Source organism: Halobacillus alkaliphilus (assembly GCF_900113125.1).
Taxonomy (GTDB): Bacteria; Bacillota; Bacilli; order Bacillales; family Halobacillaceae; genus Halobacillus; species Halobacillus alkaliphilus.
In genome coordinates this window covers 22,300-64,082 of the sequence record NZ_FOOG01000018.1, presented here as the reverse complement: position 1 = coordinate 64,082, position 41,783 = coordinate 22,300, and the positions used below count along the sequence as shown (strand labels likewise).

General features: G+C 43.7%; 43 protein-coding genes. 25 read left to right on the top strand and 18 right to left on the bottom strand.

Annotation, left to right across the window (positions count from 1 at the left end):
* The first annotated feature begins 562 nt into the window (after window positions 1–562).
* On the top strand, window positions 563–1,270 hold the full coding sequence (locus tag BMZ06_RS11270; RefSeq protein WP_089752142.1) for an EcsC family protein: 708 nt from the start codon (window positions 563–565) through the stop codon (window positions 1,268–1,270).
* On the opposite strand, the gene BMZ06_RS11265 is transcribed toward BMZ06_RS11270, so the two are convergent.
* Both BMZ06_RS11265 and BMZ06_RS11260 read right to left on the bottom strand, forming a co-directional pair.
* Window positions 1,267–2,451: a M20 metallopeptidase family protein gene (locus BMZ06_RS11265; RefSeq protein WP_089752141.1), complete on the bottom strand. Its 1,185-nt coding sequence runs from the start codon at window positions 2,449–2,451 to the stop codon at window positions 1,267–1,269. The two genes, BMZ06_RS11270 and BMZ06_RS11265, sit on opposite strands and share 4 nt — an antisense overlap.
* Window positions 2,452–2,859: 408 nt before the next feature.
* Window positions 2,860–3,297 carry a ferritin-like domain-containing protein gene (locus BMZ06_RS11260; RefSeq protein ID WP_089752140.1) on the bottom strand — a complete coding sequence of 146 codons (438 nt, stop codon included), beginning with the start codon at window positions 3,295–3,297 and terminating at the stop codon, window positions 2,860–2,862.
* Window positions 3,298–3,535: 238 nt separating this feature from the next.
* Here BMZ06_RS11260 and liaF point away from each other — a divergent pair, with 238 nt between their 5' ends.
* The 5 genes from liaF to BMZ06_RS11230 all read left to right on the top strand — a co-directional run bounded on the left by liaF (window position 3,536) and on the right by BMZ06_RS11230 (window position 7,802).
* Complete coding sequence (gene liaF / locus BMZ06_RS11255; RefSeq protein ID WP_089752139.1) at window positions 3,536–4,318, top strand: cell wall-active antibiotics response protein LiaF; 783 nt, start codon at window positions 3,536–3,538, stop codon at window positions 4,316–4,318.
* Between the two features lie 12 nt (window positions 4,319–4,330).
* The gene (locus BMZ06_RS11250) at window positions 4,331–5,416 is read left to right on the top strand and encodes a sensor histidine kinase (protein WP_089752138.1); all 1,086 of its coding nucleotides are present in this window, start codon (window positions 4,331–4,333) and stop codon (window positions 5,414–5,416) included.
* The gene (locus BMZ06_RS11245; RefSeq protein WP_089752137.1) at window positions 5,394–6,026 is read left to right on the top strand and encodes a response regulator; all 633 of its coding nucleotides are present in this window, start codon (window positions 5,394–5,396) and stop codon (window positions 6,024–6,026) included. Before BMZ06_RS11250 ends, BMZ06_RS11245 begins: the two co-directional genes overlap by 23 nt.
* An 857-nt stretch (window positions 6,027–6,883) precedes the next feature.
* Window positions 6,884–7,291 (top strand): disulfide oxidoreductase, encoded by a 408-nt coding sequence (locus BMZ06_RS11235; RefSeq protein ID WP_089752135.1) that lies wholly within the window; start codon window positions 6,884–6,886, stop codon window positions 7,289–7,291.
* A gap of 13 nt (window positions 7,292–7,304) precedes the next feature.
* The gene (locus BMZ06_RS11230; protein WP_089752134.1) at window positions 7,305–7,802 is read left to right on the top strand and encodes a thioredoxin family protein; all 498 of its coding nucleotides are present in this window, start codon (window positions 7,305–7,307) and stop codon (window positions 7,800–7,802) included.
* A gap of 34 nt (window positions 7,803–7,836) precedes the next feature.
* Here the strand turns inward: BMZ06_RS11230 and BMZ06_RS11225 are convergent, their stop codons facing one another.
* Window positions 7,837–8,340 carry an antibiotic biosynthesis monooxygenase family protein gene (locus BMZ06_RS11225; RefSeq protein ID WP_089752133.1) on the bottom strand — a complete coding sequence of 168 codons (504 nt, stop codon included), beginning with the start codon at window positions 8,338–8,340 and terminating at the stop codon, window positions 7,837–7,839.
* Window positions 8,341–8,437: 97 nt separating this feature from the next.
* Here BMZ06_RS11225 and BMZ06_RS11220 point away from each other — a divergent pair, with 97 nt between their 5' ends.
* The 5 genes from BMZ06_RS11220 to BMZ06_RS11200 all read left to right on the top strand — a co-directional run bounded on the left by BMZ06_RS11220 (window position 8,438) and on the right by BMZ06_RS11200 (window position 15,271).
* The gene (locus BMZ06_RS11220; protein ID WP_089752132.1) at window positions 8,438–10,612 is read left to right on the top strand and encodes a transglycosylase domain-containing protein; all 2,175 of its coding nucleotides are present in this window, start codon (window positions 8,438–8,440) and stop codon (window positions 10,610–10,612) included.
* A gap of 111 nt (window positions 10,613–10,723) precedes the next feature.
* Window positions 10,724–11,761: a uroporphyrinogen decarboxylase gene (gene hemE / locus BMZ06_RS11215; RefSeq protein WP_089752131.1), complete on the top strand. Its 1,038-nt coding sequence runs from the start codon at window positions 10,724–10,726 to the stop codon at window positions 11,759–11,761.
* A 12-nt stretch (window positions 11,762–11,773) separates the two neighbouring features.
* The gene (gene hemH, locus BMZ06_RS11210) at window positions 11,774–12,709 is read left to right on the top strand and encodes a ferrochelatase (protein WP_089752130.1); all 936 of its coding nucleotides are present in this window, start codon (window positions 11,774–11,776) and stop codon (window positions 12,707–12,709) included.
* 2 nt (window positions 12,710–12,711) lie between these two features.
* Window positions 12,712–14,127, top strand: coding sequence for a protoporphyrinogen oxidase (hemY, locus tag BMZ06_RS11205; protein ID WP_089752129.1), 1,416 nt, complete (start codon window positions 12,712–12,714; stop codon window positions 14,125–14,127).
* Window positions 14,128–14,257: 130 nt separating this feature from the next.
* Window positions 14,258–15,271, top strand: a complete 1,014-nt coding sequence (locus BMZ06_RS11200; RefSeq protein ID WP_089752128.1) for a LacI family DNA-binding transcriptional regulator — start codon at window positions 14,258–14,260, stop codon at window positions 15,269–15,271.
* 150 nt (window positions 15,272–15,421) lie between these two features.
* Here BMZ06_RS11200 and BMZ06_RS11195 read toward each other — a convergent pair whose 3' ends face one another.
* Window positions 15,422–15,886 carry a hypothetical protein gene (locus BMZ06_RS11195; protein WP_089752127.1) on the bottom strand — a complete coding sequence of 155 codons (465 nt, stop codon included), beginning with the start codon at window positions 15,884–15,886 and terminating at the stop codon, window positions 15,422–15,424.
* Between the two features lie 316 nt (window positions 15,887–16,202).
* On the bottom strand, window positions 16,203–16,331 hold the full coding sequence (yhfH, locus tag BMZ06_RS11190) for a protein YhfH (protein ID WP_087946050.1): 129 nt from the start codon (window positions 16,329–16,331) through the stop codon (window positions 16,203–16,205).
* A 118-nt stretch (window positions 16,332–16,449) separates the two neighbouring features.
* Here yhfH and BMZ06_RS11185 point away from each other — a divergent pair, with 118 nt between their 5' ends.
* The 3 genes from BMZ06_RS11185 to BMZ06_RS11175 all read left to right on the top strand — a co-directional run bounded on the left by BMZ06_RS11185 (window position 16,450) and on the right by BMZ06_RS11175 (window position 19,993).
* Window positions 16,450–17,181, top strand: coding sequence for an MBL fold metallo-hydrolase (locus tag BMZ06_RS11185; RefSeq protein WP_089752126.1), 732 nt, complete (start codon window positions 16,450–16,452; stop codon window positions 17,179–17,181).
* Between the two features lie 68 nt (window positions 17,182–17,249).
* Window positions 17,250–18,251 carry a lipoate--protein ligase gene (gene lplA / locus BMZ06_RS11180; protein WP_089752125.1) on the top strand — a complete coding sequence of 334 codons (1,002 nt, stop codon included), beginning with the start codon at window positions 17,250–17,252 and terminating at the stop codon, window positions 18,249–18,251.
* 203 nt (window positions 18,252–18,454) lie between these two features.
* On the top strand, window positions 18,455–19,993 hold the full coding sequence (locus tag BMZ06_RS11175; protein WP_089752124.1) for a fatty acid--CoA ligase family protein: 1,539 nt from the start codon (window positions 18,455–18,457) through the stop codon (window positions 19,991–19,993).
* 155 nt (window positions 19,994–20,148) lie between these two features.
* On the opposite strand, the gene BMZ06_RS11170 is transcribed toward BMZ06_RS11175, so the two are convergent.
* Window positions 20,149–20,679, bottom strand: coding sequence for a GNAT family N-acetyltransferase (locus BMZ06_RS11170; protein ID WP_089752123.1), 531 nt, complete (start codon window positions 20,677–20,679; stop codon window positions 20,149–20,151).
* A 95-nt stretch (window positions 20,680–20,774) separates the two neighbouring features.
* Between BMZ06_RS11170 and BMZ06_RS21135 the strand changes: the two genes are divergently transcribed.
* Window positions 20,775–20,900 carry a hypothetical protein gene (locus BMZ06_RS21135; protein WP_281244463.1) on the top strand — a complete coding sequence of 42 codons (126 nt, stop codon included), beginning with the start codon at window positions 20,775–20,777 and terminating at the stop codon, window positions 20,898–20,900.
* A 370-nt stretch (window positions 20,901–21,270) separates the two neighbouring features.
* On the opposite strand, the gene BMZ06_RS11165 is transcribed toward BMZ06_RS21135, so the two are convergent.
* On the bottom strand, window positions 21,271–21,735 hold the full coding sequence (locus tag BMZ06_RS11165) for a DUF3939 domain-containing protein (protein WP_089752122.1): 465 nt from the start codon (window positions 21,733–21,735) through the stop codon (window positions 21,271–21,273).
* A gap of 49 nt (window positions 21,736–21,784) precedes the next feature.
* Between BMZ06_RS11165 and BMZ06_RS21130 the strand changes: the two genes are divergently transcribed.
* Both BMZ06_RS21130 and BMZ06_RS11160 read left to right on the top strand, forming a co-directional pair.
* Window positions 21,785–21,907 carry a hypothetical protein gene (locus BMZ06_RS21130; protein WP_281244462.1) on the top strand — a complete coding sequence of 41 codons (123 nt, stop codon included), beginning with the start codon at window positions 21,785–21,787 and terminating at the stop codon, window positions 21,905–21,907.
* A 143-nt stretch (window positions 21,908–22,050) separates the two neighbouring features.
* The gene (locus tag BMZ06_RS11160; protein WP_089752121.1) at window positions 22,051–22,578 is read left to right on the top strand and encodes a competence protein ComK; all 528 of its coding nucleotides are present in this window, start codon (window positions 22,051–22,053) and stop codon (window positions 22,576–22,578) included.
* Here the strand turns inward: BMZ06_RS11160 and BMZ06_RS11155 are convergent.
* The gene (locus BMZ06_RS11155) at window positions 22,499–22,915 is read right to left on the bottom strand and encodes a YhjD family protein (RefSeq protein WP_089752120.1); all 417 of its coding nucleotides are present in this window, start codon (window positions 22,913–22,915) and stop codon (window positions 22,499–22,501) included. The genes BMZ06_RS11160 and BMZ06_RS11155 overlap by 80 nt on opposite strands.
* A gap of 215 nt (window positions 22,916–23,130) precedes the next feature.
* On the opposite strand from BMZ06_RS11155, the gene BMZ06_RS11150 reads away from it, so the two are divergent.
* The 5 genes from BMZ06_RS11150 to BMZ06_RS11130 all read left to right on the top strand — a co-directional run bounded on the left by BMZ06_RS11150 (window position 23,131) and on the right by BMZ06_RS11130 (window position 32,013).
* Complete coding sequence (locus BMZ06_RS11150; RefSeq protein WP_175477873.1) at window positions 23,131–23,778, top strand: TVP38/TMEM64 family protein; 648 nt, start codon at window positions 23,131–23,133, stop codon at window positions 23,776–23,778.
* A gap of 55 nt (window positions 23,779–23,833) precedes the next feature.
* Complete coding sequence (gene lepB / locus BMZ06_RS11145) at window positions 23,834–24,370, top strand: signal peptidase I (protein ID WP_089752119.1); 537 nt, start codon at window positions 23,834–23,836, stop codon at window positions 24,368–24,370.
* A 153-nt stretch (window positions 24,371–24,523) separates the two neighbouring features.
* Entirely contained in the window at window positions 24,524–28,030 is a 3,507-nt protein-coding gene (addB, locus tag BMZ06_RS11140) for a helicase-exonuclease AddAB subunit AddB (protein ID WP_089752118.1), read from the top strand.
* Entirely contained in the window at window positions 28,024–31,725 is a 3,702-nt protein-coding gene (gene addA, locus BMZ06_RS11135; protein ID WP_089752117.1) for a helicase-exonuclease AddAB subunit AddA, read from the top strand. The genes addB and addA overlap by 7 nt, the downstream gene beginning before the upstream one ends.
* Window positions 31,726–32,013, top strand: coding sequence for an HNH endonuclease (locus tag BMZ06_RS11130; RefSeq protein ID WP_089752116.1), 288 nt, complete (start codon window positions 31,726–31,728; stop codon window positions 32,011–32,013).
* A gap of 226 nt (window positions 32,014–32,239) precedes the next feature.
* Here the strand turns inward: BMZ06_RS11130 and BMZ06_RS11125 are convergent, their stop codons facing one another.
* From BMZ06_RS11125 to BMZ06_RS11070, 10 genes are all read right to left on the bottom strand, one after another.
* Window positions 32,240–32,941 carry a DUF421 domain-containing protein gene (locus tag BMZ06_RS11125; protein WP_089752115.1) on the bottom strand — a complete coding sequence of 234 codons (702 nt, stop codon included), beginning with the start codon at window positions 32,939–32,941 and terminating at the stop codon, window positions 32,240–32,242.
* 120 nt (window positions 32,942–33,061) lie between these two features.
* Window positions 33,062–33,700 (bottom strand): YczE/YyaS/YitT family protein, encoded by a 639-nt coding sequence (locus BMZ06_RS11120; protein ID WP_089752114.1) that lies wholly within the window; start codon window positions 33,698–33,700, stop codon window positions 33,062–33,064.
* 843 nt (window positions 33,701–34,543) lie between these two features.
* Window positions 34,544–35,308: a DUF4397 domain-containing protein gene (locus BMZ06_RS11105; protein ID WP_089752111.1), complete on the bottom strand. Its 765-nt coding sequence runs from the start codon at window positions 35,306–35,308 to the stop codon at window positions 34,544–34,546.
* A 392-nt stretch (window positions 35,309–35,700) separates the two neighbouring features.
* Window positions 35,701–36,558 carry a dimethylarginine dimethylaminohydrolase family protein gene (locus BMZ06_RS11100; protein ID WP_089752110.1) on the bottom strand — a complete coding sequence of 286 codons (858 nt, stop codon included), beginning with the start codon at window positions 36,556–36,558 and terminating at the stop codon, window positions 35,701–35,703.
* 169 nt (window positions 36,559–36,727) lie between these two features.
* Window positions 36,728–36,946: a spore germination protein gene (locus tag BMZ06_RS11095; RefSeq protein WP_089752109.1), complete on the bottom strand. Its 219-nt coding sequence runs from the start codon at window positions 36,944–36,946 to the stop codon at window positions 36,728–36,730.
* 69 nt (window positions 36,947–37,015) lie between these two features.
* Window positions 37,016–37,384, bottom strand: coding sequence for a spore germination protein GerPE (locus BMZ06_RS11090; protein ID WP_245756001.1), 369 nt, complete (start codon window positions 37,382–37,384; stop codon window positions 37,016–37,018).
* Window positions 37,377–37,589, bottom strand: a complete 213-nt coding sequence (locus BMZ06_RS11085; RefSeq protein ID WP_089752107.1) for a spore gernimation protein GerPD — start codon at window positions 37,587–37,589, stop codon at window positions 37,377–37,379. Before BMZ06_RS11085 ends, BMZ06_RS11090 begins: the two co-directional genes overlap by 8 nt.
* Window positions 37,586–38,137 carry a spore germination protein GerPC gene (gerPC, locus tag BMZ06_RS11080; protein WP_089752106.1) on the bottom strand — a complete coding sequence of 184 codons (552 nt, stop codon included), beginning with the start codon at window positions 38,135–38,137 and terminating at the stop codon, window positions 37,586–37,588. Before gerPC ends, BMZ06_RS11085 begins: the two co-directional genes overlap by 4 nt.
* A gap of 43 nt (window positions 38,138–38,180) precedes the next feature.
* A complete protein-coding gene (locus BMZ06_RS11075) occupies window positions 38,181–38,408 on the bottom strand; it encodes a spore germination protein GerPB (RefSeq protein WP_089752105.1) in 228 nt (75 codons plus the stop codon).
* An 11-nt stretch (window positions 38,409–38,419) separates the two neighbouring features.
* The gene (locus BMZ06_RS11070; protein ID WP_089752104.1) at window positions 38,420–38,641 is read right to left on the bottom strand and encodes a spore germination protein; all 222 of its coding nucleotides are present in this window, start codon (window positions 38,639–38,641) and stop codon (window positions 38,420–38,422) included.
* 87 nt (window positions 38,642–38,728) lie between these two features.
* Between BMZ06_RS11070 and BMZ06_RS11065 the strand changes: the two genes are divergently transcribed.
* Genes BMZ06_RS11065 through BMZ06_RS11055 form a run of 3 tightly spaced genes read left to right on the top strand, consistent with a single transcriptional unit; the run spans window position 38,729 to window position 41,645 of the window.
* Entirely contained in the window at window positions 38,729–39,919 is a 1,191-nt protein-coding gene (locus BMZ06_RS11065; protein WP_089752103.1) for a DUF418 domain-containing protein, read from the top strand.
* 17 nt (window positions 39,920–39,936) lie between these two features.
* Window positions 39,937–41,136: a DUF2157 domain-containing protein gene (locus BMZ06_RS11060; RefSeq protein ID WP_089752102.1), complete on the top strand. Its 1,200-nt coding sequence runs from the start codon at window positions 39,937–39,939 to the stop codon at window positions 41,134–41,136.
* Window positions 41,133–41,645 (top strand): GDYXXLXY domain-containing protein, encoded by a 513-nt coding sequence (locus tag BMZ06_RS11055; protein WP_089752101.1) that lies wholly within the window; start codon window positions 41,133–41,135, stop codon window positions 41,643–41,645. The genes BMZ06_RS11060 and BMZ06_RS11055 overlap by 4 nt, the downstream gene beginning before the upstream one ends.
* Window positions 41,646–41,783: the final 138 nt, after the last annotated feature.

The window sequence follows — 41,783 nt, the reverse complement described above, 5'->3', positions numbered from 1 at the left end:
GTTTCACTCTCTGCGGGATCTCACCTAGTCCCTTCTCCCATGGGAGTCTCGCCATTTCCCCACCAACCCAACATGATTATGAAAAACGGACCCTTCTAGGAGAGAAAAGTTCTCCTTCTTAATCTGTATTAAATGCTTTAATACAGGCTATGGCGATAGTTACATCTTGAAAATAGCTGCACAAACACATGGTCTCTTTACTCATCACTCAGGTGATGTTTTAAGTGGTTTCGAGCTTATGATTTGGCAAGGTCCGGAGGGGGACGATGAAGCTCCTGTGGGATGAACATGATCGGTAAGATCCCGGAAGGCGAAGCCTGAGGAAGCTTACCACATGCCCACGGAAAGCGAAATCGTCCCCCGGAGGACCTTCCTCATACCCAATATCTCGAAACTGAGTCTTCAACTAACCGGCCCTATTGTTTAATAAGGCGTTTGTGAAAAGGTTGAGAGAAAGTGGAGTGATGATTCTGTTTCATTAATTTATGGATGTTGTGCTGGGGGGCTTTCTAGTGGATTTAATTGTATGATGAAGATATCCGAATAAAGAGGGGTGTTACTTGTGAACTATGAAGAAAAAGCGTTAAAGGAAGCTTTACGCTGGAGACGTTCTTTAGACAAAAGATCATCTTTGATGCAGAGGCAATCTAAAAGAGTCCAGGCGGCTGTTAATAACAAAATCCCGGACAAAGTTCATAACGTTGTGACAGAAAGTATTCGAAGGATGATTGAAACTGCACTTACAACTTCTGAGTATGTTCGTCCATTGGAAGTGAATCCTGAATGGACGTTAGAGGAAAGAGAACAAAAGTTAGAGGAAATTTTAAAGCAGTATAAACAGACAGCAGCATTTGAGGGAGCAGGAACGGGTTTCGGCGGATTTTGGCTCGGATTGGCAGATTTTCCTTTGTTCCTTAGTATCAAAATGAAGTTCTTGTTTGATGCGGGACAGCTTTATGGGTTTAATGTAGATTCATATGAAGAAAAAGTATTTTTACTGCACGTATTCATGTTGGCTTTTTCCAGTGATGATGCCAGGAGGTCTATGAAAGGTGTGGTATTGGACTGGGACGAGATTCCACAAAGCCGTAAACACATTGATTGGAAAACACTGCAGATTGAATACCGGGATACATTGGATTTCGTTAAATTACTGCAGCTTTTTCCGGGAATCGGAGCCGTTGTTGGTTATATCGCAAATGGAAGGCTGCTTCAGCATTTAGGAGAGACGACTAAAAATGCCAGCCGCCTCCGTTTGCTGAGTAATTAAGAATTCTGGTGCTTTTCCTGGTAACTTCGATAAGCCTGCAATAAAGTTTTCGCGGCATGGTTCATCGCTTTTTCATCAAAATCGAATTTCGGATGATGGTGCGGATAATAATGATCGGGAATTTGAGCTCCGGTAAAGTAGAAAGCGCCCGGCTTTTCCAACAGATAATAAGCAAAGTCTTCACCGGCCATCACCGGCTCTACCTCTTGTGTGCGGAGACTGCTGTCTGCTTCATGAGAACGCTCCAGAACAAGTTCTGCCTCTGCTTCGTGGTTGACTACTGGCGGATAGCCTTTTTTATAATTAAAGGAATAGTCGGCTTCATAACCCGTGCAGGTACCTTTTATAATTTTTTCCATTTCTTCAATGATCAGCTGTTGTACTTCAGGATCGAACGTTCTTACTGTTCCTGTTAACTTAGCCGAATCGGCAATAATATTAAATGTGTGGCCTGCTTCAAATGTTCCAACAGATAAGACAGCTGTTTTAAGTGGATCCACTCTGCGGCTGACCACCTGCTGTAAAGAAGTGACAAGCTGAGAGGCAATGACAATCGCATCTTTCGTCTGGTGCGGCTGAGCTCCATGCCCGCCCTTACCTTGGATTACAATTTCAAAACGATCGGCTCCTGCCATGAAGGGCCCTTTTGCTGTTTCAATAACATTAGTGGGCGTGTTGACCCACAAGTGAGTACCGAATACAGCGTCGATATGGTCGAGTTTTCCGGAGTCCACTATTGGCTTAGCTCCACCTGGGGCATATTCTTCGGCGTGCTGATGCAGAAAGATCACTGTGCCTGGAAGGTCGTCTTGAAAAGGGACTAGTGCTTCGGCGAGACCTAGTAGAGAAGCAGTGTGGCCGTCGTGACCGCATGCATGCATAGCTCCATCATTTTGGGACTTGAATTCAAGATGATCGTTTTCTTCCTGAATCGGAAGAGCGTCAAAATCTGCTCTTAAGGCTACTGTCTTTCCAGGTTTTCCGCCTTCAAGGGTAGCCAGCACTCCATTACCGCCGATGTTTTTTTCGTAAGGAACCCCTAAACGTTCGTATGTATCTGCGATGTACTGGGCTGTTTCTTCTTCGTAGAAAGAGACTTCAGGATGCTGGTGCAGGTGTCTGCGTGTTTGAACCATTTGGTTATATTGGTCATCGATTGCTTGAAAAACGTCATTCCACATTCGTAACTTCCTCCTAGGATTTCTATAGATTGCATAAAGTGTAATATAAGTAACCCTAATTCTCAAACAAATTAGATTAGTCTAAAAAATAAGAGGTCTAATCTTAACAATAAGTATTTGCTAAATCTCTAGTGTTTTTCAAGAAAAGCTCACATCTGTTTAAGACTCAATTTCGAGATAGTTGGAGTCCGTTGCAAAACAATAGATGAGGGAGGCTACGAAAACAACTCGCTTTCTTGGGTCGTGCAGGGCCGCGGAAAGCGAGCCGTTACCTGGAGCCCCTCTCCACACAATATCTCGACACTGAGCCTAACACAATACGGCCCTATTCTATAATTTCTCTTTTGAGTAGACAAAACTTATAAGGTACAAAAAAACCGCTGCTTAAGCAGCGGTTCTGAATTTCGTCTATTCAGCTAATCGAGAATCCTGTAGCATACGACCGATTTCTTCATAGTGACCTGTTTCATCAGAAATCAAGTCATCAAGTTTAACTGAGAGTTCAGTCAGGCCAAGTTCTTCTGCCTGAACTTTACGCTCTTCATAGCGCTTGATGGTTTGACGTTCAGCTTCTCTGGCTTCCTCAAGCATCGGTTTCACTTCTGTATGCTGTTTCACTTCTGCTGGAGTTGTAGTAGGCGTGCCGCCAAGTATGCTGATTTTCTCGGATAAGTAAAGAGCATGTCCTTGTTCATCAGCTACTTCGCTTTCGAAAAATGGTTTCAGTACAGAACGATACAGACCGGAAACCACCGCTGCGTTATACGTGTACATAATTGAAGCGGCATATTCGTTAGCCAAGTCTTCATTCAGTCCTTCAATTAATACCTTCATTTTTTCATCCATATGACAACATCCTTTCTATAAAAAAGTTGCACAGTTTAGATATTCCCTGAGAATTGCTGTTTAAACCCCATCTCTATATTTTCTAAGCCTCCTACCTAAGACGGAGAATAAACCCTCCTTCGGCTTGTTTCTACGTGGTAGGATAAACGCTAAAGTAAGGATATGGAGAACCTTTCTTTTATTTAAGAAGGGATTCATGGAATAAATAGAGAATAACTCATCGCAGGATGAAAAAAGGGTGATTCAATTGAAAAAAAGAGCAGCAAATAGTTTATTAGCCACAGGATTGGTTGTGGTTGGAGCCATTCTTCTATTAGCCAACCTCGGTATTATTTCCTTGGAAATAGAGTTTTCGTGGTCTACGGTTTATCCAGTTCTGCTAGCTGGGATTGGGTTGAAATTGTGGGGAGATTCTCTCTTGAAACAAGGGGGATCCTGGACGTTAGGGTCCTTTCTTACAGTGTTTGGAGTCCTTCTGATTTTAGATCGTTTTGAAGTGATCTCTTTTCAATTTTCGGATGTCCTGCGCTTATGGCCGTTGTTATTTATATATATCGGTTTCAGTATTTTTCTTAGAGGGCAAAAAACGAAAAAATTTGAATTTGCTACAAATGGAGCTGCTTCCTACCACGAACCTTCTTCAGACAAGAAGAGAAAATCAACTAAGATGCTTATTGGAGATCATTCCTATAGTGATGAGAACTGGAAGGTCGAGCCAATGGATTTATGGAATGGTATAGGGGATTACAAGTTTGATTTCACCAGAGCGTTCATTCCAGATGGGGATACTCCGATCATTGTAAGAGGGTGGATTGGTGATGTAAAAATGATAATTCCGAATAACGTTCCGTTTCGTGTCGAAGCGAAGATTAAGACGGGGGACATAAAAGTGGCCGGCCAGACAGCCGATGGTTTTCGTAGAGAGGTTGTTTATGAAACGGATGATTACCAATCGGCTGACAGGAAATTATCTCTATGGATTGATTTCAATGTTGGCTCAATTAAGGTAGAGCGTGTGTAGGGGGGGCGCAGTATGTTTAAGCAGTTGAACAGTATCCGGTATATGTATATCCGTTCGCATTTGTACGGGCTTATCCTGAATATATTTATTATGCTTGCTCTTCTTCTCTCTGTTCACGTGTGGTTTAATCCCGATTGGCTTCACCCCGGAGCGATATTGTTTTTTATCGTTTCTTATCTCTTAGTAGGATTTGTAATGGCGGTATATGCAGGGTTCAAATCGAGTGGGGATATGAAGCAGCGCATGGACTATATTTCTACGATGATTACCAGGCTTGCCCGCGGCGAACTGTCATCGCGATTATATTTTAATGAGGAGGACGAAATTTCAGGAATCGCTGACGAGCTGAACACGCTTGGGGAGAAGCTTCACCAGCAGCGGGAATCTCTTCTGAAACTTGCGGATGAAAAAGGAGAACTGGCACGTTCTGCACACAAAGCAGCGACCATTGAAGAACGTCAGCGTCTGGCCAGAGATCTTCACGATGCAGTCAGTCAGCAGCTATTTGCTTTAACTATGATGGCTCAGGCGGCTGACCGTGTAATTGAAAAGAAACCCGAACAAGCCAAAAAACAGTTGAAGGAAATTACACAAATGGCTTTGCAGGCTCAAACAGAAATGAGAGCGCTGCTTCTGCATTTACGGCCTGTTCACTTATCAGGTGAACCACTGGGACAGGGGATTGCTTCGCTCATTGAAGAATTGAAGCAAAAATGTTCTCTTGATTTCAAGGTGCAAATGGAAGAAGTTTCGGAACTGTCAAAAACGACGGAAGAGCAACTTTTCAGGGTAGTCCAGGAGGCGCTTTCGAACATTCTTCGTCATGCCAACGCTAATGAAGTGAAGGTGGAAATGACGAGCTCCGGCCGAGAAGTGTTTTTACATATTGCTGATGACGGGGCGGGTTTTCATGCAGAAGACAAACAGGGCAATAAAGCGTCCTATGGGTTGAAAACGATGAGAGAACGCTGTGAAGAGGTAGGCGGCGAGTTCACGATCCGTTCCCGCGTAGGAGAAGGGACTCATATCGATCTTCGAGTACCTAAACAGCTATCTTTAAAGGAGGCAGAGGAGAATGATACGTGTCGTAGTAGTTGATGACCATGAAGTGGTCCGCAAAGGCGTGATCGCCTATCTGAATACGGAAGAGGAACTCGAGATTGTCGGGGAAGCCTCAGACGGGTATACAGGGGCAGCTCTTGTAAAAGAATTAAAACCTGATGTTGTATTAATGGATTTAATTATGGAAAATGGAACGGGAATTGAAGCGACAAAAGAAATAATGGAGACAGAGACCTGCCGCATTATTATTCTGACGAGCTTTTACGATGATGAAAAAGTGTTTCCGGCACTCGAAGCCGGGGCGTTCAGCTATATGCTGAAAACTGCTTCTGCTGACGAGATAGCTGAAGCAATCAAAAAAGCATTTCGTGGCGAAAACGTGATTGAGCCTAAAGTGGCCACCAAAATGATGACTCGTTTTCGTCAGGATAAGAAACCTCATGAAGAATTGACCAATCGTGAGCGGGAAGTTTTATTATGTATTGGAGAAGGGATGACGAATCAGGAGATTAGTGACCATCTTTTCATCGGGATTAAAACGGTGAAAACGCATGTGAGCAATGTCCTCAGCAAGTTAGAAGTACAGGATCGTACTCAAGCTGCTGTCTATGTCCACCGAAATGGTCTGTTGAAAAAAGAATCATAAGATTAAGTTCTTTACACAGGAATTAGTTCAAGAAAAGCTCCCGTTTGTTAAAGACTTGAATTCGAGATGTTGGTTTACAAGGAAGGTCCTCCGTGGGACGATTTCGCTTTCCGTGGGCATGTGCTGAGCCTCCTCGAGCTAAAGCTCTGCGGGGTCTCACCGATCATGTTTATCCCACAGGAGTCTTCATCGTCCCCCTACGGACCTTGCCGAATCAGAAACTCGAAACCACTTAAGGCATCATATGCTTTATGAGAAAAAAGAGTATATGAATTTGAAACTATTTTTAAGCTGTAACTACGTGAAATAGCCTGTCACAGAAGCATTTAAGACCAGTTAAGAAGGAGAGCATTCTCTCTTCTAGCAGGGCCGTTATTCTCCCATGGCTGGGGTTGCGATGGAAACGACGAGACTCCCGCGGGGAGTGTTAACGACTGAGGAGGCTCATGGTAAAAAGGAGGATCGACTAAAATCGCCACGTCCTGTGGCAACGTCGATCGACCCTACGTCATGTAGGGCCGCAGGAAAGCGAGTTGTTTCCGTAGCCAGCCCCTCTCTATATGAGCAACGGGCCCAAGATATCTCGAAACTGAGTCTTCAACTAACCGGCCCTATTGTTTAATCACCTGCTTATGAAAAATCAGCAGTAGCGTTTAACGATGCCTTGTAGTAATAAAATGAAATAGTAAGTTTTCAATAGTCCAAACTTTCTCTGCACTCCTAAAGCCACTTCCGGAGGCTTTTTTTTGTTTCTGTGACAACTTTGTGATAAGTGAAGATTAGAGGCAAAACTATTTTGTTTTCGAAACAATCCCTAGTATAATATCCTTTTAGAGAGGTAGAAAGGAAAATGACGAATGAAGGCGAAACATGAAAATTTATTGTTTATCATATGGGCAGTTGCGCTTACTGCTACAGCAGGAAGCTTATTCTTTTCCGAGGTTCTGGGCTATGAACCTTGTGAGTTATGCTGGTACCAGCGTATCCTCATGTATCCGCTTGTGATTATATATGGGGTCGGACTAGTTAAGAAAAATGCAGCTATGACGCTGCCGGGGCTCATTCTCAGCGGAATTGGGGCCATTGTTTCCCTGTATCATTACTTATTGCAGAAAGTTCCCGCGATAGGAGCAGGGGATGCTTGTGGACTAGTTCCATGTAATGTACAGTACATTAATGTTTTTGGGTTTATTACCATTCCATTTCTGGCAGGAACCGCATTTATTATTATTTTCATTACTCATCTATTAATGGTAAGGAAGTAAAGGGGAATTTAATATGAAGAAAAAAATGGTCATTTTTGGTACAGGCTTGGCTGTATTGATCGCTGTATTGATCTTTGTAGTAAACTACCAGAACAGTCAGAAGACAGCCGATAATCCTTATGGTAAGGATAACCTCAAACAAGCAACGATTGATCAGCTGGATAACGAGAATTATCAAAACCAAATCCAGCCTGACGAACTAGAGGAACAAATTGAATCCGGTGAAGACACAACTGTTTATTTTTACAGCCCTACTTGTGTTCATTGTCAGCGTACGACTCCTGTCGTGGTGCCGATGACTCAGGAGCTGGGCGTTGATATGAAGAAAATGAATCTGCTTGAGTTTGAAGATCAATGGGAAAAATACGGCATTGAAGGAACGCCGACCATCGTTCATTTTGAGAATGGTGAAGAAGCGGCACGGATTTCAGGCGAACAGCCCGTAACCACTTTTGATAACTTTTTCCGTCAAGAAGTTTTAGATGAGGACTCCGGACAGGCAGAAGAATAAAAAAAGTGAGCGGCACTGTCCGCTCACTTTTCGTTTATTCCTCTAACTGAAGCATTTGATACTTGGTAATGTAGGCATCTCCATCAATAAATGAAGGTTTCTTCTCGTGCTTTGGTCCTGAATTTTTGTGGGCTTGCTCGAAGGATTGGGAGTTCTTCCAATCTTCAAAGTCCTGAGCATTGCGCCACTGAGTCAGCACCACGTACGTATTGCCTTTGACAGGCCTCAAAATACGGATCGCTTGAAAGCCTTCCATATTCTCAACATTCCCTGCACGATTTTTGAAGCGGTCCTCAAATACTGGACGTCCTTCGTCGGCTACCGGGATATTATTCATAACGACGTACCCCTTGGGTTGAAGGCTGCCGACGGAGTCCACAATTTCGTACTCACGTCCTTCTTCAAAAATGGGATTCTCTCCTTCGTAATAAGCCACTGTTTTATCCTGGTCCTGCATAAATAAGAGGTGAGCATCTGGGTGTTGTTTGTCTAATTTAGCTAAGTAATTCAAAGTGCCATTTGTCATCGAAACTTTCATAATGGATGTCTCCTTTCCAACATTAATTTCAGTTTAGCAATTGAAATGGTGAACCCGCAAGTTTGAAAGAGATTGCACAAGAAAGGGTGCATAGAAAGTGAAACAATATGATTATCTTAAGCCGATCCAGCGCGCGGCAAGACGTGTGCGATGGGCTGGAATAATCCTTGCTATCCTGGTCATGGCCGGGGTGTTAGGGTATATAACCATCCTGTTTGGAGGACGTTTAGTCGTTAGTGAAGAAGATCTTGTGTTAGACGAAAAAACGTTAGTCGAAACAAAAGATGGAGAGGTTATTGAAGAGATTTACACGAAAAATAGGGAAATTATCGATATATCCGATATCCCTGAGCACGTGCAGCAAGCGTTTGTGGCGATTGAAGACAGCCGCTTCTATGAACATTCTGGAATTGATTTTAAATCGATTGTTCGCGCCGTCTATAAAGACCTCATCGCTATGGCTAAGGTCGAAGGAGCCAGTACCATTACACAGCAGCTGGCGAAAAATATTTCTTTATCTAATGATAAAACGTGGATGAGGAAGACGAAAGAAGTTATGGCCGCTATTTATCTGGAGCGGAATTTTACAAAAGATGAAATTTTGGAACTTTATCTCAACCGTATTTACTTTGGAGAAGGGGTTTATGGAATTGAGGCTGCTGCTGAGCATTACTTTCAAAGTTCGGCTTCAGAACTTACGGTAGCTGAAGGTGCGCTGCTTGCCGGTATGCCTAAAGCTCCGAATTCCTACTCTCCTTTTGACAACCCGGAAGAAGCAAAAGAACGACGCAACCTTGTTCTGTCACGCATGCATGACACGGGAAGTATATCGGCTGCTGATATGAAGAGCTATCAGGGTGCGACTATTGGAGCGGAAGAAGTTGAAACTGAAAGCGAAACGTGGACGAATAGTTACGTTGATTTAGTAATCGCAGAAGCAGCAGAGAAATATGATATTTCCAGGGACGAGTTAAAACGCGGAGGTTATCGCGTGATTGTGGAAATGGACCCTGTGGCCCAGCGGATTGCCGCTGAAAATATGAAAAACGGCGAATTTGTTCCCGGTACGAACGGGGAGGTTCAAGGGGCTTTAACGTTAATGGATCATAAAACTGGGGCCTTACGCGCGGTAGTCGGCGGCAGAGATTTTAAACACGGTGATATTAACCGTGTATTAACCTCTCATCAGCCTGCTTCAGCTATCAAGCCTCTTGCCGTTTATGGACCAGCCCTAATGACTGAAAAGTACACTCCTTATACAGTTCTCCCAGATGAGAAACAGGAGTTTTCGGGTGAGTATACTCCAGAAAATTATGATGGTGAATACGACGGATCTGTGTCTCTTTATCAGGCATTGAGCCAGTCCAAAAACGTCCCGGCTGTGTGGCTGCTGGATCAAATGGGTATTGGGTATGCAAAAGGTTATTTAAAAGAGCTTGGGCTTGATACAAAAGATAAAGGGCTGTCCATTGCTCTTGGAGGACTTTCAGAAGGATATACTCCTCTGCAGATGGCAGAAGCTTATCGCAGTTTTGCTCAAAACGGAAAGGTTACAGAAAGCTATACGATCACTCAAATCAAGGACCGATCCGAGGTAGTGATCCATAAGCATCAGAGTGAAGAAGAAACTGAGGTGTTCAGTCCGCAAACAGCCTGGTACATGACGGAAATGCTGCAAAGTGCAGTCAGTGAGGGTACGGCTAGTGCCGGTAATTATCGAAAGGCACTGGCAGGAAAAACAGGAACCCAGCAGCACCCGGCAGGTGATAACAAGGATGTCTGGTTTGCCGGATATACACCGGAGTATGTGGGAACGTTGTGGATGGGCTATGACCAATCCGGAGAGAATTACCGCTTAGAGGGTGGGAGCAGCTATCCTACCAGACTTATGAAGGAAATATTATCGCAAATCGACGAGGAAAAGAATTTAAAAGAAAGTTTTGAACGTCCTGAGGGAGTAGAAGACTTGCCGGAACCGATTGAAATGCCTGAAATTGAGGACGCATCAGGATCTCTAAGCTTATCAGGGCTCGCCAGATTCCGCGGAACCATCAGTTGGACACCTGCCGATGATGATCGACTGGTTTACCGTATTTACAGAGAAGAAGAAGGAGAAGATGTAAAAGTAGGGGAAGTAACTGGAAAAGGTGAGTTTAAAGTCAATGCCTTTGGAATATTCGATCAGACCACGTATTACATCGTTCCTTTTGATCCTTTGACAGGAAGAGAAGGTGAACCATCCAATAAAGTGACCTTGAATTGGGACCTGTGAAAAAACGCACAATCTCGTGAAAATTAGTTCATTATTCTATACAGACGAAGGATATATCGTTATAGTGGAAAGCGGATGAACGATGAACGTGGATAAAGGAGCTAGGTGATTATGAATAAAATAGAAAACGATACGATCTTAAGGGCTTTTCAGGGAGAAAAGACGGAGCATACACCGGTTTGGTTTATGCGCCAGGCGGGAAGATCCCAGCCTGAATATCGTAAATTAAAAGAGAAATATTCGTTATTTGAAATTACACACGAGCCGGAACTTTGCGCTTATGTGACCCGTCTTCCCGTCGAGCAGTACGGAGTCGATGCCGCCATTCTTTATAAAGATATTATGTCTCCCCTCCCTGCACTGGGCGTGGACGTGGAGATTAAAAAAGGCATCGGGCCGGTAATTCACAATCCAATCCGCTCCAAAGCCGATGTGGAAAACCTGGGAACCATCGATCCTGAATCCGATGTTCCTTACGTTCTGGATACGATCAGACTTCTCACACAAGAGCAGCTGACGGTTCCTTTAATCGGCTTTAGCGGAGCCCCATTTACACTCGCAAGTTACATGGTGGAAGGCGGTCCTTCCAAGAACTATAATAAGACCAAATCCTTAATGTACAGCGAACCCATGACGTGGTTTGCTTTAATGGACAAATTGGCTGATATGGTGATTACTTATGTCCGCGCTCAAGTGAAAGCAGGCGCAAGGGCTATTCAAATCTTTGATTCATGGGTCGGTGCTTTGAATGTAGAGGACTATCGAACATATATAAAACCAGTTATGGAAAGAATCTTCAGCGAATTACGTTCCGAGGGTGTACCGCTTATTTTGTTCGGTGTAGGCGCCCGCCATCTGGCTCTTGAATGGAATGACCTTCCAGTAGATGTGATGGGACTTGATTGGAGAATGTCCATTACCGAGGCAAGAAACAATGGAATTACGAAGCCATTACAGGGAAACCTGGATCCTTCTCTGCTCCTGGCCGATTGGGACGTGATTGAAGAGCGTACTAAGCGTATTATAGATGAAGGGCGCATGCATCCGGCTCACATATTTAATCTCGGACACGGCGTCACACCTGATATCAAACCGGAAACATTGAAACGATTGACCAATCTGGTTCATGAGTATTCAAAATCTAAGTAAGAGGTGACGATCATGGCTAAAAAACAAATGGGACTGCTAGTTATGGCTTATGGTACGCCATACAAAGAAGAAGATTTGGAGCGCTATTACACCCACATCCGACGTGGACGCAAGCCAACGGATGAAATGCTTCAGGATCTAAGAGACCGTTATGACGCCATTGGAGGTATTTCTCCGTTAGCAAGAATTACGGACAATCAGGCGGAAGCTCTTAAAAATGACTTGAATGAAAATCAGGATGAAATTGAATTCCAACTATATATCGGGCTGAAACACATTGAACCTTTTGTAGAAGATGCAGTTCAACAGATGAAAGAAGATGGAATTGAAGAAACTGTGTCCATTGTACTTGCTCCTCATTATTCCACCTTCAGTGTGAAGTCTTATAATGGACGGGCCCAGGAAGAAGCGGAAAAGCACGGCATCACCATCCGTTCCGTGGAAAGCTGGTATGATGCACCAGGGTTCATCGACTTCTGGAGAGAAAAAATACTGGCTGAGTATTCGAAAATTGCAGAGGAAGAGAAGAAAAATACGTGCTTAATCGTATCGGCTCATAGTCTTCCTATGAAAATCCTAGAAGGCGGCGATCCTTATCCGGATCAGCTGAAAAAAACGGCTGAGATGATTAGTGAAGCGACCGGCATTACTCAATACGAAATCGGCTGGCAAAGTGAAGGCAATACACCGGACCCTTGGATTGGACCGGATGTGCAGGATCTGACCAGGGATCTATATCACGATAAAGGATACACATCCTTTATTTATGCTCCCGTAGGCTTTGTATCCGATCACCTTGAGGTTCTTTATGATAATGATTACGAGTGTAAGGTAGTCTGTGATGAAGTAGGAGCCGATTATTACCGGCCAGAAATGCCTAACACCAACGATAAGTTTATTCATACTCTTGCTGGTGTCGTACTTGAGAAAGCAGAAGAGCAGCGATAAGTATGAAAGAGCAAAAACGAGTACTTGTGGTAGGCGGAGGCATTTCAGGATTAACAGCGGCTTATTATCTGCAAAAAGAACAAAAGCAGAAGAACTTACCTCTGGATGTTCAATTGATCGAAGCAAGTGGTCAATTAGGAGGGAAAATTAAGACAGAAAAGAGAGATGGTTTTACGATTGAACGAGGACCAGATTCTTTTCTTGCCCGTAAAGAAAGTGCCGCAAGACTGGCTGAAGAAGTCGGTCTTGGCGATCAGCTTGTGCCAAATGGTACGGGGCAGTCTTACATTCTGGTTAATGGTAAACTTCATAAAATGCCAAGTGGTTCTTTTATGGGAATCCCGACTCGTATTCGGCCTTTTTTATTTTCCGGCCTTTTTACCCCGGCGGGAAAATTAAGGGCCTCCTTAGATTTAATAAAGCCTAAGAAACAAATGGAAGGCGATCAGGGGCTAGGTCTCTTTTTCCGCAGGAGACTTGGCAGTCAAGTGGTAGAAAATTTAATCGAGCCCCTTCTTTCTGGTATTTATGCAGGGGATATTGATAAGTTGAGTCTGGAAGCCACTTTCCCTGATTTTTATCAATTAGAGCAGGAATACGGAAGTTTAATTAAAGGTTTACGCAAGACTCGTTCCATCAGTAAACCTAAAAAAGGGGAAAAGAAACCAAGCATGTTCCGAACACTTGAGCATGGGCTTGAATCCCTGGTAGATGCTGTGGAAGATAAACTTGATCCAGGCTCTGTAAGAAAGAATACAAAAGTCGATCATATCGAGAGAAAGCCTCAAGGTTATCATGTACTGTTAAGTGATGGAACCGTAGAAGAAGCGGATGCTGTCATACTGGCTGTTCCTCACTTTCAGGCACAGCGTATGCTTTCTCAATTCGATTTTATGGATCCTTTTAAAAAAGTAAATGCGACATCTGTAGCCAATGTTGCGATGGCTTTTGACGCATCAGCTATCAAAAAAGATATTGACGGGACAGGCTTTGTGGTGTCACGGAACAGCAGTTTCAGAATAACAGCCTGCACGTGGACGCATAAAAAATGGCCTCATTCGACCCCGGATGGAAAAGTCATGCTTCGTTGCTACGTAGGAAAACCAGATGACCAGGACGTGGTGAACCTGCCGGATGAAGACATAGTTGAGATCGCCTTGAACGATTTAAACAAAACGATGGATATTACCGATAAACCCGACTTTTCTATTGTGACTCGCTGGTATGACGCTATGCCTCAATATCAGGTAGGACATAAAGATCGCTTAAGAGAGATCACCGAACAAATGGAACAACAGCTGCCTGGTATTTGTTTAGCAGGAGGTTCCTACCGTGGAATTGGTCTTCCTGATTGTATAGATCAAGGGGAAGCAGCGGTAGAAAAGGTGCTTAGCTCTATAAAGGATAACCATATTTAACACTGCTGCCCCACGGGCGGCAGTTTTTTCTATTAAATTATGAAAGGGCTTGCAAGAAGACAGTAGGATTAGTATGATTTAAATTGGAAACGTTTTCAAGTTATCGTAAACATCATCAGGGGGAGATCAAATGGCTACGATAGAAGATGTAGCAAAGCTGGCTGGCTTATCCAGAACGACGGTATCCAGAGTCATTAATGACCAGCCCTATGTAACAGATGAGAAAAAACAGCGCATCCTTCATGCGATGGACGAATTGGGGTATGTTCCTAATTCTTCCGCACGGCGCCTGCGCAGCCAGCGAACCGAAACCATTGCTGTATTGCTGCCGCGTATAACGAATCCTTTTTTCGGAAATTTAATAGAGTCGATGGAGCAGAAAGCATCCAAGGCAGGCTATCAAGTGATTGTATGTCAAACCCATGATTCAAAGAAGAAAGAACTCGATTACCTGCAGTTATTAAAAACGAAGCAAGTGGATGGTATTATTATGACTTCTTTAGTAAATGATTGGGAATTGATCCATCCTTACCTGGAAAATGGCCCAATTGTGTTATGTAATGAATATATGGAAAATAAACCTGTACCGATGATTCATATGGACCATAGGCAGGCGGCATATGAAGCGGTGCAGCATTTAATTGAGCAGGGATGTAAACACTTAGCCTTTGTTCATGGTGAGCAGGAAGGTCACTTAACCTTAGAGCGAAAACGTGGGTTTGAACAAGCTTTGCTGGACCATGGTCTTACTTCATCGGAGAATCAAGTGATCCAGGGGCCGATGGATGTAGGGGATGGGAGGCAATTGTTCAGCTATATTAAAAAAGAAATGCCTCATATTGACGGAGTATTTACCGGTTCCGATGAAGTGGCGGCCGGGATGATCTATGAAGCTGCCCATTCTGATTGGAAGATTCCTGAAGACCTCTCGGTGGTCGGCTTTGACAATCAGATGCTCTCCCTTCTTATGGTGCCTTCCATCACAACGATTGAGCAGCCTGTAAAGAAGTTAGCTGATAAAACTGTGGAAGTCTTACTGAAACAGTTGCTTCATCCCGATCCTGTGCGTGGAAAGAGCCATGTATTTGATCATAAACTTGTAGTCAGAGGATCGACAAGGAAAGAAAAATTAATCCTACACTAAAACCCATTACTCGTGGGTTTTTTCTTTTAGAAAGGGACATGCTCTTCTTAGTCATCCTTCCTTTTCGTTTTACTGCGAAGGGGTGCAAACTATGATAATAAAGTAGAAGATGGATATCTATACTGTGAAAAAAATTGAATGATGGATGATTCAGGAAAGCTTTGAGAAGGATTTCATGGCTTTTTTAAAATGGAAGAAATACCAATCGATAAGGATTAGACCCATGCCATAAGTAATTGCGGAATATAGAATGTTCCACCCATGATCGTAGATGATTTTATCGATTGATAAGGCGTAAATTTCAAGACCATTTAAGATCACCATAAACAAGGAATACATGATCCAGCGACTGATTTGCCTCATGTAAAGAAAATAAATAAACCACGCAGCAATGATGGGATTATACCCAAAGTCGATAAATATGGTATTGATTAACGTGATTTTTTCTTCAGGAATTAGGAGCCAGAAGCCCAATTGCACGCCTAACTGATTACCTGTCACCGAAAACAAAGCAGTAATTGGAACAACGGTATAAAATAACACCCGGGCGCGTTTGTAAAGGTAAACTCCGCTGATCCAGGGAAGAATAAATCCTAATATAATATTAATCAGCAAAGTTGAATCCCCCTAGAAATAGAAAGGCTGAGACGACATAGACGTCATTATTATTATGGGACGGTACTTATTTGTTATAAATGTTAATTTATGTAAGGGTGCTTGTTGTTTTTTAAGCTGTTGCAGTACAGAGATCACCTCTTTATATAATCCCAGTGTCCGGCACCGGCGTACGGCTTCCAAAAAAAGTTTCTTTTAAAAGAAAACTACTGACATCAGACATCTTTGTACGTTAAAAAATTACAAAAAAAAGCAGCTTTTATTCAGCTGCTCCAAATTACATGTTCCAGATTCATTTTTTTGTGGAATACTAGAATTAGTGAGCCGGGTGGTCGCATTCGTCGCAAACGTTACCGTAGCAATCAGCTTTTTCCTGGATAACATCACCGCACTTGGAGCATTGTTTCTCGGGCAAATTACGGAAGAATTCAATTACGCTCATCATGTTACATCGCCTCCAATTAATTTAGTGTAAAGTCATTGTATTATAACAATATGCAGAAATCAACAGTCTGTTATAAAACAATTAAAAAATAGGTATAAAGATATAAGGAGTGGTAAAGATGAAAGTTACAGTAATCGGTTATTGGGGAGCCTACCCTGAGGCAGGAAGCGCTACTTCAGGATATTTATATGAAGAGGACGGGTTCAAAATGCTCGTTGATTGCGGAAGTGGTGTGCTATCCAGGCTGCAGCAGTTCACCAATCTTATGGATTTGGATGCGGTGGTGCTGTCACATTACCACCACGATCATATCGCTGATATTGGCCCTTTACAGTACGCTTATCTTGTACAGAACTCCCTGAACGACACCAATGAAGTTCTTCCAATTTACGGTCACAAGGAAGATAAAGAAGCATTTAAAGCCTTGACTCATCAATACACCAAAGGGGTGGAGTATGATCCGGGCAAGAGCCTGCAGGTAGGACCGTTTACGATTGATTTTCAGAAAACAGAGCATCCGGTTCCTTGTTATGGGATGAGCATTACGGATGGAAATGAAACAGTTGTTTACACAGCAGATACTAGTTACTTCTCTGAGTGGGGTGAATTTGCTAAGAATGCTGATCTTCTAATTACGGATACTAATTTCTTTAAAGGAATGGACGGAAAAGGACCTGGCCATATGACGAGTACAGAAGCGGCTTCAATTGCAGCTGAGGCTTCCGTCGGTACCCTATGGCTTAGCCATCTGCCTCACTTTGGTGTACAGGGACGGCTGCTTCAGGAAGCGCAGGATGTTTTTGAAGGAACTATTCAAGTAGCCTCGGAAGGTTTAACGTGGGGAGAATAGATTGTCTAAACATGTCGAAACCATTACAATAGAGAATTAGAACAGTCTTTGTGGAAAGGATGAGAATGATGCTATTTATTGATCACGAAGGAATCAATGATCCTACGATTAACCTTGCGATTGAGGAGTACGCGTTGAAAAACCTCGATATTAACGAAACGTACCTGCTTTTTTATGTGAATGAGCCTTCCATTATCATTGGGAAGAACCAGAATACAGTGGAAGAAATTAATACCAATTACGTGGAGGAGAACGGTATTCATGTCGTACGCCGGTTATCTGGCGGGGGAGCGGTTTACCACGACCTTGGTAATTTAAGCTTTAGTTTTATTACGAAGGACGATGGGGACAGCTTTCACGACTTTGCTAAATTCACTAAACCAGTAACAGAAGCGCTGAAGCAGATCGGTGTGAACGCGGAATTATCCGGACGAAATGATGTAGTTGCTGAAGATGGACGGAAAATTTCAGGAAATGCTCAATTTTCAACCAAAGGGCGGATGTTCAGTCATGGAACGCTGATGCTGGATTCAGAAATTGAAAATGTAGTATCTGCTCTTAATGTGAAAACCGAAAAGATTAAATCCAAGGGCATCAAATCCATTCGCAGCCGCGTAGCGAATATTTCTGAGTTTCTGGAAGAAAAAATCTCCATGCAGGAATTCAAGAATCTTATACTGCGTCATATTTTCGACGTTGAAGATGTAAAAGATGTGCCACAGTATAAGTTAACGGAAGAAGATTGGGAGAAGATCTATAAGCTTTCAGAAGAGAGATACCGCAACTGGGACTGGAATTATGGAAAATCCCCTAAATTCAATATTCAGCATACCGAGCGCATTGAAGGTGCCGGCAGCTATGATATACGTCTGGATGTAGCGAAAGGCTATATTAAAAATGCTAAAATTTATGGCGACTTTTTCGGCGTAGGGGACATCACAGATGTAGAAGAGAAACTGATTGGCACGCAATACAACCGTCAGGCAATCGCAGAAGCTCTCCAGGATATTGATATTTCCCAGTATTTAGGCAAAATCAATATTGAACAATTTTTGGATATCGTATACTAAAGCTTTTTGCAAAGAAGATAAGAGTAAATCCCTTAAGTGATCATTCATACAGTCAGCTAAAAGATTCCTCATGTGGTGAGGGATCTTTTTTATACTCTTTGACGAAACTTGCTAATTAATTGTCAGTATTTTATAATTAGATTGAAAATTTAAAACAATATTATGAATGATTATTCATTCAGAATAAAAAAGGGGAGTCATTCATGAATTTAAGTGAACAGTTGTCCGTAACAGCTCAGCGTAACCCTTCTAAAGATGCTTACATATTTCAGGGACAAAAGGTGAGTTATCAGGAATTCGATGCATCGGTTACGAAGTTCGCTTCCAGATTGACCGAATTAGGCTACGGGAGGCATGACCACATTGCCCTTGTCAGTGGAAACAGTCCGCTGTTTATGATCGGCTTGTACGGTGCATTGCGTGCAGGGATCACGGTTATTCCTATCAATCCGACTTATACAGCCGATGAAATGAGCTACATCCTGAAGAACGGGGATGTGAAAGCTGTCATCACGATGGATGTATTACTTGAACTATTTGAGAAAATGGACGACCAGTTAGAGGTGTATCACTACTTTACTGCAGACACAGGTTCAGGCATTGATTTGAACAACTCTTCGTTATCCCCAAAAATGAAATCGTTTACAAACGTATTGTCAGAAGGGAAACTGGATTACGCCCCCCCAAGTCTGGATAGTGAAGATACGGCTGTTATTCTCTACACTTCCGGAACAACAGGTAAACCCAAAGGAGCAATGCTCACGCACAAAAACTTGTATTCCAATGCGGTAGATGTCGCCAATTACTTGCAGATATCATCGGAGGATCGCGTCATCGCTACTTTACCTATGTTCCATGTATTCTGCTTAACGGTCGCTTTAAATGCTCCGATTATGAACGGAGGGACGGTCTTAATTGTGCCGAAATTCTCCCCGCAGAATGTCTTTACCATAGCTGAGGAATATCAAGCTACCGTCTTTGCGGGCGTACCAACTATGTATAATTACCTGCAGCAAACCGGCAAGGATCAAGTTCACACATTTTCCAATATAAGACTCTGCATATCCGGCGGCTCTTCTCTGCCTGTTGCTCTGTTGGAGTCGTTTGAAAAACAATTTAATGTGCGGATCTCAGAGGGATATGGTTTATCAGAGGCTTCTCCTGTTACGACCTTCAACCCTCTTGATCGCCCTCGAAAAGCAGGTTCAATTGGGGCCAACATTCGTAATGTAGAAAATAAAGTGGTGGACGAACTTGGAGATGAGGTTCCGGTCGGAGAAGTAGGCGAATTGATCGTCCGCGGTCCGAACGTGATGAAAGGCTATTATAAGTTACCTGAGGAAACGGCTGTAACCATTCGAGATGGCTGGCTTTACACAGGAGATATGGCACGAGTGGATGAAGAAGGTTATTTTTATATTGTGGATCGTAAAAAGGATATGATTCTTGTAGGCGGCTACAATGTCTATCCAAGAGAAGTAGAGGAGGTATTATATAATCATCCGGATATTACGGAAGTCGCTGTAGTCGGAGCACCTGACCCCGAGCTTGGCGAAACTGTCATCAGCTTTGTAGTATCCAGCAATCCTTCCATTAATGAACACGCATTGCACGAGTACTGCCGGGAGCATTTAGCTAAGTATAAAGTTCCTTCCCGGATAGAGTTCATGGAAGAACTGCCTAAAAACACGACCGGTAAAATCCTGCGAAAGAATTTACGCGAAAAACTGGCTCAATCTTAATGAGTTAGACTCTAAAACTGAGATAGTACAGAGATAATATAAGTGGATATAGGTAGGCTGTTTTTTAGGGACAGTCCATCAAAAAAGATTCCGGAACATCATGTTCCCCGGAATCTTTTTTGATTACGCCAGTTAGGGTTTCCTGAGGTTTTTAGTTAAAGTTCGTCTGTATATTTTTCCATGCGGATATCCTCCCACATTTTCCCCTGCCAATAAGTAAAATTAGGAATACGGCCAATCTCTTTATATCCTAGGTTCTGATAAAGTTTCTGAGCGGGAAGGTTAAATTCAAATACCCCCAGTTCGATACGGACGAGTCCTTGCTTCTTGATTTGCTTTTCCAAAAAACGGATCGCTTCATACCCTGCTCCTTTGCCTCTGGCTTCTGGTTCCCCTATGGTAATTCCAATCCATGCTGTTCCAGGTTCTTTTTTAAAAAGGTGTTCTGGATCAATCATGTAATTCATTGAGCCGACCAGTTGTTCATCCAGGTAGATAAGGTAAATCTTGTGATGAGCGAGGCTTTCCTGTAAACCTTCCAGGGTCATCAACGACCGTCGTTCCACCTCAAATTGATTTTGATTAGGGCGTGTGAGTGGAATCAGTTCAGGGTCGTTTTCCCATCGGTTAAATGCATCAACCAGATGGCAGGCAGGTTCTTTTAATTCTACGAAATGAGTTCTCATGGTCAGTTCCTTTCTTGTGCAAAATGGATCTTATCTTACAATATTATTGAATATATGTTTCGGAAGAGTGCACGCAGCTGATGCGGCACCCCGCAATGATTCTATTACATGTGCAAAAACAAAAGAAAGAAAATCAATTGATTTTAGAGTTTGTAGGTTTTTTGTCCTGGAAAGGAAATGGAGATTATTTGTATGGTAAAGGTGCAAAAGAAGTTATATAGCCAAAATATAAGTGGTCGTTTTGTAAAGTATTGGATGTAAGATGTCATATCCTAGTAACTACGCAATCGGTTGCGGTCTTCCGCAATATCTTTTCGGTGAATCTTAATTATTTGTATATTACAATAAGAATAGATAAGCGATGATGCTTATTGATTCAACTATTTATGATGTGGTGATCATAAATAGGTCAGTAACTTTGTTACTGATGAGTGTATTCTGTGAAGAAGTTTCTTTACAGGAACTTTTTCAAATTTAATCCCTCACTCAAAAGTTAACCAGTCGTCTCTTTGGCCAATGCTTCCAATAGCATTGGTCCTTTTTTTGTCTTTTTTTAAGAAAACATTTCTGCCCTATTCTGTATAGATTCGCTTACTTTGGTTTCTTGTACGTAATCATAAATTCTTCAGTTGTCATATAAAAGTCCCTTTTTGGCCTTTCGGGTAACAGGTCGAGCTTTTCAAGCTTATAATAATTTATCTTCTTATAAGGATCATTATCGATCACGGGGACTTCCTGAGTTTGTTTCATATATTCATCTACAGCCTGCTGTACGATATCAATATCTTTAGCCAATTGCAAATCTTCCTCTTCAAACAGCTCATACGTTTTCCGTGACATGTAAAAGTTTTTTCTGGGAAGAGCGTGTAAATAGGGAGCAAGAAGTTCGTAATCAAGAGTTAGATCCTGGTTGATCACGACACTAAGAGGAACTTCATTGGGTTTGTGATCAGCGAAAGCATGAACCGCTTTTCTGATATCGTCGATGGAGAGATCACTGATTTCCAGAGGTTGATCATTTTGCTTAGGTTTTTGCTTTTTTTTACGGTTCCACACGTATATTCCTCCTTTAGAATAATTGAAAAATGATATGGGGGTACGTCAATTGAAAGATAAACCAAATCTTCAGCCAGAACTCGATTTTTTTACATTGCTGAATCCGGACTTCGGTCAAAGTGAGAAAGAAGGAGACGGAGAACAACAAACCAGGCAAAAAGAGGAGGCATAACCGTAGTATATCAGAATTGGAATAATTCCACATTTATTAAGAATGTTTAGACTTTATACTCAGTATTATGGTAAATTTAAGAAGATAAGCGGCGGGGTCCAGGATGAACTACCGCCGGCTTAATAGAAAGGATGATTACTAGAATGGAGTATCTTCAAAAAAAAGAATATGAGGTGAACCCTCAAACGATGGCGCTGATTGCTAAGTATGATCAGCAAGGGCAAGTGATTACACACGTGGTGGAGCAGCATGGAAGCTTTGAAGTATTAAAATGTCCAAGCCAGGTGGTCGATGATTCCTGCCGTTATTTTGCAAGCAGTCTGGAAGGCCGTATTCTAGGTACAAAGCAAGTGACCAGCTACACCCACAAACCTCCTATTGTGATATCTGAAGCGATGGGTATATACTTCTTCCCAATTATTTCTCCTAAACGTAAAGAGTGCTCCTGGATCGCTTTAAAATACATCCATACCCACAAGGGTGAAAGCGATCATACGACCACGATACAATTTTCCAATGGGACAAGCCTCAATCTTCCCGTATCGGTGGGGATGTTTGCCAACCAGCTTCACCGCACTGCTCATTTCAGATTTATTCTTGAGGATCGTCTGCACGCTTCTCAACCCCCGCTGGATGCTTCTCACGATTTGAGATTTGGGACCTCTTCATAAGTTCTGATAGAATTACTTCTACTTTCTTGCGGATGGCCGGGTTAAAGTAGTTTCGTTTCTCTTCGTAGCCATGAGCCAAGAATAGAAATGAGGTGAATGAATCATTTCTGCCGGTTTCAACGACTTGCAGCTTGTGGTGATCCATTTTCTGGCGAAGCTTTCTCCGTTCTTCGCGTGCCTCGAGCTCCATCTTTCCCAACAGTTCTAAATAAGGTTCTTTTATTTTAAATTTCCCTAATTCAAAGTGCTTCCGATCTTGCTTGATAACAGCAATCGCCATTGATAGAAATAAATAGCGTGAAGCCAGATCCAGCTCTTTTTGTTTTAAATAACGCATACTATTCTCCTCCAAAAGGGAACGTTTGTTCTGTTTTTATTATATCACGTGAAGTAATATATTATGCAAGTAAATTTCGGAAAAGGTTATAAATGGCAATAAGATGGGGAAGCTAGAAATAAACAGATTTCTGGTAGGCATACGAGAAGGTTTCATATAAAATGGAGAAAAGAAGCACTGGTTTTCTCGGTGTGAATAAGGAGCAGCACCGTCTCATGTACTTATTTACTTTCTCACTTGAGCGTTATAAAAGAATGGCTGAAAACGATCAGCTTTTTGATTACGTGATCCAGCAGCTTGAACAATTAGAAAGCTTCGGGCCACTGCCGGGAATTCTGCTTCCTTTGCTGGAAGCTTTTCTGCCGATCCTGCCCTTAGTGGCTTTTGTGCTGGCAAACTCGGTCGTGTATGGTTTGTTTAAAGGGTTTTTGTATTCATGGATTGGTTCCGTAGTGGGCGCCCTCTGCGTTTTTCTTATTATTCGAAGACTTGGGAGAAAACGGTTCCTTCGTTTTATCACCCGTCATGAAAAGGTGAAAAAAGTCATGACCTGGGTGGAAGAGCATGGGTTCGGTCCGTTGTTTCTTTTAATGTGTTTTCCATTTTCACCTTCATCCATTATTAATGTCGTGTCAGGACTATCGAACGTGAGCCGGCAGCAATTTATGCTGGCAGCGATTTTAGGAAAGTCGGTTATGATCTTTACAATTGCTTATGTGGGCTCAAGTATCGCTTCGTTTGCTCAAAATCCGATGAAATCGGTTATTGTGGGAATCTGTATTCTATTATTCTGGACGGCAGGTAAATACATAGAAAAGCGGATTCAGAGAAGAGCAGCGAGAAGGGGGCGCGTAAGTGATTAAGTTTAATCCGGGAAGGGTAAAATAGGGGTAGAAAGAAGACCTGGAGGATTAAACTATGAAAAAATATCGTAATCTCATCCGGACTGTATTGCTTGCTTTATTGCTAGCTTTCGTTTTTCGTTCTTTCTTTTTCGCAAGCTATATTGTGGATGGTGAATCCATGGAACCTACTTTGTATGACGGAAACTTGTTGATGGTCAATAAAGTCGTCTATGATTTACAGGAAATTGGAAGACAGGACGTGATCGTTTTCCATGCTAACGAAAAGGAAGATTATGTGAAGCGGGTAATCGGTGTAGGAGGAGATGAAATAGCTGTCAGGGATGACGAGCTTTATGTGAATGGAAAGCTCGTAAACGAGGCGTATCTGGAACCGTTGAGACCACATGGTGGTAAGGCTTTCACAAGCGACTTTACCTTAGTAGGTGTCACCGGTCAAATGCAGGTTCCTGAAGGTCACTTGTTTGTTTTAGGAGATAATCGCAGGGACAGTCTGGACAGCCGCTATTTTGGTTTCGTACCCATCGAAACGGTGGTGGGAAAAGTGGATGTCCGCTACTGGCCATTTTCCCAATTAGCTCTACAATTTTAGAAGAGAATTCCAGCCGTCCGTCGGGCGGTTTTTTTATGTAGATTTATAGATAACGAGTCCGTGGGCAGCTGGAAAAGAAAGCACATTCAGCTGCAGAATACGAAAAAAATGATAAACTAGAAGGAAAGGAAATGGAAGGAAGGAGTGTGTTTTATGGGGATGCGTTTGTTGCTCGGACGCTCAGGAGCAGGAAAAAGTACACGATGCTTAGAAGAAATTGAAGGCAGATTAAAAGAAGACCCTAAAGGGCCTCCTATTATCTATATTGTTCCAGAACAAATGACGTTTCAGCAGGAATATGCACTGCTGAAGCGGGATGGAATTGAAGGGTCGATTCGGGCCCAAGTGTTCAGTTTTTCACGGCTTGCGTGGAGGGTTCTTCAAGAAACCGGAGGCGGTACGAAAAAGTTTCTGTCCTCTACCGGTGTCCAGATGATGCTTCGTAAAATCGTGGAAGAGCGTACATCCGACTGGAAAGTATTTCAGAAGGCGATCGAGAAGCAGGGCTTCATTGAACAGCTGGAAGGCATGATTACAGAATTCAAGCGGTACCGGATTACTCCGGAAGACCTTCATGCTCAAATGGAAGGGCTCGACCGATTTAAGCACACGACGAGCCAGGAAGAAGGACTAAGAGATAAGCTTGACGATTTAAATTATATTTACGACCGCCTGGTGGATGCTTTACGTGAGCAGTACATAGACAGCGAAGATCAATTGCAGCTGCTCGCCAGTAAAATTCCTGAAGCAGGCTTTTTGGAAGGCGCAGAAATTTATATTGATGGCTTCCATAGTTTCACACCACAGGAATGCGGTGTACTGGAAGAGCTATTGAAAAAGGTGGACAAGGTTCACGTTACCTTGACGACGGAACGGCCGGAGGGAGATGCAAATCCGGAACTTGATCTCTTCCACGAAACGAAAGAAACGTATTTGAATTTAAAAGAAATTACAAGGACAGCTGGATCGCAGGTGGATGAGGTGGTCATTCTCGATCATACGAAAGGACGCATGAAGGATCAGCCGGCCTTTCAGCATCTGGAGAAATACTTTGATCAGCGCCCGGCTCCTGCTTTTGAAGGGCAGGCACCGATTCACATTGCTGAGGCTGTTCATCCCCGTGCCGAGGTGGAAGGCGCGGCTCAGGAAATTTTACGGCTGGTACGTGAAGAGGGGTATCGTTATAAAGATATGGCCATTCTTATGCGGGAACCTGAGGTTTATCACAGCTTAATTGAAACCCTGTTCAACGACTACGGAATTCCGGTGTTTATTGATGAAAAAAGAACGATGCTGAATCACCCTATGATTGAGCTGATCCGCTCAGGCCTCGACGTGGTAGAAGGGAACTTTCGGTACGATGCGATTTTCCGCCTGTTGAAAACTGGATTTATCCCGGCTACGGATCAGACGTATCCGCTCAATGAAAATGCGATCGATGAGCTGGAGAACTATGTCCTGGAATACGGCATCCGCTCGAGGACTCAATGGTTCTCAAACCAGGACTGGATTTATCAGCGATTTAGAGGATTTGAACAAGCTTCTCAGACCGATGAAGAAAAACAAAAGCAGCAGCGCATTAATGCGTATCGGAAGCAGGTACGCGAAGCGCTGGAAGAATTCGACGAACGACTCCGCGCTGTAAATACGATTGAAGAAAAAGCCATAGTTATTTACGAGTGGCTGGAGCATCTGGATGTGCCGAGGCAACTGGAAGAGTGGCGTAACCGCTATGATAAGAACGGGGAGATCGAGCGTGGCCGCGAACAGGAGCAGGTCTATGATGCGTTCCTTCAGCTTCTGGACGAAATGGTGGAAATGGCAGGAGAAGAAAAAATGTCTCTCCAGGTGTTCCGGAACACGATGGACAGTGGACTGGAATCTCTTAATTTCGCCCATGTGCCTCCGAGTATGGATCATGTAATTGTAGGAAGTGTGGACCGGTCCAGAATCACGGGCATTAAGGCCTCGTTTTTATTAGGGGTCACCGATGGTCTGTGGCCGATGAAACCGCCTAGTGACGGGATGATCTCCGAACAGGAGCGTTCTCTTTTGGCTGAGCACGGACTGCAGCTCGCTGACGGCAGCAACCGGCAATTGCTCGACGACCGCTTTTATGTGTATTTAGCATTAACCATGCCTAAAAACCATTTGTGGGTCAGCTATCCTTTAAGCAATGAAGAAGGAAAATCAAAAGTACCGGCAGCGATTATTCAGAGACTGGAAGAGTTGTTTCCTACCTGCGAAGACCATGTCCTTCTGCAGGATCCGGATGATCTTCATGAAGCGGAACGTTTTATTACGACACCGGTAAAAACGAGATCAGCACTCACATCACAGCTTGCCAGGTATTTAAAAGGATACGCCATGCAGCCTGTATGGTGGAGTGTGCTGAATTGGTATATCGAACGGGAAGATCCCAATGGGTTAACACACCGCGTGCTGGAAAGTCTGTTTTACAATAATCAGCCTGTGGATCTCGGTGAAGAGACGACGGGGCAGCTGTTTGATAAGCAAGTGAAAACGAGTGTATCAAGACTTGAAACTTATCACAGCTGTTCCTATCAATATTTTGCAAGGCACAGCTTGAACCTGGAAGAGCGCCGTACGTATAAACTGGATGCTCCGGATATCGGTCAGCTTTTCCACGAGGCGCTCAAGCAGATTACAGAGTGGATTCAAGGAGAAGGCCGGGATTTTGCCCAGCTGAATAAAGAGGAAACGAACAGCTATGCCGCTAAAGCGACTAAACAGCTGGCTCCGATCCTTCAAAATCAAATTCTGCACAGTTCCAACAGATATCAATATATCCAGAAGAAGTTGCAGCAGGTCATCGCACGAGCCGCGTTTGTCCTGAGTGAGCAGGCGAGAAGCAGTGACTTTTCACCTGTGGGATTGGAATTAGGTTTTGGAACAGGTAATGATGCAAAACTTCCGCCGCTCTCGCTTGATTTACCTAATGGTTATGAACTGATGCTGCGCGGCCGGATTGACCGTGTGGATAAAGCATTAACGGAAGAAGATCTTTACTTAAGAATTATAGATTATAAATCCAGTGCCAAAGGCTTGAGTTTGATGGACGTTTACTATGGTCTGTCTCTCCAGATGCTTGCTTATCTGGACGTGGTTCTGACCAATGCCGAGCATTGGCTTGGAACGGCGGCATCACCGGCCGGTGTTCTTTATTTCCACGTTCATAATCCGATGATTACAGGCAGCCGGATGCTTCAGGATGCGGCGATTGAAGAAGAGATTTTCAAGAAGTTCAAAATGCAGGGGCTGCTGCTTGAAAACGAGCGTATCATCCAGATGATGGATACAGGTCTTGAGAAAGGCCACAGCCAGATTGTTCCCGCTGGTCTGAAAGCCAAAGGCGGTTTTTATAAAAACTCTAAAACCGCTGATGCCGAACGTTTCCAGCAGCTTAGCCACTATATCCGGGAGCTGATGAGCCGTGCGGGCACAAATATTACGGACGGAAAAGTAGATTTGAATCCTTACCAGCAGAAACAGCAAAGCGCCTGTAATTTCTGTCCGTACCGTTCCGTCTGTCAATTTGATCCGACTCTTGAGGAGAATAATTTCCGGAAACTGAAAGAACTGAAAGATGAAGATGTATTGGAACGAATGATGAATAGAGAGGAGGGGTCTGCTTGGTAAGTTGGACAGAAGAACAAGAACGGGCGATTTATACGCATGGCTCGAATATTCTGGTAGCTGCTGCCGCTGGCTCTGGGAAGACGGCGGTTCTTGTGGAAAGGATCATTCAAAAACTGCTGCATGAAGAGGATCCAGCGGACATTGATTCTTTATTGGTCGTCACGTTTACGAATGCAGCAGCGCAGGAGATGAGAAATCGGGTGGGGCAGGCGTTAAGTAAAGCGTTGGAAGCTAACCCCGCCTCCCATCATTTGAAGAAACAGTTGTCGCTGCTTCAGAATGCATCAATCTCTACGCTGCATTCCTTTTGTATGGAAGTGGTGCGCAGGTATGCTTACCGGCTCGATCTTGATCCGGGCTTCCGAATTGCCGATACGGTAGAAGCCGATCTTATTCAGCAGGAAGTATTGGAGGAGCTGTTTGAGGACTGGTATGGAAAAGAAGGAGAAGAGCAGGAGAGATTCTTTGACATTGTGGACCGTTTTTCCAGTGACCGCAGCGATCTGGATGTAGAAAAGGTTATCCTTGAGCTGTACACGTTTGCTACTCAGAATCCGTGGCCGGAAGTATGGCTGGATCAAATGGTGGAGATGTACAACGTAGAGGAAATCGATGGAGAAGATCAGCTTCCATGGCTTCATCTTTTGAAAGAAGAAGTCAGCAGTCACTTAAAAGCGATGGAAGCGGAAGCTCATAAGTTTTTGGATCTTACCAAAGAACCGGATGGTCCTTATACGTATGGGGAAACTGCAGACTCCGATCTTGAAATGATTCAACAGGCTAAAGGGGCAATGGCTCACTCCTGGGAAGAATTACAATCATATATTAGTGAGCAGTCCTTCGCCACCCTTTCTAAGAAAAAGATGGAATGTAATGAAGAGAAGAAAGAGCAGGCGAAAAAAATCCGAGACCGCTATAAGAAGCGCTGGAATGAAATGCGTGATGAGTGGTTTTCAAGGTCTTTGAACAGTTATTTACAGGATATGCAGGAACTTTATCCGGTCATGGAACAATTGGCTGTGGTGGTTAAAGATTTCAAGCAGCGCTATGAACAGTTAAAAAAAGAAAAAGCAATTGTGGACTTCTCAGACTTGGAACATTACTGTCTCCAGGTTCTGCTTGATGAATCCTCGACGCCAGAACAGCCGGTTCCTTCTTCTGTAGCAGCAGGCTTTCACCAGCAGTTCAGTGAAGTACTGATTGATGAATACCAGGATACGAACCTGGTACAGGAGACGCTGCTTCGTTTATTAACCGATGCCCCGGAAGCCGGGAACCTGTTTATGGTGGGTGATGTGAAACAGAGCATTTATCGTTTTCGTCATGCCGAACCTTCTTTGTTTCTCCAAAAATACAAGGATTACGGCTATCTTGAAAACGACGGCGAACGGATTGACTTGGCGCGTAACTTCAGAAGCCGGAAGCAGGTGCTGGACGCAACCAACTTCATTTTCCGCCAGGTGCTGGACGAAGAAGTCGGGGAAATGGAATATGAGAAAGAAGCCGAGCTTATTTACAGTAATCAAACGTATGACGAATGGGCGCCTTCAAGTCCTGAAGCTGAACTCTTTGTGATCGACCGGGAATCCAAAGAGGATGAACAGGAAGAGAACGAAGAATATAAAGACCTGGAGAAAGCCCAGTTAGAAGCAAGAGCTTATGGACAGATGATTCGAAAATGGCTCGGTCATGAAGACGAACCTCCGCTTGAAGTGATGGACAAGGAAACGGGAACGAAGCGTCCGATTCAGTACCGGGATATTGTCCTCTTAATGCGGTCGATGACCTGGGCGCCGATGATCGTCGATGAACTGAAACAGCAGGGCATTCCAGTCTATGCGGAACTTTCGACCGGCTATTTTGAAGCGATTGAAATTAAGATTATGCTTAGCCTGTTAAAAGTCATTGATAACCCGATGCAGGACATTCCGCTCGCCTCTGTCCTGAAGTCTCCAATTGTCGGATTGAATGAGGACGAGCTCGCAAGGCTCAGACTTGCCAGGAAGCGGGTCAGCTATTACGAGGCTATGAAAGAGTATCCCGGAAATGATGAATTAGGCAGGAAGGTAGAAAGCTTTTTCCATCTACTTGAAAGCTTTAGAGAGCGGGCCAGACAGGGAGCTTTATCGGAACTGATCTGGGATATCTTCCGTGAGACGGGTTATTATGATTTCGTTGGAGGCATGCCAGGCGGACGCCAGCGTCAGGCTAACCTCCGTGCTCTTTATGACAGGGCGAGGTCCTATGAGTCCACATCCTTCCGGGGATTGTTCCGTTTTCTGAGGTTCATTGAACGAATGGAAGAGCGAGGCGATGATCTCGGAGCGGCACGAGCGCTTGGCGAACAGGAAGACGTGGTCCGGATTATGACCATTCACAAAAGTAAAGGTCTGGAATTCCCCGTCGTTATCTTAGGAGCGATGGATAAACAGTTTAATATGATGGACTTGAAGGATCGGTACTTGCTTCATAAAGATTACGGTTTTGGTTCAAGATATATTAACCCCCATAAGCGGCTGATGTATCCGACGCTTGCTTATCACGCTTTAAAGCAGGCGAAGAGAAGAGAGCTGCTGGCAGAGGAAATGCGAGTTTTATATGTTGCCATGACCCGGGCCAAGGAAAAACTGGTTATGGTCGGGAATGTTGCCTCTTTTGAAAAAAAACTGGAAAAGTGGCAGACGTTCCTGGAGTCACCGGAATGGGTACTGCCGCCTCACGACCGGCTCGATGCTAAATCCTACCTGGACTGGGTAGGGCCGGCACTGATCCGTCATCAGCACGCTGAAGTGCTCCGCGGCAGTATTGAAGTGACCACGTCCGAAGATATTTATGCAGATGCATCGGAGTGGAAAGTGAATATAGCGCACGGAAGTCAATTCTCTGTCCTTGATGAATCGCAGGAGAAAAGGGACGAGGAGCTGCGAACAGCTATTGAAGACTGGCAGCCTGCAGAAGACTATACTCAAGGAAAAGAGATGGTCGAGAAGCGGTTAAGCTTCGTTTATCCTCATCATAAAGCAGCTTACTCGCGGGCTAAACAGACCGTTACAGAAATTAAAAGGCAGCGCGAAACAAAAGATGAGTACTCAAGCGACCAGTTGCTGGTTCCTTATCAGGCCCCAATCCAGAAACGGCCAAGGTTTATGCAAGCTGATCAAAGGTTGTCAGCGGCTGAAAAAGGAAGCGCTATGCATACCGTCATGCAGCATATTCCATTGTCTCATAAGCACAGTTCTGAAGAGGTGGAAGAGTTTGTCGAACATCTGGTACTTAAAGACGTGCTTCGCCGTGAGGAAGCAGACGTTATCGATACAGCAGCAATTGCGGCATTCTTTGAAACCTCTGTCGGGCAATTTGTACTCGAAGCGGAACATGTGGAGCGCGAGGTGCCGTTCAGTCTGACGCTCCCGGCTCATGAAGTGTATCCAGATTGGGACTCACCAGAAAATGAACAGGTTTTCATCCAGGGAGTTATTGACGCCATGATTCCTTATGAAGATGGTTGGATGATCCTAGATTACAAATCCGATCAAATTGACCCTGAGAAGAAGTCGGTAGAAGAAACTATGAAAGATCGCTATCGCACCCAAATAGAGATGTACCGGTATGCATTAGAAATGATTTGGAAAGAGCCGGTTCGTAAGAGTTGTCTGTACTTGTTTGAAGGGTCGATACTTGTGGAGGTCGATTAAATGGAAGGTACATGTGAATTGTGTTTTCGTACGCCGGTCAGAACGACGGAACACCACCTAATTCCAAGACAGCACGGCGGATCCATGGGCGTGACGGTGTGGCTGTGTGGTGCCTGTCATCGTCAGGTTCATGCCCTTTTCACCAATGAAGAACTCGCGAACTTTTATAACACTCTTGAGCGTCTGCGTGAACATCCTGATATGGAAAAATATTTGAGCTGGATTAAAAAGCAGGATCCTCAAAAAGAAGTTACCACCAGAAAGTCCAACCGCAGACGCCGCAGATAGTGGCACAGCTGGGGAATAGAATCATTGATTGAATGGCATGGCAGTTCAGTTTTGGGGGAGAAAGCCTTTATGAACCCTCAACTGGACTGCTTTTATTTTGGGGAAACGATTTTAATGAAAATAGAGAAGATTTTAACAGAGTATAACCCCTGCTTGTTCGTATTGAAATATGACGCAAGAAAATGTGGATTCAGTATCCTTCCTGATATAAGAAGAAAGGCTTACCTTACCGATAGAGGCAGATCGTTAACTCTCCCTGATGATCTACTGTGGCAAGAAGAACATTTGTCAGGGAAACATTTTGGTTCTTAAGCTGCTGCTTTAGCCAACTGATATCATACCCGAGCAGGTCTAATTCGTTATCATTAATTCTTCCTTCTTTTATGATGAGTCTAGGGAGATCAAATGGCTTCACGGCTATCCCCATGTCAGAAGGGGTAAGCGGCTGGTGTTTAGGTTCTACAAAAAGAGAAATGGAGCCACCTGGTTCCCAGAGAGCTAAAGCGACTTTTTGGACATTATCAATTTTTTCTTTTCGCAGTTCAGACAACAAACTTTCTACTGTAATTCGGGCTTTTTTCAAGTTTCGATAGTAAATCTCCCCATTTTTAACTAAAGTGAGCGGAGGAGGATCGAATATCCTTCTTAGAGGCGGCCAACGTAAGGTTAAAAATATTCCAGAGAGATAAAGAACGGTTAACGTGCCCATCGTTATCATGGACCCCATTAAGCCCAGCCCTTCATCGGACAAGGGGTGGGCCATAATGTTTCCAATTAATAAAGCCATGACAAAATCTAAAAAGCGCAGCTGGGAAATCGATCGCTGCCCCATCATTTTTGCGATTCCTATTAAAAAAAGAAATCCCACAACCGCACGCATTACCCACTGAAAATGATTCAACGATTCCTGGCTTAAGAAAAATTCCACGAGCTGGGTCACATCCTGTATGAGTCAACTGTTCCTAATAGTATAGTTGCCTATCAAAAAAATATTATGAAAAAAGCGCATGGTTCTATTCTGAACCATGCGGCTTTCACATTTACCCTATTATACAGCTTGTTGATAAACTCGCTCTCCATCAGGATGAAGTTTATAATAAAGTGGATAGGCTCTGGTATAACAATATTGGATAACAGGACCGAGAAACAGCATTGGCGCAAGAGTTCCAAATCCCACTGGGCCTCCAATGAGCAGGGCAAGAGACGTCATGGTTACCGCAACCAGGGTTTGACCTGTTTGGAGACTCAAGTTAAACCGCGCACTGACTGCTAAGAACAACTGATCAACCGGGGCACGCGGAAACTGAGGAAGAATATAGATAGCTACTCCGAGTCCAATGATAGCTACACCAGTGAATAGGGCTGCGATTTGCAGCATAAATGGAGCTGTCGATAGATTGACATTAGCGAATACAATCTCCAGCCAAAAGTCAAGAATCAGACTTTCCATAATCACAGGCACGACGGCTCTTACCTCGGGCAGATTCTTCATTAGTTTCGCATTAATAAAAATAATTAGCAGTTGAAAAGCACCGTACCAGAATCCAACCGTAAAACCAAGATGATCAGAAACTCCAATAAAAAAGGATGTCCAAAACCCCGCCCCAAGTGTCGCATTAATCAACAGGGCGACTCCGAAGAAGTTGACGAGCATTCCGAATAAGTAAACCATGGATCGATAAAGCATGAGGTACTCCCCCCCTTCCATATATATTGACGTTAGAGGTGTTTCTCTAAATCGTGACCACATTCTATTAGCGATTATTCAGTGCGTCAATGCACAAAATTCTCCAGATAAAAATTTCTATTTTTCCGTCATTTTTTTAGGCTTTGTTAAACCTCAGTGTTGATTTTAAGGTTAAGCTCCCGTTTGTTGAAGACTCAGTTTCGAGCTAAATGGGTCCGTTACGTTAAATGGAGAAGGGGTGGTGGGGAAATAACTCGCATTCCTGTGGGGGAACGGTGAGCTTCCTCGCTCGTTTCACTCCCTGCGGGATCTCACCAAGCTCCTTCTCCCACGGGAGTCTCGCTATTTCCCCACCAACCCAACTATAATGTCGCGAACGGACCCTGCTATAGCAGAAAGAAACCATGCTGCATCTGCCTCAAATGCTACACTTAAACACACGTAAAAAACACTATGGAGCATAGATTATCCTGGTTCATTGGAAGGCGTTTATGCAGAGAATTTCGAGCGCTCCATGATCGCAAAGGGGCGGAAGGGAACGGCGAAGACTCCTGCGGGATGAACATGACAGGTGAGGCCCCGGAAGGCGCCAGCCTGAGGAGACTCAGCGCATGCCCGCGGAAAGCGAGTCGTTCCCTGGAGCCCCTTCTCCACACAATATCTTGAAATCGAGTCTTCAACTATCCGGCCCTATTGCGTAATAAGTCTCTTATGAAAAATCAACGATAAACTTTAACAGAGCTTTTTTTAAAAAAATTATGCTCTGCTGGGGTGGAGGCACACGTTATAAGCACTATAAAAAAACAAGCAGCGAAACCTGAGGAATCGCTGCTTGTTTTTTTATTAAGGCTGAAGAAAAATAGCTTCAAGCGGAGGCTCATCCCCAGCTAATCCAACGGCAACAGCTGTATAGGCCTGATTAGGATTTAAGCTGACATTTGGTACAGTTAAAGCTGTCTGGTTTGTTCCTGCCACGCGGACTTCGAGGGTAGCGGTCGTTGGCGGCAAGGTCAGGTAGCGGGTAGCTTTTCCGAATGGTACATTACGGAAGAGTACATCTCCACCCTGTACAGCGATATCTACGTTCGGTGCATTTGGCGATAAGTGCCAGAAGCGGACCTTGGCATTTCCGGATGAGATGCTGTCATTATCTGCGACGGCGATTAGCCGCAGGTTGTTCAGCCTGCCGGCAGCAGCCACTGTGTACATATTACCTGCTTCGACGGAGACGTTTTGCGATAAGACCGGCTGATTCGTTTCTCCGGCAGGGTAAATGTCGATTCGATATTGACCTGCAGGAACGCTTAAATATTCACTTTGCTGCTTATACGTGACGCCTTCGAGAACCTTCTGGCCGTTCACATAAACATCTACGGCAGGAGCATCCGGCGAAGCGTGGAGTACACGGACCTTCGCTTCACTGTTCATCCCCATCATACCAGAGTTTTCACCGCGTTCCTGCATCATGATCCAGCGCTGCATACATTCCAAGTGCCTTTGGTAATAATAGATGTGCTTCTGAGGATCGGAATACTTATAATAATTTGACAGCATATCGTACTTGGCAGCATTCCACGCCAATTGATCATAAGGGTCATAATTATACATGGGCAGGCTCCTTTCATAAAATAACTCCCTAAATAAGCTTATTCAAATTATCAGAAATGAGACCCCGTTTTTAAAATCCTGCTTTAAGACTTAATAGGATTGGAAGGTTAGATGGGATATTAACGAAACTTTTCACCACTAAAAAAACGGAAGGTCCATACAGACCTTCCGTTTCCATAAATATACATTATAAATTAATATTTTATCTCTATAAAGATAGGCTTTATTAAAAGTTGTAGTAGATTTTTCATAAGCGAGTTATTTCCACCGCTAGCCCTTATCCATCTAACGTAACGGACCCATTTATCTAGAAACTGTGTCTTCCAGCACCCGGAGCTTATCTTTGAAGAAAATGAACAATTCTGTAGATTTAGTTACGGGTTGTCGTATTTTTAATCAGATGAGCGAAGTAGGGGAAGGGTGCAGCAGCGGAAGGATCCGCCCGATTTTATAATTTCAGAGAAATCTATGGGAAGCACTTGGAAACCCTTTGAACGCAGTTCATCGTTCAACCGTTGGTTCTGAGGGAGACTAATCAGCTTTCCTTCATCGATGGAAAGAACATTCGGGCCCATATGGAATTGCTCCTCCCGAGTTACCGGAATTAAATTGAACCGGGACTGCAGCTTATCCAAGCCACTATCAGTAAAAGAGGGAGGATAAACGAGAGCTGTGTAATCACTAATAATATTAAATACACAATCCAGATGCAGAATGCCATCATCAAGGCCCAGCGGTTCAATCGTATAGGAAGGGAGTCGTTCTCGTAACGTTTCTATAGACTCAGGGGAGGTACGCCCGCTTATTCCAATCCAAATAGTCTTTCCATCAATTAATACGTCCCCTCCCTCGATGGAAGAAGGAAACGGTTCCTGGAAAGGAATCGAATTCTCATAAAGCCACTCTTTCAACAGCGAAGTTTCTTCAAGCCGCACTTCTTCATTCATTGAAGCCACGAAGAGTTGATCATGAATTACAAACGCAATGTCTCTCGTAAAGACCTGCTCGTGTAATTCAGGGTGAGCAGAAAGTTCAACCACTTCAACACCATGCTCTTCCAGCACATGAACAAAGGTCTCATGCTGATCAAGTGCACGCGGGATATCAATATTGACGTCTTCATAATGCTTTTGTGTTTCATTAATAACAGTTGATATTTTCATAAAGGATGGTTTTGCAACCAGCACTCTTTTTAAAGCAGAATATTCTGTTCTGCAGTCAATTCTATTGCTCAGTGTGCATTCCTTCATCTTCATAACCTCCATCTTGCGCTTTCATGGTTAATTCCCCGGGTCATCCTTCCTAAAACCTTCAAAAATAAGGAAATCGACTCATCCTATGTAAGAAGCTCAAAGTGATAAGACTTTGAGCTTCCTCTATCCGTTTATAGACTGTTAGTTTAACTCAAAATAAAGCATCTTAAGCATTAGCGGTAACATTCTGGTCGTTAACATCAGGATCAAAAGGATTCGTAGAACTGAGACCGTTGTTGCAGACAATCCAGTTTCCTGTGTTGAGGGCACCTGATCCCGCGTTTGTCTTAGAAGTACTCTTAGGTGAAAGATAGAAGGAATCCCCGAAGTTTACGACCCCGCCGCCGACACTATTTATACTGATGGGACCGACTATGGCCGGCATTCATGATCGCCTCCTTCTTATAATGAGTTCGATTCGACGATATAGTTACAACCTATGCGAAACCATGCTCTATTGTTCGTCACTTAACACTCGGATATGTTTTGTTCTAGAAATGGAATCAATATGTTCAATGCCCCCGACCTGCACAATTCCAGAGGTGGAGACCCCGGTAACATGGATATCATTTACGTAGATGGCCTGGTTTTGGTAGTGGAAAGAAGAGATGGTAATCGGAGGTAAAGGGCTGGTGGGCTGTAGAGAGAAAATTGGAAAATCTTCAAAGTTGAACGTATCTGAAACAAATTCTGAGCCTTCTTTTTGAACAGCGAGAACTTTGGACCAGGGAGAAGCCCGGTGCACATCCCCGATGGAGAAATGAGAGCTGATCAGGGCAGAGGTAATGTCAATCTCATCGACATACACCATACGGTTATACATTTTCACCATCATCCATGACCACGGCTTCTCCGTTCGTGTCCATTGGTACATATGGGCCAATGATCAAGGATTCTGGCGGTGTATCGAAATAGGATTGCAAGCGAATGGTTTTATTGTCCCCGATTAGGAAGACAGAGGAGGAAGAGACCGCCGTTACGCGAATTCGTCCAACGTGGAGACCATAGTTGTGAACGATGTGATTCATGAGGTACCATCTCCTTGGAAAGAATCAAAATATTGAGCTATGGAATGTCTGATTTCATTTTGAACCTGATTGACAAGACCGGCGTTATCCAAGTCTGGATTTTGGTTCTTATAGTGTTCTACTCTTTGTGCGAGCTGTTTTCTTACATCGGCTATAATTTGCTCCTTATGGTGATCCGTGACGGAGATATCATGATCGCGCGTATATTGATTCATCCACTGAGGTATGTCCGTGTTCATATACTTTTGCAATTGGTGAAGGACAGGATCCTGTTGAGGAGGCATCTGCCCCTCGTTTGCATAGAAATCACCGATATCCGCCGCTTCGTTTCCATTTGGAGTTAGTCCAATTTGTAAAGTTCCTTCCAGTGTATCGATCTTCAGCTGGTCAAAATGATACTCGATTTTTTCAATGACGGTCTTAGGGCTCTCATTCATTTGAAGCTGCTCAATTTTCTGCGTCAATTGATTAATCATTTGCTGCTGTTTTTCCATGTGCTTCATAACCTGCTGGACCCATGCCTGCCATGATTGGTAATTGTTGTTCAAATGAGATCACCCCCTGATTTAACTTTATGCACAAAAAAATAGACTATGATATGGAAAGTGGAACGAGAGAAGGGCCTTCAGCTTCCGGAATCTCTACTGTGCCTTCTGCTGGGATAGCAGTTGGGGCAGCAGTTTTAAAAGCTCCTGTATTATATAGATCAGCTTTAGCTTGAATGACTCCTGAGCTGCCTATTTGAACGATGGATGAATTAGCCACAGTGCCGATACGCAGCACATGAATGCAGATGGACTGGTGGACGGTAATGTTCATAAAGCATCCTCCTAGGAATCGTTAATTAAGGATTGATCAATCGTTTCCTGGTCATTGACATAGGTATTGGAGCGGTTTATATCAATCTTTATTCCATTCCCTGTGTTGAATGACCCGCCGCCAGCAAATGTTTTTACCCAGGCCTGTGGGGCCATATTATATACGTCGCCGATATTGAATATACTGGAACTGGATAAGGACGTCACATTTACGGCTCCTACTTTTGCCGGCATCTAAAAACTCCTTTCTTTATTTTATGAAACGCAATTGTCTAAATAACAGAATAAAAGTAAAATAAAGCTAACAGGGGGAATAAATACATGAATTCGAAGGCGTCGCCATTAGGTGAATCAGAACGATTAAACTGGATTGATGCTGCACGCGGGCTTGCGATTTTAGGCATTTTTATGGTGAATGTACCAGCGTTTAACGCTCCCTATTTCTTATACGGGGGAGCCGCTCAGGCCTGGGATTCATCACTGAGTCATACCGTGCAGGCGATCATTGATATCTTTTTTCAAGCAAGTTTTTATACGTTATTTTCTTTTATGTTCGGGTTTGGAATGCAGATGATGAAAGACAGGCTGGATGAGAAGAATCTCGATTATCGCCCAATCATCTTTAAAAGATTGGTGGTACTGATTGGCTTTGGCTTAATCCACGCCTTTCTGATCTGGCATGGAGACATTCTGCTTTCTTATGGAGTACTCGGACTTACTTTATTTGCGTTTTTCCATCTATCGAAAACCGGGCTTTTGTTCTTGGCTTATAGTATGCTTGCGTTTCTTGTCCTGCCATTCACTTTTGCCCTCTACTCGATTCGCGGGCGGCTGCAGGGGATTGTTGAACAGGGATCGATCAATGAAGCTATAGCTAACTACGGGACAGGAAGCCTAACCGATATATGGCAGCAGAATGCCTCTGACTGGCTGTATTCCAACCATGTTGCCAATCTCCCATTTTTAGCACTCAGCCTGCTGCCCATGTTTTTACTTGGTTTATATGTGTGCCGTAAGCGCTGGCTCCACGAACCGGCTGCTCATTTAGGGAGTATAAAAAAAGTGTGGGCCATTACAGGCGTTCTGTTTCTTATTTTTAAAGCAGGTCCTTATCTCTATGGTAATCCTGAGTGGTTTGGAGTTATGCAGGACAGCGTAGGTGGGACCGCCTCTGCTGTATTTTATGTGTTGTCGGTTACATTATTGTTCCGGACAAAATCTGGGGCAAGATTTTTGCATCCATTGACGTGGATTGGAAGAATGTCGCTATCCAATTATATTCTTCAATCGCTTGTATGCTTTGTTCTTTTTTATTCGGTCGGATTTGGTCTTTACGGAGATGTACCGCCGATTATGAGTGTAATGATTGTTGTGGTCGTCTATACGCTGCAGATCTTCGCGAGTAAGGCATGGCTTAAGAGGTACCGTTATGGTCCGCTAGAATGGCTGTGGAGAACATTAACTTATGGGAAGATACAACCATTAAAACGTAAGCAGTCAGCGGCTTCTTAATAAGAGGGGGACACACCATGAAACGTGAAACACTCATCAAAGAAAGCAAGGAATGGGTGGAAGAACGGATTATTTCGGAAGAGCAAAGGGAGCAGCTGCTGGAGCGCTACCCGGCTCGGCAGCACAAACCACTGCTATTGACCTTTGCCGCCATCTTCATTGGCCTCGGATTCCTAACGTTTATCGCTTCCAATTGGTCCGCGATCTCGGACATCTTTCGAATGGCGATTATTATCGGCAGTTTACTAGCCTTCTATGTTGCGGGTGAGAAAATTTACAGAAAACACTCCAAACGCTTAGGAGAAAGTCTAATGCTCATTGCTCTTATGATATTTGGAGCAGGAATCTTTTTGACGGGGCAAATGTATCATTTTACTTCATTCAGTGCCCTGCCATTCTTTATTTGGTCCATCGCTGCATTCAGCTTGTATCTCTTATGTAAAGAAACACTTTTCTTTATAGCTGCAGCTATTCTTACTACGGTAGGGCAGGTGTACAGTGGTGTCACTTTTGGTGAATTTCACATCTGGACTGGATTACTTTTCATCGTTGGTCTTGGGTGGTTCACAGCGCGCGGGCAGCGGACGGATTATTCGGTATGGTTCGGAGCGGGTTATTTGGTTCAAAGTCTCGTCTTCGTTCTCAGCAGTGGTTATCCTTATTACTGGCTTATTAATCTGATCCTCTTTCTTTATTTATTCGATGATGCAGCCGCTGGAAAAGGTCAGCTGCGCGTGCTCAAAACGTTCAGTGTCATTTCAGTCTTTTTGATTTTAGTTTTTCAAGTCTTCTTTCTTGGAGAAGGTTTTGTAGAAGTCCAGACGGATTCTTCCTTCTATTTCTTCATTGTATGGGCCGTCTTTTTTGTAGGAGCGGTGGTTCGGTCTGCGATGAGCTCTACGAATTACTACTGGATTGATCTCTTATTATTCTTGCCGGTTTTCCGCTTTGATTTTGCTGATGGGCTGTCGCTCGGGCTTCTATTTGTCTATTCCTTGTTATGGCTTGTATCCGGCTATCAGCAGAGTGTAGCACGCTGGGTAAACAAAGGAACAGCTGCTCTTCTGGCTACGACCTTTATAGCTTATTTCCAACTTGCCTGGGACTTCATGAGCCGCTCTCTTTTCTTTTTTATTGGAGGAATTCTATTGTTCGCCTTAAGTTTCTTCCTTGAAAGGAAACGAAGACAAGTGAGCAAAGGGGAGGTAACGCCATGAATCGCATTTGGTTTTATGTGATTGTCTGCCTTCAGGCTCTGTTTCTCATTCTGATGTCCATGTCTTACTATACAATGGACACATGGGGGGAATCCATACGCTTAAAAACAGCTCCTGTAGATCCACGAGACCCTTTTTATGGTGATTATGTGACACTATCCTATGAGGTGGAATTGGTTCCTTCAGAGAAATGGAATATTTCCGCTGATATAGGCTCTAGAGAAAAAGTTTATTTGCTGCTCGAGCCAGGTGAAAATGATCTTTATACACTTGTTCAGGCTTCCGCTGAAAAACCTGATGTGAGCGGTGCGGAGGTAGTCCTTCCTGCCCGTTTCGACTGGCACGATTCTCAAAGAGAAGTGTATACGGTGGATATCGGTATGGATCGTTATTTTATTGAAGAAGGCACAGGTCAACAATATGAACAGAACAGGGAAGATCTGATTGTGGAAGTCATCGTGGCTCCATGGGGACAGAAAAAGATTAATTCCGTAACGACGTCAGAATAAACAATGAGCGCTTTTCCTAAATGGAAGAGCGCTTTTTTGATCAGTTGTTTCCGGTAAAACTAAAACGCGTAGATACGCATTGGTGCATTCATTTGGGTGCTTCAAAGAGGTAGAGCATGGCCCGAAAGAGGTAGAGCA

Coding starts and splice junctions, on each gene's coding strand:
- BMZ06_RS11175 (WP_089752124.1), top strand. CDS start 18,455: ATGAATTTAAGTGAACAGTTGTCCGTAACAGCTCAGCGTAACCCTTCT.
- BMZ06_RS11065 (WP_089752103.1), top strand. CDS start 38,729: ATGAATTCGAAGGCGTCGCCATTAGGTGAATCAGAACGATTAAACTGG.
- BMZ06_RS11120 (WP_089752114.1), bottom strand. CDS start 33,700: ATGCTTTATCGATCCATGGTTTACTTATTCGGAATGCTCGTCAACTTC.
- BMZ06_RS11070 (WP_089752104.1), bottom strand. CDS start 38,641: ATGCCGGCAAAAGTAGGAGCCGTAAATGTGACGTCCTTATCCAGTTCC.
- hemE (WP_089752131.1), top strand. CDS start 10,724: ATGAATAAAATAGAAAACGATACGATCTTAAGGGCTTTTCAGGGAGAA.
- BMZ06_RS11085 (WP_089752107.1), bottom strand. CDS start 37,589: ATGAATCACATCGTTCACAACTATGGTCTCCACGTTGGACGAATTCGC.
- BMZ06_RS11225 (WP_089752133.1), bottom strand. CDS start 8,340: ATGAAAGTTTCGATGACAAATGGCACTTTGAATTACTTAGCTAAATTA.
- addB (WP_089752118.1), top strand. CDS start 24,524: ATGGGGATGCGTTTGTTGCTCGGACGCTCAGGAGCAGGAAAAAGTACA.
- BMZ06_RS21135 (WP_281244463.1), top strand. CDS start 20,775: ATGATTCTATTACATGTGCAAAAACAAAAGAAAGAAAATCAATTGATT.
- BMZ06_RS11075 (WP_089752105.1), bottom strand. CDS start 38,408: ATGAACATTACCGTCCACCAGTCCATCTGCATTCATGTGCTGCGTATC.
- hemH (WP_089752130.1), top strand. CDS start 11,774: ATGGCTAAAAAACAAATGGGACTGCTAGTTATGGCTTATGGTACGCCA.
- BMZ06_RS11170 (WP_089752123.1), bottom strand. CDS start 20,679: ATGAGAACTCATTTCGTAGAATTAAAAGAACCTGCCTGCCATCTGGTT.
- BMZ06_RS11235 (WP_089752135.1), top strand. CDS start 6,884: ATGAAGGCGAAACATGAAAATTTATTGTTTATCATATGGGCAGTTGCG.
- BMZ06_RS11250 (WP_089752138.1), top strand. CDS start 4,331: ATGTTTAAGCAGTTGAACAGTATCCGGTATATGTATATCCGTTCGCAT.
- BMZ06_RS11245 (WP_089752137.1), top strand. CDS start 5,394: ATGATACGTGTCGTAGTAGTTGATGACCATGAAGTGGTCCGCAAAGGC.
- BMZ06_RS11060 (WP_089752102.1), top strand. CDS start 39,937: ATGAAACGTGAAACACTCATCAAAGAAAGCAAGGAATGGGTGGAAGAA.
- BMZ06_RS11185 (WP_089752126.1), top strand. CDS start 16,450: ATGAAAGTTACAGTAATCGGTTATTGGGGAGCCTACCCTGAGGCAGGA.
- BMZ06_RS11200 (WP_089752128.1), top strand. CDS start 14,258: ATGGCTACGATAGAAGATGTAGCAAAGCTGGCTGGCTTATCCAGAACG.
- BMZ06_RS11095 (WP_089752109.1), bottom strand. CDS start 36,946: ATGCCGGCCATAGTCGGTCCCATCAGTATAAATAGTGTCGGCGGCGGG.
- BMZ06_RS11265 (WP_089752141.1), bottom strand. CDS start 2,451: ATGTGGAATGACGTTTTTCAAGCAATCGATGACCAATATAACCAAATG.
- BMZ06_RS11160 (WP_089752121.1), top strand. CDS start 22,051: ATGGAGTATCTTCAAAAAAAAGAATATGAGGTGAACCCTCAAACGATG.
- BMZ06_RS11150 (WP_175477873.1), top strand. CDS start 23,131: ATGTACTTATTTACTTTCTCACTTGAGCGTTATAAAAGAATGGCTGAA.
- BMZ06_RS11230 (WP_089752134.1), top strand. CDS start 7,305: ATGAAGAAAAAAATGGTCATTTTTGGTACAGGCTTGGCTGTATTGATC.
- hemY (WP_089752129.1), top strand. CDS start 12,712: ATGAAAGAGCAAAAACGAGTACTTGTGGTAGGCGGAGGCATTTCAGGA.
- yhfH (WP_087946050.1), bottom strand. CDS start 16,331: ATGATGAGCGTAATTGAATTCTTCCGTAATTTGCCCGAGAAACAATGC.
- BMZ06_RS11155 (WP_089752120.1), bottom strand. CDS start 22,915: ATGCGTTATTTAAAACAAAAAGAGCTGGATCTGGCTTCACGCTATTTA.
- BMZ06_RS11055 (WP_089752101.1), top strand. CDS start 41,133: ATGAATCGCATTTGGTTTTATGTGATTGTCTGCCTTCAGGCTCTGTTT.
- BMZ06_RS11090 (WP_245756001.1), bottom strand. CDS start 37,384: ATGTATAACCGTATGGTGTATGTCGATGAGATTGACATTACCTCTGCC.
- lplA (WP_089752125.1), top strand. CDS start 17,250: ATGCTATTTATTGATCACGAAGGAATCAATGATCCTACGATTAACCTT.
- BMZ06_RS11260 (WP_089752140.1), bottom strand. CDS start 3,297: ATGGATGAAAAAATGAAGGTATTAATTGAAGGACTGAATGAAGACTTG.
- lepB (WP_089752119.1), top strand. CDS start 23,834: ATGAAAAAATATCGTAATCTCATCCGGACTGTATTGCTTGCTTTATTG.
- BMZ06_RS11105 (WP_089752111.1), bottom strand. CDS start 35,308: ATGTATAATTATGACCCTTATGATCAATTGGCGTGGAATGCTGCCAAG.
- BMZ06_RS11100 (WP_089752110.1), bottom strand. CDS start 36,558: ATGAAGGAATGCACACTGAGCAATAGAATTGACTGCAGAACAGAATAT.
- BMZ06_RS11130 (WP_089752116.1), top strand. CDS start 31,726: ATGGAAGGTACATGTGAATTGTGTTTTCGTACGCCGGTCAGAACGACG.